The sequence below is a fragment of the Desulfurococcus sp. genome, assembly GCA_026626905.1.
Classification (GTDB): Archaea; Thermoproteota; Thermoprotei_A; order Sulfolobales; family Desulfurococcaceae; genus Desulfurococcus.
Map to the genome: position 1 here is coordinate 1 of JAPNUX010000001.1, position 57671 is coordinate 57671.

A 57671-nucleotide genomic window follows, 5' to 3' on the forward strand; every position below is an offset into this window, starting at 1 on the left:
ATAGCGAGGATAGGATGGCTCCCCGACTCCTTCGGGTTCTCAGCCCAACTACCCCAGCTATTAAGAAAAGCTGGTTTAGAAGTATTCGTAACCCATAAGCTTATGTGGAATGATACCAATAAGTTTCCACACACCCTCTTCCAATGGGAGGGTTTAGACGGTACGAGAATCCCAGTCCACATAATATCTGTAACTTACAACGGTGAAGCTACAGTTGAAGAAATACTTAGGGTTTGGGAGAACCACATCGAGAAGAATTATGGGGCAGCCATTCATACTGTAGGATATGGAAATGGAGGTGGAGGACCTAACGTCTTTATAGCTGAAAGACTATTATGGATTAATAAACTACCTTCAACACCTAGAGTAAAGTACAATTTAGCAGACGAAGACTACGTGAAGTACGTGAAAGAATTATCTCAGAAGCTCCCGGTGTGGAAGGGTGAAATGTACGTTGAAACACACAGGGGAACTTACACAACTAACCATAAGATTAAGGAGTTAGTATCAAGGCTTGAAAGATGTCTTAGAACCACAGAGATCTGGGCCACTATCTCCTGGATTGAAAACCATGCACGTTACCCTAGGGAATCTCTTAGTGAAATCTGGGAGAAGCTCTTGAGGAGCCAGTTCCATGATGTTCTACCAGGTTCAGCAAACTTTGAAGCATACCAGGAGGCTTATAAAGACCTCGAGGAAGCTCTGCAGAAATGCGAGGAGACACTAAGAAGAACGCTCTACACGTTTAGCGGGCCGGAGGATCCTAGTGGAAAGTACATATATGTATTCAACTCTCTACCATGGACTAGACGAGAAGTAATCACACTACCTAGAGGTACATATGTGTCGAAAAACCTGAAGGTCGCAGGCGCACAGAGCATTGGGGAAAACACTGTAATTGAAATAGAGGTACCAGGTATAGGTTACGGTGTCCTCGAGAAAACATCTAGTGAGCCTGCAGTCCAAGAGGGACCTGTAAAAGTTCAAAGAGAACCCGGTAGAATAATATTAAGTAACGAGTTCATTGATGTCTTCGTGTATAGTGATGGAAGTATCTCTCTAGTAAGCAGGGAGTTGAAATGGGAAGCTATAGGGAGAGGAAGCCTGCAGCTTAAAGCACACCAGGATAAGCCAGGTCTATTCGATGCATGGGATATTGAAAAGAGTTCTCTCGAAGACCCTGGTGTACCGTTAAGACCTCTCGGCGAGCCGAGAGTAGTACTAGAAGGCCCATTAATAGCCTGTGTTGAAATCCCACTAGGATTCAAAAACTCTAAGGTAAACATGAACGTGTGCCTAAAAGGCTCATCTAAACTACTAGAAGTTAAGATGAATGTAAATTGGAATACAAGAGGATATCTCCTCAAGTTATGGATGAAACCATCAATAAACTCCGATAAAATACAATGCGAAATACCATTCGGTGTTCTAGAACGGGCTTTAAAACCACAGAGCAAGTGGGATGAAGCGAAATATGAATTCCCAGTCCTCAGATGGATCGATATATCAGATGGTTCTAAAGGACTTGCAGTAATCTCCACCATTAAACACGGGTATTCCCCCAGAGAAGACTGGATCGGGCTTACAATAGCTAAATCACCGTTATTCCCAGACCCCTACTCCAACCTCGAACCATTCAATGTTGAAGTATACCTCTACGCTCATGAAGGAGACTACAGGAAGGGTGAAGTATATAGAAGAGCATACGAGGTATGGGATAAACTCGAGGTTAAAGCATCTCATAAACCACCCTCAGAGTACGTGAAAACCTATGTTTCCGTGGAAAGTGGTAGCGCCTTGATAGAAGCCCTGAAAAAAGCTGAGAGTGGAGAAAGCCTTATAATGAGAATATATGATGCTACTGGAACTGCAAATGAAACTGAAATAAAGCTATGGAAAGCTTTCAGCATTAGTGAAGCGGATCTCCTCGAAGAACCCTTAAGCTCTCAGGAATACAGCGGAGGAAAATTGCGATTACATCTAAAGGGATTCGAAGTAAAAACTCTTAGATTAACCCCTTCATAATTTTTGAAAACCATAATTCTTGTATAACGTAAATGTATGGAATTATAGATCAAAATAGATTATATGAGTATATATGGTACGGAATTCTACATAGAAAAATTTAAATACTGCTGAACCATACTTTATATTGAATGGGTGAAGTAATGACTACACATAGAATTACAAAAGCTATAATTCCTCTGATACTATTAGTATCAACACTACTAACACCCATGATATCACTAATAGCAGTTGGACAGGAAATACCAATACCACTACCACCCGGCGTCACAGCTAAGAGAGGAGACATCCTCATTGTGGAAAACCATTATGGAACATTCACAGACCCCGATAACTTCAATTACTTAATTCCTGGAAGACCGGGTTTCGGAGCTTCCGGCTTCTCCCAGGTGTGTGCAGGGTTCCTTTGGTACATTAATACAACTAACAGCGAGCTGATCAACTGGCTGGCAGCCAGTCCACCCGAGTACTCCTCAGACTATAAGACCATGACAATCTATCTGAGAAAAGGATTATACTGGAATGATGGCCACCCATTCACAGCTGATGACGTAGTATTCACCATTAATCTCTACAAGAATACTCCAGGTCTAGTTCCCAATCCAGCTTATAAGGAATGGATTGATAGGGTAGAAAAAGTAGATGACTATACCGTGAAGATATACCTCAGTAAACCTAGTCCTAAACTACACATAATACTCTTCACAGTAACAATATATGGCGGCCCCTCAAACGTTATTCTCCCCAAGCACGTATGGGAGGGGCAAGACCCACTTAAATTCAAATTCTATCCACCGGTGTGCATAGGGCCATATAATCTAAAAGCCATAGATCCCGGTGGAAACTGGTTCCTCTGGGAGAGATATGAGGACTGGTGGGGCACTAAACTCTATGGAATGAAACCCGGTCCCAAGTACGTCTTATTCCTGCATCCCGGGCCTGAAGAGAAGAAGGCCCTAGCAATGGTTAACCATCAATTAGACTGCATAAGAACATTCCTTCCAGAAAACTTCGATATAGTATGGAAGAATAATCCATATCTAGGTGGATACTATGGAATGAAAGCACCATATGCCTTCCCATACGATGCCTGTGTTAAAGGTATAGCGTTCAATGTCCTGAAATATCCATTCAATATAACTGAGGTTAGAAGAGCTTTAACTTTCGCTATAAACTTCGAAAATATCTATGAGGCATTCAAAGGACCCGATGGCTCTCTACCAGTTCCCGCAGCACTGCCAGTTGTACCCACTCCATTAGCAGTGGAATTATATTATAAGCCTTTAGAAGGAGAATTAGTGAAACTAGGCTATGATCCTGAAACCAAATGGTGGAAGTATGATCCCCAATTAGCTGAGCAGTTATTAACAAGTGTGGGATTCCGGAGAGGCCCTGACGGCAAGTGGCTCTTACCCAATGGTGAGAAATGGAAGATCACGATAACAGCTCCCTCAGGCTTCGAAATGGAGAGCCAGAGAATAGCCTTCCTAGTAGCTGACCAATGGAGAGCATTCGGTATAGATGTAGATGTTGCACCTGTAGAGAGTGGCCCATTCTCGACAGCGTGGAGTAGGGGTGAATTTGAAGTTGGAGCATTCTGGCCTGGATGCTCGCTACTATCGGATCTAACCCTACATATAAATGGGTGGGCTCGCAAGTACTTTGACCCGGGTGCACCTAGCGTTGGATGGTCAGACTATAACTTCTCGAAGAAAGCCGAACTAGATAAAATAATAGATGAGATGGAGATGCTACCATCCACGGATCCCAAGGTCATAGAGCTCGGGAGACAAGCTCTACTCATCTGGGCTGAGCAATTGCCATGGGTAGGATTCTTCCCAACACCATTCTACACTGTTAACGATAACTACGTGTGGACTAACTGGCCGTATTATCCAGACAACTACTACATGGATCCAGTATACTGGTGGGCTCAGATGCTCTTCATTATTCTAAGGCTTCAGCCAACAGGTAGGGTAGACCACTTATATCCCAATGAACCAGGGACTCCTCCAACCTCTAGCTGGCCTCCCATTAAAGCACCAACCACCACGACACCAGGCACTCCGGCAGGAACGGTGACTGTCACTCGAACCATAATTACCACGACTACAACTGCTGTGACTACCCCTGTAACTGTTCCTACACTAGATACTACTACTGTGACTGTTGTAGCCATAATAGCATTAATAATAGGTTTAGCTGTAGGCTGGGTTATTGCAAGAAGACGGTGAAGGTGATTCTAAATGAATGCTTTTTTAAAATACATATTCATGAGGTTTATTTACTTCCTTATAACCATTATATCAGCCTTTAGTATTACATTTATTCTCCTTAGATTTATGCCTGTTGATGCAGTCGAAAATATAGTTGCCATGATGACAGCTCAAGGACAGGTAGTGGACCCCGAAGCTTTAAAGATCCTTAGGAGGCAACTCTACGAGCTATTTGGTCTTACAGGTACTATTTGGGATCAATACTTGAAGTTTCTAAGAAGCGCCTTTACATTTGACTTCGGGCCGTCAATTATGAGTTTTCCTACCCCTGTAGTCGAATTAATAGAAGAACGTCTCCCATATACTCTCTGGCTTCTCGGTACATCAATTATAATTTCATGGGTCCTCGGGAATATCATAGGCATGATAGCCTCTCTAAAAGAGGACTCAATAGCTTCAAAAATCCTGCAGAGTATAGCTGTAACACTCTACCCTATACCATACTACATTCTAGCATTACTCCTCGTATTTCTCTTCATATTCAAGATACCACTATTCCCTCTTGTAAGCTCGTTCGCAATAAGTCTCAACACTATCCCTGAGATGCTAAGGGCTACGACGCTTCCAGCTCTCTCAATAATATTGATAAGTGCATTGGGATGGTGGTTCCTTAGCTCTAGAGCTTTAACACTAAGGGTTTTATCCGAGGATTATGTTAGGTATGCCGTTATAAGAGCCCTCCCTGAAAAGAGAATTATTGGAAGATACGTATTTAGAAACATACTTACACCACAGGTGACTGCTCTAGGGCTTTCACTTGGACAGATATTTAGTGGTGCACTTCTCACAGAAGTTGTATTCGCTTATCCAGGGATTGGCCAGCTACTCTACAGGTCTGTTATGACAGGCGATATCCCAACAGCAATAGGTATTGTCACGCTCTCAATCTATGCTACAGCCCTGGCTACTTTCATACTCGATGTGATCTACGTTTTCATAGATCCTAGAGTACGGTTGAGGTGAAGATGTTGACTTTAAAACTTTATCTTGTAAATCTAATGAGAACTTCCGCTAGTATATATAGGTCAAGCTTGAAATTCAGAGCGGGACTTATATTGTTTTTAATTTTAATACTATTCGCCTTAATCTCTCTATTCGCTCCTCCCGGATTTGAAAGATGGTTCAAGTACCCGAAGGATGCTCCTCCATCATTTTCAAGCTTAGATCTTCTCTTAGGGACTACTACAACAGGCAGGAGTGTTTTCTGGTCGGCTACGAGTGCTGTGGCAAACTCGCTGCTGATAGGCTTTACAACAGCTCTCATAGCAGCACATATAGGGCTTTTAACTGGTATCGTGGCCGGCTATAAAGGAGGGTTAATTGAGAAGCTTTTAATGACTCTAACAGATATATTTATAGTTACACCCCCGCTACCATTACAGGTAGTACTCGTCATGCTTCTTAAAAACTACATCAACATGTTTCTTATAGCACTAATTCTCTCGATATCCTCATGGCCATGGCCGGCTAGACAGGTTAGAGGGATAATGCTGAGTTTAAGAGAAAGAGAATTTATAATTACAGCTAGTTTCTCAGGACTAACTGAGTGGGAAATAGTTTTCAGGGAGATACTGCCACATGTGCTTGGATGGCACCTAGTCAACTTCACCAATACCGTGCTCTATGCTATAGGTAGTGAAGCTGGTCTTGCAATACTAGGGTTATCTATACTCCACAAGGATACCTTGGGTACAATGATATACTGGTCTGTTATAGGCTACCCCTCTCTATTCAGAGGTATTTGGTGGTGGTTTCTGACTCCAGTAATACTCATAATACTGATAATGATAAGCTTGTACTTAATTTCCATTGGTATCGCCGAATACATCGAACCTAGAAAGAAGACTAAGGGGGTAGCTTGAATGAGAGGAAACTGGATTTTAAAGCTTGAAAGCGTGAGAGGAGGGTATCAGGTAGGCTCATCCGAAAAAGACTACATAGATGCTGTAAGCAATGTAAGCCTCGAGGTTTACAATGAGGAAGTCCTCGGAATAGTTGGAGAGTCTGGTAGCGGGAAATCCACACTGGTGAAAATTATATACGGGGATTTAACCCCACCTTTAGTCGTGAAGAGTGGAAAAGTAGTATTAGATGCTAGTGAGAACCCGGTAGACATGATATCCTTAAAACCTGCAGAGAGAAGAAAACTTTGGTGGAAAACCATTAGCTACATCCCTCAGCAGTCGATGAGTGTTTTAAACCCCACGATGAGGATTAGAGATCACTTCATTGAAACACTAAAATATCATGCAGGCATGGAGAAGAATGAGGCAGTAAAGCTTATTTCAAAGCATGTTGAGGAGGTAGGGTTAACAAGAGATGTTCTCAACGCGTACCCTCATCAGTTAAGCGGTGGTATGAGGCAAAGGATAATAATAGCTCTAGCTCTCATGCTTAAGCCTAAAGTAATCATAGCGGATGAACCCACCACAGGGCTCGATGTAATCGTTCAGAGGGGAGTGCTTCAAAGCCTGCTTGAAAACGTGAGAAAGTATAAGAGCACGCTCATCATTGTCAGCCACGATATAGGCGTAATATCGATGATCACGGATAGAATCGCCGTCATGTACGCGGGGAAAATAGTCGAGGTAGGTAAAACCGAGAGGATACTGCAGAAACCGCTCCACCCCTATACTAAGGCCCTCATAGAGTCAATTCCATTAATAGGTGATAGAACTCCTAGGAAGGGATTACCGGGACTACCGCCGAATCTTAAGTCTCCTCCACCGGGATGCCGCTTCCACCCGCGGTGCCCTCTAGCTAGGGATATCTGCAGGAGGGAGGAGCCACCACTAGTAGAAGTAGAGCCAGGCCACTACGTTAAATGCTGGCTGTATTCGGAGGGTAGGAAATGACAGAGGAATCACTCCTCAAAGTAGTAAACGTGACGAAAACCTTTAGATACGGCGTAGTATTTGGATTTCAATTCAACGCGCTTGAGAACATATATCTAGAGTTAGGCAGTAATCCATCTATCTACACGATAGCAGGGGAAAGCGGCTCCGGTAAGTCAACGCTAGCAAAGATAATTCTAGGCGTGCTCGAACCCGACTCAGGTGAAGTACTCTACAAGGGTAGGAACGTGCACAAGTTGAGTAAGGATGAGAAAAAATGGTTTAGAAGAGAAGTTCAACCTATATTCCAAGACCCCTACTCGACATTCAATCCTCTCAGAGACGTCTATTCCTACCTAGTAGATACAGCGTTAAATTTAAAGATAGCCGGCGATAGAAAAGAGGCTGAGGATATAGTAGCAAAGAGCCTTGAATCCGTGGGGCTTCACCCGGAGGAAGTTAAGGGTAAGAGGCCCTCAGAGTTCTCAGGAGGACAGCTTCAGAGAGTATCAATAGCTAGAGCAATAATACCCAGGCCTAGACTTATAATTGCTGATGAGCCAGTCTCAATGCTGGATGCTTCACTTAGAACAAACATCCTCGAGATATTCAAGAAGCTTAAAGAAGAAGAGGGTATTTCCTTCATCTACATAACACACGACCTCTCAACCGCGTACTACGTGAGCAATGAGATAATGATACTACTAAGAGGGCAAACCATGGAGAGAGGCCCTGCAGAGAAAGTTTTAATCGACCCCCTCCACCCTTATGTTAAAACACTTGTAGAATCCATTCCGGAACCAAACCTCGAGAAGAAGCCATCATGGCTCTCAAAGATAAAGCTGGGAGGTATAGAGGAGAAGGAGTTCATAGTGAAAGGATGTAGATTTAGAAACAGGTGCCCACATGCATCTGAGAAATGCGAGAGAACACCACCAGAATTCTACATTAAGGATAAGGGAGTCTGGGTTCGATGCTGGCTCTACGAGAAAGAAGCCTCTCAAGTAAGACAGTAATTCAAACAGCATTCACCACGATCCAGCAAGCTTCAAGCACAAGGCTTCAATCCCCCTTCGGGTTTACCGCTGTTCTACTCTAACTTGTATGGTCACCAGGCTTAAAGATGGAAATATCATCGGGTTTCCATAGCTTCATCATCAAATATAGTACTTTCTCTCACATTAATATAAGCCTGAGATTGAAGCCTCAGTGAAGTTGGTTTCCACTAGATTCCATGACCGTTGAGTACTCGGAGCCCCGGAGACCGCTGTAGCCAACTATATACTCAGCTCTCGTGATGCACTCCAGGAATTTTTCTTCTTCACTAAGGTATGCTATGATAGTGGAATAGGCTTCTCTTCAGGAGCTGCGACTGCTCTACTGGGAAACCCTGCATAAATTAGTATCCTAGGCTACAGCTTCATACTTATACAATTCACGCTCGAACAACATGGATATTTTTACCGCATAGCTTCGCCTAAGATAATCGATACCTAAACCAGTGAGCAATTTAAATACAGCACTACTCTCGGCCTCTCTTATCAGGGGAGCCCTATACAGGTCTATCAGCGTACTTCTTTCTCTAAGTATTTTTCCTCCAAGTTTAATACCGTCCATGTAAGCCTTATGGAGCATCCTGAACACCTCTCTAGCTGAACCTGCTACTTTACTCCCTGAAATTATGGAAGCCATAGAGGGGAAAATACCTAGTAGTAGCGTCCTTAACAGTACTCTCCTCCTTAAACCTATACTTCTTATCAGGAGTTTATACTTGCTATTGCTTACTTCATTTAATACTGTATAATTCCGGGTTGCGAGATAAAGCTGCAAGGGTTTTACCCGCTTAAATGTAGATGATCTACTATGAAGGCTAGTAACTATAGGATAAGACACCACTTTGAAGCCGGTGTTCCACAATTCTAATCCTAGTAGGCAGTCATCGTAGTAGGCGAACATTTCATCATAGAATATTTTATCTTCATAGCCTGTAGCTTTCTTCAAAGCTTCAACATTATATATTGAGTAAGCGCCGTCAGCGTATGTTACATAGAATGCCTTTTTAATAGTATGCGGGTTTAAACCTTGATATAATTGATGAACCACAAGTAGTTCAGTTAGTATACCGCCTGATGTATCAATCAACCCGGTTTCCAGGTTGATGATTACCCCTTGAGCAGCTCCCACATCCCTCATAGACTCCATGTATTCTACGAGTTCTCTTAAGCTACTCTGAAGCGGTATTGCATCATTATTCAATAATACTACGTATTTGGAACCTGGATCCCGTGCCTTATAAGCTATATTATTACCTCCTGTGAACCCTAGATTTCTCTCTAATCTAATAACTTTCTTATCCACTGGGAGTTTTTCAGCGATATTTTTAACTTCCTGATAGCTGCCGTCGGTTGACCCGTTGTCAACTATTATAACCTCGTAGTTAGGGTAGTCGAGTTCTGCTACTGCTTCCAGGGACTTCTTAACGATATCCAATATCTTCATGCTATTATGGTTTAACCAGAGTATAGAGACACGTGGCCAGGTCACGATGCCCGCTCACCTGGACTACAAGAGTTTAAGGATTTAAGGGTACTCGAAGTTTACTTCTGCTTCTCTTAGTGGAGGGCACTTCTCGTCTTTACTGCTTACTACTGCTTCTCTTATAGGCCACTTCACGCCTAGCTCGGGGTCGCTCCAGTTTATGCATCTCTCGCTCTCTCTACTGTACTCTTTTGTCACGAAGTAGAGGACTAGTGTGTTGTCTTCTAGTGCCTGGAAGCCGTGGGCGAAGCCTGGAGGGATCCAGAGTAGCCGGGGCTCTTCGGCTGAAAGCTCGACCATCACGTGCTTGCCGAACCACGGGGATCCTCTTCTTATATCCACGGCTACATCGACTATTCTACCGTTTAATACTGTCACCAGCTTGCCTTGCTCCATTGGTTTAAGCTGGTAGTGTAGTCCCCTGATAACTCCCCTCTTAGATCTACTTAGATTAGCTTGAACGAACACGTAGTTTACTCCCTCCAGCATGTAGGATGAGTACTTGTATAGCTCTACGAAGAATCCTCTTTCATCCGGGAATACTACTGGCTCCACTAGAATTAAATCAGGTATTTCAAGCCTCTTGAAGCTCTTGAAGGGCATCCCCTCAACTCTACCTGCCTAGTAGTACAGTAGCCTCCTTCTTGAACTCCTTGAGCGCTAGGTTTAAATCGTAGAATGGAGTCTTAAGTATCCTTCTAGCTCTCGATGTATCCAGGCTTGAATCCCGTGGCCTCCTGGCAATCCACTTCTCTTTAAACTCATCTATTCTAGCCTCTACTACTAGACTACTAGGCAGGCTTAAGGCTTCAGCTGTAATCCTAGCGAACTCGTAGCGGCTTAACCGGGGCCCGGCTACGTGGAGCACGCCTAGAGGTTTAACCTCTACTACTTCAGCTACTGCTTCAGCTAGCAGCTTATTGTATGTTGGCGACACGTACTGGTCTACTAGGGCTTTAACCTCCTCCCCTCTACTGAGTTTCTCCACGATGTACTCTGCAAAGCTCTTCTTAGAGCCGCCTACACCATATACAGCGCTAGTCCTAATAATAGTGTAGAGGAGGTCGCTGCTCTTAACGATCTCCTCGCCTATCAGCTTTGTTAACCCATAGTAGTTTACAGGGTTAGGTGTATCATGCTCACTATACAATCCTTTCTCGCCGTCGAACACGTAGTCTGTGGAGATGTATACTACATGAGAGTTCACGACTCTAGCAGTTCTCACAATACTGCGAGTAGCTTCAACATTAATCCTCCATGCTTGAATCTTATCTCGCTCGCAGCCATCTACATCAGTGTAAGCGGCTGCGTGAACTATAACCTCTGGTTTAACCTTGAGTATAAGATCCTCTAGGTGAATCCAGTCTGTGAGATACAGAGGTACAGCTTTAATGTTCCGTGTACTGCTCTCCACGCCTGGAGTCTTATGCTCCCTGTAGACTGCTACAACCTCGTAGCCCTTCTCAGCTAGAAGCAGCGTTAGCTTGGAGCCTAGGAGCCCGCTTGCACCAGTCACTAGTACACGGGCTGCCACTCGTGTCACCTCCACGGCTCCTCCTTCTTCAAGTAGTAGTCGTCTAGAAGCGGGCGCCACCACCACTCGTTTGAAAGATACCATTCAATAGTCTTCTTTAATCCCTCAAGCCACGGTGTCCTAGGCTTCCAGCCTAAACTGCGTATTTTATCACCTGTCATCGAGTACCTGTAGTCGTGGCCTGGTCTATCCTCTGTGTAGTGTATCAGTGTCTCAGGCTTACCCATTAGCCTTAAGATATCTTTCACCACCTCGATATTCTTCTTCTCGTTGCCTCCGGGTACATTATAGATTTCTCCAGTCCTCCCCTTACTGATGATTATTTCTAAAGCTTCAGCGAAGTCTTCAACGTAGAGCCAGTCTCTAATCTGGCTTCCACCACCGTATACTGGTATAGGCTTACCGCTGAGTGCTCTAATGATTACTCGTGGAATAAGCTTCTCAGGATACTGGTACGGCCCGTAGTTGTTTGAAGGCCTCACTATTATAGCTGGGATCCGATAGGTCCTCCAGTAGGCTGCTATCAGCAGGTCGCCGGCAGCCTTGCTAGCAGAGTAGGGGCTACTCGGCTGTAGCTTCTCCTCCTCGCTTGCCGGCGGCAGGTTTAAGCGGTCCCCGTAGACTTCATCAGTGCTTATGTGAATGAGGAGGGGTATTTCAAGTCTTCTAGTTGCCTCGAGGAGCTGGAAGACGCCTTTAATATTAGTCTCAATGAATGGAGCTGGGTCAACTATACTGCGGTCGACGTGTGTTTCAGCTGCAAAGTTTACTACTACGTCAGGCTTGAATTCTCTTAGAGTCTTCGAGAGCATCTCGCTGTCAACGATATCTCCTTTAATGAAGGTGAGGCGTTTATCCTCGAGTAGTCCAGCTAGGTTCTCCAGCCGTCCAGCATAAGTGAGCTTATCGTAGACTAGGATAACTGTATCCTTATTCTTTTTAAGCATGTAGCGCACGAAGTTGCTGCCTATGAAGCCTGCTCCACCAGTCACGTAGAGCCTCATGCTTAATGCCTCCTACAAGTCTACTCTAGACTTCTCTCCAATGATAAACCGGTGTCCTCTGGGGATACTGTTGCCTGAGCTCACTACGGCTTCAGCTCCAATAATGCTTTCAACTATTCTACCAGCATTTTCTAGTCTTGCTCCATCCATTACTATACTATTCTCTACCTCAACACTCCTCAATACAACATTCTGCCCTATGCTAGTATACGGCCCCACATAGCTGTTCTCACCGAGGATACTGCCCCGCCCTATGTAGGCTGGCCCTCTTACTACAGCACTCGAGGCTACCTGTACTCCCTCCTCTACTACTACACGGCCTTCGATGACTGCGCCGGGTTCAACAATACCTTTAATCACTGTCTCCTTGACTCTCTCATCTAGTAGAAGCCTGTTTGCATCGAGTATATCCTGGGGTGTGCCAGTATCCTTCCACCAGCCTTTCACAATAGCGTAGTCTACGCGGAGACCCCAGTCTAATAGCTTCTGGATTGCATCAGTGATCTCCAGCTCGCCCCTCCAGCTAGGCTTAAGCTCCTCAATAGCCTTAAATATGTACGGCGGCCTGAAGAAGTATACTCCAACCAGCGCGTACTCGCTTGGAGGTGCTCTAGGCTTCTCCACCAGCCCGATAAGTCTTCCATTCTCGTCGAATCTAGCTACACCGAACCTCTGGGGGTCTGGGACTCTAGCTAGAAGTATCATTGCGTCAGCATTACTCTCCTCGAATCTCTCCACAAACCCTCTTATCCCGCTAGCTATAATGTTATCACCGAGGTAGACTACGAAGGGCTCGTCACCCACGAAGTCTCTCGCCAGGTAGACCGCATGAGCTATACCGTAAGGGTAACCCTGATATATGTAGGTTAAGTTGACGCCGATCCTCGAGCCATCACCATAATACGCTACAACACGCTCAGGGAAAACGCTACCTAAGATTACAGCAATATCTCTTACACCCGAGTCGCGGAGATCCTCGAGAACCCACTGGCTAACAGGCTTACCGGCAACAGGGATGAGTTGCTTAGGCCCAGTGTGAGTTAACGGGCGGAGCCTGGTGCCAAGCCCACCGTGAAGCACAACACCTTTCACATTAATCTCCCCTAGCAATTAATCTCCCTGCCCCTAGTTAAAATAGCTTCCTACTTGTTAGAGTGCGATAGGATGCTAGCATTGAATCCTTTCTCAAAGCTGTCAGCTAGAGGCCTGTATGAGCTTTAATCAATAAAACTATATATTGGAGCCTTAGCCAGGAAACCTTAGGGGATTCATTCCTCTCGAGCTATACTCCCTCCTACTGTTTAAGGTATCTTTCAAGGAAGAGTAGTGCTGGTAGTAGTATTTTCACAGCGTCATCCATTCTAGCTATCATGTGGCCCATATCGGGTGCTACGTGCACCTCGAATACTCCAGCTTTCTCTAGGAGCTTCTCGATATACTTTAGCACAGGCTTTAATGGTGTTCTCGTATCGTTCTGCGGGTGTATTATGCATAATGGCTTCTTAACACTGTCTACGTAGGTTATTGGCGAGCGCTCCCTCCATAGTTCTCTCCTGCCAGCAAATAACACGTCTATGAACTGCCTGAATACAGCGTCACTCAACCCGTACATCTCCTCCCAGTCAACTATACCTGCCCCGGCTACACCACACCTCCATAGTTCTGGGTGCTTACCCATAGCAAGGTATGTTGTATAGCCACCGTAGCTGTAGCCCATTACAGCTACTCTCTCTGGGTCAGCTATCTTGTTTTCAACACCCCATTTAGCCGCGTATACTACGTCTTCTAGGTCGCCGCCTCCAGGGTCGCCGATATCTAGTATACGGAAGCTCTCACCATACCCAGTTGACCCACGGAAGTTTGGTGCGAGCACGTGGTAGCCTGCTGCTACGAGTGCAGTAATCATCATGCTCCATGAGTCGCGTACCTCGCTCCAGGGGCCGCCGTGCACGTAGACTACTGTGGGCCCTGGCTTAGGAGTACTACTGGATAATGCAATATACATTGGTATCTCCAGGCCGTCGAAAGACTTGTATTTAGTGAATACTACTTCAACTAGATTCCTCTCAACATCCTCGGGCAGCTTGTTATCAACAATAACTCTCACCTCCCTGTTCTCAACGCTTGCCTCAATTATTCTCGGTGGCTTCAGGAGGTTTGAGACTGCTACGAGAACTCTGCTACCAGTGAAAACTGGGTGGCCGTGGATAGTGCCTTCAGGCAACTTAACATGCCTTCCATCAAGGAATAGCCTTGACCTCCCATTCTTCTTGCCTACAGCCCATATAACTCCACTAGTACTCCACCCGTAGGCATCATGCTCTACTGGATTAAACTCCTCGTAGTCCCTGTACTTGAATTCAACTTTCTTAAGCGTGCCGGCTTCAGGATCATACAGGTATAATCTATTCACTCCCTCATAGTCGCTCTCGAAGAGGATTCCTTCATCCCCTACAACGGGATTCTTGTTCTGTGAGCCTGGTTTAGGCGTGTAAACCTTGAATTCACCTGTATCCAGGTTATACACGAATATCTCGGAGGAGCGGGGATCGCCGCGTAGATTACCGCTCCCAGTAATATACTCGCCCTTTACATCTGTGACGAATGCAAGACTACTGAGACGGTGTATTTTCTCCCAGCTCCCGTCAAGTCTAGCTAGGTAGATAGCTGTCTCCTCAGCCGTAGCCCCTGTGAACGCTACCTTCGAGCCATCAAATCCCACGCCAAAGATCCTCATTAAGGGGGTGTCAGCTAGAAGCTTCTCCCCGCCGCTGTAAGCGTCAACGTAGAATAACTTGTGGAGTTCCCGCCCGCGTGCTACATCCCTAGTAAACACTACGTAGGGGCTTTCAGGTCTAGGTAGAGCTACACCATGCACAGGTTCAACTGTAAGTCTCCTCCTATCACCACCACTCTCATCCATAGACCAGAGGCTTAACACCCCCTCCAGGGTACTAAGATATACTACTCTCCCGCCAGCCAGGCCGAGCAGACTGTAGGATGGAGTACGCACTATAGATTCAAGAATACCTGCTATACGGGAGACCTCGGTCAAACCCAGCACCAGGATACATGTTAAGTAGAATAAAGTATTAAGCTTTAACCCGCTGAGGCTAAGCTATACTCCACTACTGAGTGAGAGCTTCACTCAGCTTCCAGGTACTACCTGCCCCGGCTTGAAGCCTCCTCGATTAGCTTCTCTACGAGTTCCACTACTAGTCTAGCTTGTCTTAAAGCATGCTCTGCATCATACTGCGTGTATAGTTCTTCCGCTGGTAGCCCTGTCTCCTCGTCACCATACATTGATGGCTCTCTTTCCCTCTTTAAACTCCTAGAGATAAATGCTAGTTCAGGTATTCTCTCCCGGAACCATTCTGAGAATCTATTCTTCTCTCTTCTCAATACGGGTCCCACATCATGCCACTTCGGAGGCTCTACACCCACCACCATTCTCAGAGCTGCTTTCATCATGTTAAGATTCGGATTATCAATGTGTTTTTAAGCTGTTTTCACCATGTTAAGACGCACCTATGTAAGCTGAAGCTACGGGGCTGAAATAGTTGTGGTAAATAGTGGAGAGAAAACGACACGCGAAGAGCTAGTCGAGGACTTAATCACGGTAATCTCTCATTTCGCTGGAAAACTGTACGGCGTGGGATCGCACAAGTACAGGAAGGTGGTTGAGGGTGCGAAACAGCTCATACAGGATCCTCAGCTATAAAATAAAGCATAGCTACGACGTAAAGGAGTTCCTAGACGACTACAGGAACCTCTTACAGAGGGCGGTAGATGCAATCTGGGAGAACATCGAGTGGAGGAGGAAGGGCAAGAGGCTAGTTCCTTTAATCCCGAAGTCGAGGGAGTTCAAGAAGAACCTCAGGAACTCGTTGCTGAGGGATTGGAGCTACGCCACTCACTACGCCGATTCTGCGGTGAGGGTCGCCTACTCGATTATCGAGTCGTGGAGAAGGAACTACATCAAGGGGAGGAGGGGTAGGAAGAAGCCAGTAGTTAAGAAGAGGTTTGTTAGAGTTAAAGAGACACTCTACGTGTACAGGAATAAGAAGATTAGAGTCACGGTGAAGCCCAGGGAGCTGTACTTGGAGTTCGACCTGACGAGGGCGTGGTTTAAAAGGAGGGTTGAAGGTTGCGATCTAGGCGAGCTCATTCTCAAGGAGGATGAATTAATAATCATCTTCAGGAAGCCCGCCGATCCAAAGCCGGCGAATAAGATTGCTTGGGATCTCAACTTGCTATCCATGGACGGTTTCTGCGATAAGGGCTGGATCAGGATTGACTTGAAGCCTCTTTACACGATGCACATCGCGTACGAGAACAAGAGGAGGAAACTACAGAGGTTAAGCAAGGAGAAGCCCAAAACTGCTAGGAGGTTACTTGAGAAATACTCCAAGAGGCATAAAAATAGGGTCAAGGACTTCCTGCATAAGCTGACAACCGAGCTCGCAAGGGAGTTCAGAGGCTACGAGCACGGCTTCGAGAACTTAGAAAAGCAAGGGATGTTCAATAATAAGAGGGTGCATAACAGGGTTATTTCTAGGCAGAACTGGAGGCAAATAGTAACTTTAATGAGCTATAAAGCGAGAGTCAAACTACTCGACCCAAGAAACTCAACAAAAACCTGCCCCAGATGCGGCGGGAGAATGAAGCGCTTAGAGGGGCAGGTCTTAGAGTGCGATAGGTGCAGGCTAAGAATAAACAGGCAATTGAATGGAGCCATAAACCTCTACCTAAGGATGTGGGGGTTTCCTCCCTCTCCAAGCACCTTCCACCGAGTAGTGACTAAGAGAGTGATCCACTCGTGGAAGATGCACGTGAAGAGAGGGAGCGGGATTACCCTGAAAGGGTGTGAGGCCCATGACGTGCCCCCTATGAACCCAGAGGGGGACGAGGCTAATGTGTGCCAAGGCTTATCATAACCCCTGACATGTGATCTAAGCTAAAGCAATGTTATTCAATGCTTATCACATCTCCGAACCTGTAGTTTTTCTTGAGTCTCCAATACCATTTCCTCCCTATTCTTACTCGTTCAGCTCCAAGCTGCTCGAGTTTTTCTCTTAGTTTCACTAGTATGTTCTCGAAGAAGCTGTTTTCATCGTAGACTACTACTGCGTCTTCAATCATATCAAGGTATAGAGGGCTGAATCGCGAGGCCTCCTCAGGAGTCTTAATTACTGGTGAGAGTGATACAGCATAGCCTTCATCCAGTAGTCTCTCCAAAAGCTCTTCTAACCTGGCTTCAGCTTCACTAAAAAGCCTTAATCTCTCGAAACGACTCCTCGGGAGCCCATCGATAACTACTAGCAGGTCTACATCACTATCCCTCCTGTAGTCTCCTCGAGCTACACTACCGTAGACTACCAGTGACTTCAATCTGCTGTTAACAAGCTTTAGTAGCTCCTCTAGAAGCCTTGAAATAAGCGTCCTGTAAGGCTCAGCTAGATGCTCCAACCCCTTCCTATACAAGGTATCACAGCCCTCTCTAAACTCTAGTTAAAGCAGGGGTACACTCCACACTTACAGTTAATCTATACTGTGATTTAAAATACACCTGCATCTCACGTTGAAGGCTTCAAGCATTACTAAATAACCATGCTGTGATCCATGATTAGCGTAGAGGATCTTCTAGGTGAGAGGATGTCCTTTGAGGAAGCTAATATTGTTAGGAGGAGGGCTGAAGCCTTTCTACAGCTCGCCGAGAGACTTATCAGCGAGGGAGAGTATGATCTAGGGGTTTTCAGCTTGGAGCAGTACTGCCAGCTGATATTAAAGTATAAGCTGCTAGTCAGGAAGGGGTCTTATCCTAGGACGTATTCTATTAGAAGGCTTATCAGGGAGCTCGGAGAGATCGATGGGAGAGTATTAGTCCTAGTCGACGATGTCAGGAACCTACACTATATTGCAAGACTTGAAGAAGCATATATAGCTTCAAGATACCTTCCAATAGTATACGAGAAGGAGGAGTCTATAGACCTTTTAAGGTTTGTTAGAGAGGTGTTCAAGCCTATTGTCGAAGAACTATGAGAGTAGAGTATACGGTATGCTGAAGAACTATAAGGATATCGCGGAGAGAGTAAAAGCGGTAATCCAGGAGGTGGATCCATGCGCGGAAGTATACGTGTTCGGCTCTGTTGTGCGAGTCGAGTTCACGGGAGTAAACGATATAGATATACTAGTAGTCACCGATAGAATTGAGAGGAAGTATGAAATGATGGTTAGAGTATACAAGAGTACTGAGGCTCCTGTAGAACTACACATCACGACGAGAGAAGGCTACGAGAAATGGTATAAGAGATTCATTAGTAGCAGCGAGATAATGAGAGTGTAGTTTAAAGCGTTTACACTACAAGTGGATACATGATAGTTCCCTGCGAGAGCTAGAGGAGAGCTCCTGGAAGATGTATTTTGATTAAAGACAGGTAAAACTAGAAGGTTTATTAGTACCCAGCTTATAGTCTTATCTTGGTGCCTCTCGTTGTCTTCAACTATTACTCTACCTGAGATTCTAGTCGAGGAGATCGCTAAGAGAGCTTCTAGAGCAGGTCTTAGTGTAGAAGAGTATCTAGCTGACCTGGTCTTCGGTTCCATGGATCCGGATGAAGCAGCAGGTAAGTATATTGAAACCGCTCTCCATCTAGTCGAACAGGCTAGAGAAGAGCTTAGTAGAGGTGATTTAAGACAGGCTTCAGAGAAGATCTGGGGTGCCTGCGCGCTAGCTATTAAAGCTCATGCTCTCGCTAGAAGAAAACGTAGACTGGAATCCCATGCAGAGTTATGGGTGTATAAGAATGAAGTTGCTGTGGAGATTGGTTCATGGGTTAGAATAGTATTCAAGATAGCTGACTCCATGCATAGAAACTTCTATGAGGGGTTAGCAACCAGGGAGGATGTAGAAGATGCTATCGAGGAGGTTGAGAAGCTAGTGAAAGCTATAGCGGAAAAACTGAAGTAGTAGCATTAAGCTAGCAATTGAAAATTACTCGATATAATATGCGTGCACGCCCAGGCTCTTAGATACTTCTGCCTGCCGGATATCACTTGTAAGAAGCTCGCCGTGCTTGAATGCATGCAATGTATAGAGGGTCGTAGATTGTTATATTGTAGTCTAATGCTATCTCTACTACCTTCTTCCATATAGCATTTGCTACTTCTTTTAAACGTGATCTAAGCTGTAGACACCTTTCTCAAGGTAATCTTCTACTTCAAGCCAGTTGACTTCTCCCAGCAGGTATTTCGCGAGGGCTTATACATCAATTACTATCACGATCCTCCCTCACATATCTGCTTGTAGTACCAGCTGGAGTTTCAGGTAGCTGCTCTATGACACCTCTAACCTCCACGAGAATCTTCTTACAGTGGAGTTCTTTTACCCGTCTCTCTATGAACCCACGTATCTCTTCACTCCAGTTAACTACGTCTTTAAACTTATCCATTAACTCTTTAAGTTTACGGGGTACACACACTCTTATCACGGTGCTCAAGGCTACGTAAACACCCCAACCGATAAGATGTATTAAAGCTTCCATTAAACTTTAAATAACACTGAGTGAAAATGAAGTACGGTTTCTCGAGCTGTAGTAACGGTAGCCTTAATGTATTGATGGGGTGTAGCCTGCTCTTGAACCAGGATTCTAGCTCACTGTGAGCCCCTCAACGCGGGATGCTTAGGTATTAAAGCCTAGCGGGTTTTATAGTGTAGTGGGTGGTGTTACGGGGCTTGTCTTTGGGCCTGTTCCATCGAGGCGGCTGGGTAGGAGTCTAGGTGTAAATAATATTCCAGCGAAGACTTGTTCCTGCTCATGCGTGTACTGCCAGCTGGGTAGGACTATCATGCTGACTGCTGAGAGACGAGTCTTCTATAAGCCTGAAGATATCTTCACTCAGGTTGAGAGGAGGGTTGAAGAGGCTACTTCAAGAGGGGAGAGGATTGACTACATTACTTTCGTCCCGGATGGAGAGCCGACACTAGATGCTAACCTTGGCAGGGAGATCGAGCTTTTAAAGCAGATCGGGATTCCCGTAGCTGTTATAACCAACTCCTCACTCCTCTGGCGGGAGGATGTTAGAAGGGATCTAGTGGAAGCCAGCTACGTTTCAGTGAAAGTAGATGCTGTCAGCGAGAACTTGTGGAGGAGGGTGAACAGGCCTCATAGAAGCCTGAAGCTCAGCGAGATCTTAGAGGGTATAAGAGTCTTCTCAGAGGAGTTCAATGGGGTTATCACTAGTGAAACCATGCTTATAGACAGCGTGAGCTACGAGGGGGAGCTGGAGAGGATAGCAGGCTTCCTAGCAGAGCTTAGAAGGCTGAGTAAAGCCTATATTGCTATCCCGACGAGGCCTTCAGCAGAGAAGTGGGTTAGACCAGCTAGAGAGGATGTCTTGAATACTGCCTTCCAGGTTTTCTCGGAGAAGCTTGGTGCCAGTAGAGTTGAATACCTGATAGGCTACGAGGGTAGTGCTTTCTCATCTACAGGGAATGCTGAAGAGGATCTACTAAGCATAACAGCCGTCCACCCTATGCGCAGGGATGCGGTAGAAGAGCTATTGAGGAGAGCTGGCTCTAACTGGAGTATTGTCGAGAAGCTGCTGAGCGAGGGTAAGCTTATAGAAGTCGAGTACCGAGGCTTCAAGTACTACATGAGGAGGCTTCAAGCTGAAGCTAAGTAAACGCATAGAAGCATTTAATTCCAGCATTAAGTTTAAACTCGAAGAAGGATGCGTCTATTGACTAGGTTTATATCCTGTAATACACAAGCATTTACATAGGTGTATACTTTATGAGCGAGTATGTGATCATCTCCGCTAGAGTTAAAAGAGAGCTTCTAGAAGAGGCTAAGCGATTAAACATCAATATCTCAGAGCTCATTAGAAATGCTCTTGAGAATGAAGTACGCCGCCGTAGACTCGCTATTCTAGAAGAGAGGCTGAAGCAGAAGCGTGATGTACTAGCTGGAATGGATGTCAGCGAAATGGTAGAACTAATTCGCGAAGATAGGGAGGTAGAACATTAAAGCTAATATACCTAGGTATTTCAGCCCTCGTAACCCAAATACTCCTAGTAGAGTGTGTAGGGATAAGCTTTCTAGCCGTCTACTGCTCTCAGCCCTTGTTACTGACCTCTGAATTCTATGGTAGAGCCAACGTACGCTTCGCCATAGCGCTCCGGGTGTTTTGTCTTCAATAGCTCTCTAATTCCCTCACCGCTGCAGTGGATTGGGTATATTCTCTTTACTCCGAGGCCTACAAGGTGTTCTACTACCTTCTCCAGCTTGTAGCCTGGTGCACCTGCTAGGTGGAAGCCTCCTATGACAGCGTAGGGTTTAACTCCTAGTTCTCTTACAGTCTTCTCGACAATCCTGTCTACGCTGGATGACTGCATCCAGCTAGTACTACAAGCCCTAACCCCTTAACGTTGACTGCTAGTGCCTGCTCGTAGGGTGGGCCGTAGAGCTCGCCTACAACTGCTACTCCTTCACTCAGCTTAATTGTACTGTAGACTCTAACCACGTGCTTAAACCCTACGCTCTTAATCCACTCCTCGGTGTTCTGGGATGCATGCCCTGGAATATAGACTGTGATACTCCCGTTGACTCCAGCAATATATTCAAGTCCCCTGACATGGTCTCCATGCTCATGTGATATAACAATAAAGCTTGCTTTCTCTAAGCTCTTATCGAGTACCTCTACATTATGCTGTAGAACAAGAGGGTCTGGGCCGGCATCGAATAGGATCACGTTGAATGGTGTTTCAACTAGGATTGATAAACCCCATGCATCCACTAGCTCACTGTTGAATGGGTTAGGGCTATTGTCTACTAGCACTGTTAGTTTAACCCAGGGTACCTCGCCTAGCTCTGATACTACTCCAGCTTCTCCACCTATAGTAGTATTGAATGAGGTTGTAGTATTATAGCTGTATTTGAGTGCAGGCTTCACGTAGAGTACTGTTAGGAGGAGTACTATCAGGAATAAAGCTAGCACTAATGATAGAAGCCTTGCCAAGACCCTCACTATGATACCTGGATAATGCTAAAGCCACTAAAATATACTCCAGGTATTATTATTGTAGTTTTCATGTACATCCTCTTAAGCTAGGTGTTCACGGCTTAAATCCAGTACCCGGCTCTCTCGCTCTTCCTTCCCTTATCGAGAGGGGTATCTCTAAACCTAATGCCTCTCGTATACTCCTAATGCTTAGGAAGAGGTTTACTCTATCAAGCTTCAGGAATGGAGAGAGTATTACGACAACTGCTCTAGCTTTAGCGATATCATGGGAGAGTACTCTATTAAACTGTGCAACGTCAATAATTCTAGTTGAAGCCTTAAAGAACTCTTCCCTCAACTTCTTCAGTAAAGGCCCTTTCCCTATACGCTCGTGTAGGAATCTTCGTAGAGGCCCTTCTCCTAGGGTACTCTAACACTCCAGATAAGGATTGCTGTCTTCACTTATATGATTTCTTCAGAGGTAGTCTATACAAATCAACTCCAAGCCGGCTCTAGGAGTAGCTATTCAAGTGCAACCCGGTGTAGAGAGCTAGGTGTATTGATAACTCGTAGCCGGTATCATGAAGTCTGTGAGGGTTCTAGGTGCTACTGTAAGCCTAGTAGCTGGATTAAACCTTTCTCCTGGATTAGCCTTGCTATCTTCCTCTGTCTTCTACTCCTTGTCTTCATGAGTGTCTCTGTGAGTGCATCGTAGAGTGCTGGTTTAACTGCATCGAGTAGCATGTAGCTGTTGATTGGTCTGCCCATTACTAGTGGTGTAGTAATGTAGAAGAGGTAGATTAATGGCGTGTTGAAGGGTGCAAGCTTTAGCAGGTTCCTCCAGACTCTCCTGCTTCCTCCACGCTTATAGTACTCTAATGCCTCTAGCTTAGCGTAAAAGACTAGTTTTCTACGCTGTAGTTCTTCCTCGAGGGGGAGGTGGATAATATAGTATTCTTCTGGTAGCTGCACGATTCGCCCGTGTATAATAGGCTGCTCGTGAACTAGCCCCTTGTATACTGTCCTCGACTTCCTGAATACTCTAATCTGTGTGTCCGGGTAGAAGGGGCCTAGGAGAATCCTGCCTTTATGAGTGTTGACGCGTGTAACACTGAAAGCTACTACTTCCTCGGGTGTTTTTGCTACTAGGTCTCTCAGCACGCTTTTAAGTCTCCTCCCTAATCTTTCATCAGTGTCCAGGTAGAGGATCCACTCGTAGCTAGCCATTCTTAAAGCGAACATTCTATCCGGGTCAGCGTAGCCCCAAGGCTTCCTCTGGTAGACTCTAGCACCAAAGCTTCTAGCTATCTCTACAGTTTCATCTGCGCTAAATCCATCGATAACAATTATCTCATCTACAATATCCTTAACATTACTTAGCAAGTGTGGAAGCTGCTTAGCTGAATTCCTCGTGAATGTTATAAATGATATCTTAGCATCCATTAATCCTGGTCACCAGTAGCCTCGACTAGACTCCATTGTAGTATACTAGGGTCTAATTTTATTCCTTCCTCTGATTTTGACAGGTAGAGTAGCTGGAGTTCTCGTGAAATATTCACTCTGTAGAAGACTTAGTAATGCGTGACCTGGTGGTTTTCTAGAGTATTCAGGGATGAGTGCGGGTTTAGTAGGTTTCTCTTGTGAGCTTAGAGTATGCTAGCTTCCCGAATCTCCTGTCTCTGAGGGCTTTTAGAGTATTGAGTACTGTAGCTCTGGTTTGCGTGTCCCCGGCTAGTTTTAAGGCTAGTAGTGTAGTCCACTTGGCTAGAGGGATCCTGTAGGGGGTTGTTATGAGCTCTGAGTTCACGAGCCTATGGATTTCTAGTGCTTCTCTGATTGCTGCTTCCACTTTAAGTTCCCTGGCGAGTTCTCGTGCTCTTGGAGTGTAGAGGTAGTTTAGCGTGGCGTAGTCGTTGAGCGTGTAGAGTCTCTCCTTGTAGACTGCGTGTGCTGCAACTACTACTAGCTCGGCTTCACTGCTCAGCACAGGGGCTTTCACGCTGTAAACACCGTCTTCAATAGTGTACTCTAGTAGCTTCTCTCCATTAAGGTATACTGTGCTAGCGAGAGTAGGGTTTACGTAGAGGTCTACAATAGTGCTACCACGAGTTAGAGTTACACAGTAGGGCTCGGCAACCTCGATCCTATAGCCTAGCTTCCTCAATCTCTCAACTGCTCTACCCACGTGTCTTCTATCAATGAGTACATCTATATCTGAGGGCACGTAGACTACTGGTTTTCTAGTCTTGAATAAAACGTATCTTAACCCGTCTAAAGCACTTGTTATCTCGCTGAGCCTAGCTTGGAATAACTTGAATCTAGCTTCTTCTCTAAGCCTTATCTCGCCTTCTACCCTGGCTGCACGGAGGAAGTGGAGTAGTACTTTATTCAGGGAAGCTATCCTAATGTATTCTTCAATTCCAGCTGGATTACCGTTGAAGACTCCGTGTACTACTGTATTGAATACTACTCTAAATGCTGTTTTACTGTACCTCGCCAACTACTCTTAACACCTCTCTAAGAGACACGCTGATGCTAGCTCTACTAGTATCTACTACCGGTGTCTTAAGAATTGAGGCTAGTGTATCGTAGACTACTAGCTCGAATGGTATTAAGGCTTCATCCCTCCAGCCTCTACGCCTCTCTAATAGTATATTCCTGTCGGCTCGCACATAGATTAGCTTACTACAGGAGCTTACAGCTAATGCTAGAGTAATCCTGCCAGGCAGGCTTCTAATAGCACTAGGCCATCTTAGAGTAGCCGTAAGCCAGACTAGAAAGTCTAGTATCCCTCGCTCAGCAATCAAGATATCAGCGTGCAGCTTCTTCAACTTAAACCTCCAGAGGTAGACGGGTGTAATAGAAGCAAGCTCTATGAAAGCCCAGAGCCAGTCATCCTCTCAGGGATGCAGAATATGGTAGTAGGGGTTGCAGGAGCCCTTAAACACTTCGAATCTACCTAGTATTCTAGCGAGAATAGAGGCTAGGGTATGAGTCCCCCGGAGCCACGTGAAGCTGACTCTAAACCCTTCTCCCTGAAGTATCTAGCTGTAAGCCGGGCTAGCGTAGACTTACCAGACCCGTCAGCACCAGAAAAAACAGAGGATGAGCTTGCCCGTCACTAAGACACCAGTAAGCTTAACCCCTCATATGTAAGCCGGGAAGTAGTTAAATACCCCGTGTACTCAGAGGAAGACAAGGCATTCTAGTCTTAATTAACTACTACACGTACAGCACTAATCGGGGTAGGTGTTGGCTGAGAGAGCTGGTATGACGCTTGAAGAGTATACTATTGAATTGTTATCGCAGAGCTTGGATCCCAGGGATAGAGCTGTAGAGTATATTGAGGTGGCTCAAGAGCTTCTCGTGGAAGCCCGGAGAGAGCTTGAGGAGAAGGATTACAGGCAGGCTGCCGGGAGGCTGTGGGGCTCGGCAGCTCTAGCAGTAGAAGCCTACGCTTTAAAACGAGAGGGGAGGAGGCTTGTAAGCCACAGGGAGCTATGGGAGTATAAGGAGAAGCTTATAGAAGAGCTGGGTGAATGGGTTTATGATGCATGGATAGCAGCAGGTAGCATGCACACGTGTTTCTATGAGGGGTGGTGTAGTACTGGAGATGTCGAGAAGGCTTTGAAGCGTGTTGAAAGATTTGTGGAGTCGGTGAGAAGAGTTTTAGAGGAGCCTGGGTATTCTTCTAGTGGGGTTTAAAGCCTTTCATGTGGAATGCTGTGGTATGCTAGGGATTTTCTGCGAGTTCTTCTAGTACTCTCTCAACAGCTTCTCTAACTGTGACCCCGGTTACCGTTATGATCTTTATGCCTAGTGCTGTTAGTGCTGCGTAAGCGTTCGGGCCGGGGCTTGGACCAGCGTAGACTTCTACACCGTGGTCTGCGAGGGCTTGGGCTGCTTTAACACCTGCACCACTCCCGGCTTCCGCGCCTGGGTTTGCTACTACTTCAACACTAAGGATTCTCCTGGTTGAAGGGTCTACTGATACTATCGTGATTGTTGGAGCTCTACCAAACCTCTCGGCTACAAGGTCGTCTAGTCCACCCCTGCTTGTCGGGATGCCTATCCGCTTCACTCCACGCTCACCTCTCAGCTCTCATAATACTTGCCTCAAGGCTTTAATTCTTTACCCGGCTTAACTAGGATGGGTACGTAGGGCTCTGGCTTCTCAGGCTTATAACGCCTCCACCAGCTTCTCCAGTCGCTTAAAACTTCTCCAGCGATATACTCGGCTATCTCTCCTACTGCTTTAGCAGCCGGGGACTCCGGGTATGCTTTAACGAGGGGTTTTTCTTCTACGAGGGCTCTTGCAACACTCTCATCGAATGGTATTACGCCTGCAATAGGCATGTTGCTGCGTTTAGCGTACTCGTAGAGTATAGAGGTGTATTCTGGGTTTAAATCGTACTTGTTTACTACTAGCATTGGCGCTATATTGAAGTGTTTTGTCAGCTTATGTATTCTCTCGAGGTCGCTGAAGCTGGCTGGAGTAGGCTCAGCTACTAGTACTGCTATGTGAGCGCCGGTTAGACTCGAGATAACCTGGCATCCTATTCCTGCTGCAGCATCTATTAGTATTACTGCATCTCTCCCACCTGCTAGAGCTTTAGCTTTATTCTTTACTTCTGTCACAAGCTTACCTGAGTTAGGCTTTCCTGGAGCAACCTCGGATGAGACTATGGGGAACCCGTACCTCGTCTCCTTCTTCACTCTTAGTACTCCAGCCTTCAAGTTGAACTTGTAGCGTATCGCCTTCACTGGGCAAGCCATGCTGCAGGTTATACAGCCCTCGCATATGTACGGGTTTATCGTGTAGTGGCCGCCGACAACTTCCACTGCACCGAAGGGGCAGACCTCTCTGCACACCCCGCAGTCAGTACAGAGTTCTCTAGTAATGTAGGCTACACGCCCCTCATGGTAGTCTTCTACTTGGTCCCATTCTTCTACTCCGAGAGCTAGGTGGAGGTTTGGTGCTTCAGCATCAGCATCTGCTGCTATCAACGGGTAGCCTTTCTCAGCGAGGAGGACTGCAAGGCTTGCTGCTATTGTTGACTTGCCTACACCACCTTTACCGCTTGCTACAACTATTTCAACTTGTCCTTTAACTGCAGGCGTCATCCCTGCCACCTCTACTTCTGGGAGACCTCGTCTTCTACTGCGTTAGCAATCTCTACGAGGGCTTTCGAAGCCGGGTCGTCAGGGTATGCTATAGCCACCGGCCGTCCTTCTACGTAGGCTTGCACTGCTCTCCTTGAATACGGGATCCTGAAGACTCTTGCTACACTGTATTCTTCAGCGAGCTTTAAGAGAGGTTCTTCTCTCCCTAACCCTACTCTATTGATAACCATCCAGACTTTAATCTTCATGCCTTGAGCAGTCTCGAGTATTGCTTTAACATCGTGGAGGCCTAGCGGGGTAGCCTCAGTTACAGCTATGAGGAGCCGGGATCCCTGGATACTCATGCTTATATGGTTTCCTGTCCCTGGCCCTGTATCTACTAGTAGGAGGTCGCTGCCTTCCGCTTCTCTTAAAGCTCTATTCTTAACAACTCTAACTACTGGTGGTGTATGCTCTTCTCCTTCTCTCAGCACGCCTGTTATAAGGCGTAGCTTGAAGCCATCTCCTTCAACTATTGTCGAGTAGCTGTATCCTACCACTCTCCTCCCGTCGGCGAGTATAGCTTTCTCAGGGCAGGCTGCAAGGCAAGCTTTACACCCGCTGCAGAGCCGGGGGAGTATGAATGGTGGTGTATTCTTACTCATTACTATAGCACCTGTATCACATACTTTAGCGCAGACACCACACTTCGTGCACTTCGAGTAGTCTATGAATGGGAAGAAGATTTCAACAGGGGCTTCAGATTCAAGCTTCTTTAAGCCTAGGAGTATATGGTCGTTTGGTGCTTCAACATCAAGGTCTGCTAGAACTACACGGTAGCCTCTTCGAGCCATTAGTACAGCTAGGTTTGTAGCAACAAAGCTCTTCCCAGTACCACCCTTCCCCCCGCTCACAGAAACCTGGACTACCATCCCCGGTGCACCATTCTACTTCTAGCGGGCTGTAAGCCTCATGTATAAGGGGTGGGCGACAACCATGCTGTTGAGTGTAAGGTCATCTAGCCCTCTAGCTTTCTCAATAGCCTCGTCGAGTAATCGTGCAGCCTCCTCGGGGAGGCTGGGTGGAGGGCAAGTATACTCTATGCATCCTCTACGCTTTACTGAAGGGTCTCCTTCATGCTTCTTGAAGCATGCGTCAGCATCAATCATTTCTTTGAAGCCTTCAATATAGAATACTCCTGGCCCCGCAGCATACACTAGGTCTGATAGCCTCTCCCCATTCAAGCTCATGTATGAGAGCTCAGCTAGTGCTGCAACACGGCTTACAGTAAAGGGGTGAGTACACCCCATCCTGTAGAGAATATAGGCTACTACATCCCGTCCTCTAATCAGCTCTACCACCCTGAAGTAAACAATTGTAGAAGCCATTATATTCCCCCCGTATTCACGCAGCTGCTTTAACAATACCTGCAGAGATAAAAGGGATCCTCGGCGCTAACCCCCAGCGGACTCTACTCTCATAGCTTATTATAGCTGGCTTCTAGTCAAATCCCGCGGGCCCGCATTCTTCCTAATTCCTCCATAGCCATCTCTAGTCTCTCAGCCTGTTCAAACACTATTTAATGGTTGATCCTTCAACGAGCTTCATGATTTCTCTAGACTCTAAGATTAAAGCTTATAAACCCTATAGTGAGAATCAACGACTAGAAGCAATCAAAAAAGACTGAAAGAGAAGTGCCTCGATTTTTCTAAGCTGCCTGGTTTCCGGGTCGACTTCTAGTCTTAAGCCTTCTAAAGCGTCTACGCCTAGTACTTCAGCATCTCCTTCTTCTGCGAAGACAATAATTCTTGTTGCTTTCTCACCTAGACATTCTAGAATAGCTTCACCTATCTCGCGTTCAAGTATTCTTCCATCAATAGTTTTAAACTTCCATTTCGTGAACGGCTTTAACCCTATACTCTCAAGTCTTCTCCTCCATATCCAGGTGTATGTTGAACCTGTATCTACTAGTAGCTCGTGGTCGAAGAATTCACCGCTTACAGGATTAAAGACTCTAACTTTAGCTCGTGTATGACCCATACACTACCACCATAACATTTCTACCTGCATTGCATCTATTAACATTATGAAGTATACAGCGTGCACGTAGTAGAGTCTTATATAGTGATTGACAGGCTTACTCCTTCCTTCTTCAACTCTATAAACCTTTTGATCTCACCTCAAGTAGAAGGGGCTAGTGAAGTAGCATACAGTATACTGATGTATCTTCTCAAAAACCCAGTAGGTTCTTGCAGGTCTTAACAATCTTCTGAACCCTGAATTCAAGAATACTGATAGAGTCGTATGCTCTTACAGCAGGCTTAACCCTCAAGTACCCTGCAATCAATTACGATGCTAGGGGCATCCAGCATGTTAAAAGCAATCTCTAGCAGGGAAGTCACCCATCCTCCTAAATCCTCTCCTTAAGCCTCAAATCAAAAGTCACTACGACTACTACCCCTAGAAGCAACTACTACCCCTAGTAGTAGTTAAATCTATCTGTTAATCATAAAGCCTAAGACACTTATTACACTACGTGAACACTGGTGGACACCATATATCTGTGTATTCAAATTACCCCGACACGTCAAAGCCTCAGTTTTGCTTGTTTTAAACTCGTTAAGTGCAGGCCCCGCTTAATCTCTAACTCTTAGTTTTGCTTGTTTTGAACTGGTTCCCACCTAGGGGTTTCCACTGTTGTTCTATATGCTTGACTAGTTTTAAACTTTACTTCAATGAGGATGTTGTTAGCATTCCGCGGACTCGTGGAAAACCCCCTCGTAGAATGCTAGCCGAAAAACTTATAAATCCATCTTCAACGAGTGTTGAAGACTTGTCTACTAGCTCACGCTGCAGGTTGAATTTGGTTGTCGAGAACCTCCTGTATCCTTTTCTACTAGCGATCTTACTAGCTGTTCTCCTCCAGGTTCTCCATAAATCAGCCCATGCCTCCTTCGGGGCAGTCTTCTTAATGAACTGTAGCATTATGATGTCTACTGTAGTTATAGCTCCCTCAGCCACTCCTGTGTCTTCTTCTCTTGAAGCTTTCTCAGGGTTCGCTAGGTACTTTAGGTAGTTCCAGTCCTGCCTTGATATAGAGTACTTGTACTCGAAGCCCCTGTAGCATGTCCTCCCACTCCTCGTTTTAACCAGCCTCTTAACCCTCCTCCTCTTCAAGAAACCCATGAAGTTTGAGAATTCCCTGCACCTGTATAACTATAGATACCGCATTTAAGACCGCCCTTCAATAGCACTCACCCTAGTAGTGCTTTAACTTAATCTACCTCCCGAGTCCTGCTAGAACTATTATACTGAACAGTTCTTGGTTAAGGTATTCTAGGGCTTCAACTAAGGGTATGATATAGACGTGAAGAGAGATCTCTCGATGAAATGCTAGATGCTAGTGACATTGTTGAGCCATACTACACGAAGAGAACACCTATACCATACCCGCCTTGCCTCCAGTCCTTAACGATCTCAAGGTGCTTGTAGTCTTTCTTTACTTCACTCCAAAATCTAGGTACACCACCCACGTTCCCAGGAGGGCCTGGAACTATGTCGTGGAAAGCTATGATCCCGCCTTTCCTGACTAGCGGGGAGTACATCTCGAAGTCCCTCCTAACACCTTCATAGCTGTGATCACCATCTACGAATAGGAAGTCCAGCTTCCTCCCAGCCAGGATCCCCTCGACCTCCCTAAGCGTCTCTGGATCGTGAGAATCCCTCCTAAGAAGTACTATCCTCTGCTTGCCCCTCGCGAAGGACTTATACAGGGGTATCCTCCACTCCGGGTAGCCCCCGCCGAAAAGGCCTTCAGGCAGGTCAATACTAATTATCAAAGCCTCCGGGTCTGCTACACCGGCGAAGAGGAATAGCGTGCCACCTCTCGCAGTGCCAATCTCGAGTAGCGTCCGAGGCCTGAGTTCACCTGTAATTTTTAATAGCTCAGTGATCTCCTCTTTGACCTGTGCTGGGGCGATTAAGAAGATAGACTGTAGCTTGCGTGGCAGGGGAAGCCTCTCGTGGAAGCTATAGGCTAACTCAACCATGTCATGTATATTCTGCGTTTTTCGTATCGTAAAGCGCAGGTAGGGTATCACGATTATGCGACACAGGGAACCCTTAATGGAATCCTTAACCCTATGTGGGAGCAAATCCGTGCACCTAGTATCTATCTATAGACCTGCAATAATTTAAACTAGGCATGGCTTCAGCTATATGCTGCTCAAACACGCCTCTGTCAGAGACAACGCCTTGGAGAGCCATGGAAAACCTATATAGTCACTAGCGGTTAATAACTAGAGTCCCAGTAATTCGATAAGATTTTTTAGATCAGCTTGGCTATCTTTTTCTGCTTCTCACTTCTATTTTTCACGAGTGTATGGGCTAAGCCCTCGTAGAGGGCCAGCTTCACTGTAGCCGGGAGAGTAGCTGTATTTAACGGTTTCTCCTGCCTCCCGATAGAGCGATATGGTAGAGGCCTATGAGTGGAATACTGAAAGGTGTAAGCTTCCACAATAACCTCCTGACCCTGTTACGTGTTTTATGCTCGTAATACTCTAAAGCTTCCAGTCTAGCGTAGTAAGTCCATTTTCTGGGCTAAAAGCCTTGCCCCGTTCCCAAGTGGATTATATGATATTTTCTAGAGGGAATGAGTTAGCCCATGGACTATAGGTTGCTCGTGCACTAGACCCTAGACACGAATTATGTATAGATTTGCACTTTGTTTTAACATATTGTCATTTAAAGTAAGGCTACTAATCTCGTTGATGTAATCAGTCATAAATCGAGTTATAGGTATAAAGCTTTTTGCACAAGTTCTGATACTGCGAGGGGCTAATATTAGAGGGTAATATGGCCCTCTGTTATATGCGCACTCGATATTTCTTTTCTTCTTAAGTAAATAATCCAGGTAAGCAATTAGTCCTCTGGTCGCATGCTTACTGGATGGAGGGGGCAGAGATATCGCTCTTGCGAGATATCTAAGAATGATCAATGGCTTCATAGAATGCAATACGCCTACATAATAATGATGAATATTTAACATTCTATTGCGAAATAGATAAATGTATGAAAAGTTGCTTAGATGGCCTTGTTTATGAAATCCTGCTACAACGGGGACGGATACTACTTTAAAACCGTGAGACCATAAGTATAAGCTTAGTTCGTCATCTTCAGCGTACATAAAGTAATTTCTACAAAATAAGCTTTCTCTTAGCTTTAATACCTTATCCAGTTTTACTACCATGCATGCACCATTTGCTAGTGAAATATAGCTAGGTTCAGGTGGGCATTCATCAAGTTTCAGCCCCCCGCATCTTCTTATCACGTTGCCATGAATATCGATAAAAGCTCCTGCATCGAGTACACGCTCTCCTCCTTCGAGCGATAGGTTTATTCCCTGTGCTATAGCAAGATCTTCTCTTTCTATTATAACACGTAATATATCTTCTATTCCTTCAGGGTCAACAATGTAATCATCGTTCAGTATAATAACATACCTACAAGTTTGTTTAATTAATTTGCTAACCAAGGAGTGTGCTCCAGCGTAACCATAGTTATGCTTTAACTTAAAAATTTTTATATCATTACCAAATTCTTCTTCTATGCTTTGTATTGTTGAATCAGTTGAGTTATTATCAACTACTATGACCTTATCCACGCTTCTCGCGGATAAAATCGAGTTTATAGCTTTAAAGACAAGTGAGCCATGCCTACTTATACTGTTAAAAGTTAATATCAATGCACATGCTCTAGGAGGTTTTATTAAAGATGTCATTTTCTCACAGAGATAAAAGAATATTTAGAGTTATATATAACGTTATATTCTATTGAATATTTTGCTAAGGCATTAGCTATATCAAATAATTGTCCTTCATATACGTAATACTTAGAGAATTTACTTATACTACTTATTACTACGAGATCAGAACTATCCTTTAATGAAAGATGTATTAGATAATTAGTTGCGGATAGGAGGCTACTAAGAGGCAGGGAAGTATACGTGTCGATGTAGATATCGATATGGTAACATGAATAGCGTGTATGACTAAGTTTTTGGAGATAGGGCTCACCGAGAAATCTATACGCAAAAATCGCCGTGGTATATATGTATTTGTTGGAATCATCGATATATCTTAAATCTCTGAGCTTAATAGCATCTATATCAGAGTTTCCCGAGAGTAAATTAGCAGGCCATAGGAATGTTGCAATCAGAGTAATGATCGAAATAATAAACGCTAAATATTTTGCAACGTTTCTATTCCTTATACTCTCGAATAACAGAGCAAATGCGATTGGTCCACCTAATATAAAGTTATACATCAAGACGCGGTCCGGATAAAGGCCTGCTCCCAGCCTCTTTATTACGAAGAACAATAGCGAAATCGCCAACGTAACAATGTTTAGTATTTTTATTAACAATATAGGACTTCTCGCATCGATGTTGTTGGTTGATTTTGAGGTTTTTCTTGTGTAAGGCTTTAAAAAACAAAAGAAGATGCTCATTATGTAAAGTGAGTATAGAATTGCCAGCAAGTATAAACGCGATGGTTGGATAGGAGCCATGATATGCTGAGGAAATGGATTACGAGAGGCCTCTTTCTCATCAAAAAGGGTCGATAGAGTATACACGGTTATCAATAGATAGTGGTCAAAACCGAAGGTAATATATCCATGAATTAAGAATGTACTAATAAACAACATGAATACTATGACGACTATTATTCTTAAGTAGCGTATGGTCTCCGCAATATTTTTTCTATTAGAGGCAACTATTTTGAATACTGTAAGTGCAAGAAATGATATAAAGAATATTAATACCAATAGTATCGCAGTCGCGATATGTATTAGTGGTAGAGATAATGTTGCCAAGAACAAAATAACAAAAACTTTTCTTTCATTATTTAACAGACGAATCACTGCTAATAACATCATGGCTATAATGGGCGATACTAGCGAGAGAACAGTTTTCGTCACAAAAAGAGCGGGCAATGGACTGAAGAGAAGAGGAAGAATTACAGCAAGCGACGTATAGTTGTCCATAGTTCGTAATATGCTTCTGGTAGCCAAAAGGGTAATAATGGTTGTTTCCATGAATCCAATTATTTGAATAATATGTATACATGTAAGTGTAGTCAACGATGATAATCTCTCCAGAGCTACTACTGTAAATATAAGTCCTCCATAATAGAAATAGGAATGGAAATGAGATGCTGTCGTGTTCCATCGATAGTTAGAAAGCGTATATTTAATAACACCTATTTCTCCCCAAATATCTGACCCGAAGATCTCATAACGTAGATTAACAGCCATTATCCAGGATACAGATATAAGCAACAATGACCATGTTCTAAAGATTTTATTGCTACCTTTATGAGATAAATTAACGATCAATAGGCCAATCACAAATATGAATATAACTAAAGGTATATTAATTGCCAGCATTTTCAAGCCCCACTTCTTTTCAAATTCTTCAGGAGTTTAAAGTATACGTTTATATACTTCATCGAAATTAAATCACAATTTAGTGATTCTATAACTAATTTTCTCCGCAATTCTGAATACTTGGCGAAATAATCTAGTTTATGAATAAACTCTAACATGGCTTTGAAAAGCTCATCTGCAGTTGGAGAATCTATAACTATCCCAATATATCTGCGAAAATCCTGGGAGATCATAACTACAGCAGGTAAGTACCTATAAGCAATAATAGGAACACCATAAGCAAGCGCCTCTACTAATGTCATCGAGAACCCCTCATAAGCAGATGGTATAACTACACAATCAGCTGTTTTGTAAAGAAATTCAAGCATTTGCTCGGAGACATTGCCCCAAAATATGACATTTTCTATTAGACCTAATTTCAAGGCTAATTCTTTCATATCACGTAGCAAAGGTCCACTACCTGCAATGATCAGTTTTATATTCTTCGGATGTGTATATGTAAATGTTTTTGATTCGTATCTCAAATATTTGATAAGTTTAGAGAAAGCAAATAGCAAATTGTCGATGTTTTTTTCTTTATCTATCCTGGAAACACAAAGAAATATCAATGACTTCTTATGTAAGACATCTCTACGATCTATTTCCTTGACCTTATGGACATTGGCATCTATTGCTACACAAGGAGGTATAATGGATGCTTTCTCTGCAATGTTCCATTTTTTCGCATATATAAAGGTTAATGGATTTGTGAACACCAAATAATCCAAGATATTACTACATAAACGTTGCACTACTTCATTTAAGAGAGATGTAAAGGTTCTCCTTTTTATAAGCCACATAACAAGATCCCTTCCATGAGCAGTTGTTATAAACAATGGAATTTCACTATATCCGATTAATTTCATTAATAATTTAACTAACATAGCAGCTATAGCGACATCTGTTATATTATGAATATGAATTATATGAGGCTTAAATTTCACCAAGCTTTTTACTATTATTATAGTCCATACCGGTATTGATATTAAATATAAAATATATGCTGGTAGAAGTTTAAATAACCTATATGGTATGGTCTTTACAGGCAGCACTAGTATGTTATACCTTCTCAAGCTTGCTCTTAAGATATCCTGGTTTATCCTTTCTTCTTTGGGAATAACTAAAATGCATTCAAAACGCTTATCCTGACATATTCTACTGAGTATATTATATGTAAATTTTTCAACGCCCCCTATTCTAATTGGAAAAATACCATACTGGGATATCATTAGTAGCCTTATACTGTCTAACACTTTATTCGGGCTCAAATTACTTTCAGAAACAGCTTGATTACGTTACTCCGAGTACTTTCTTAACCTTAGTAGCTATATCATAGATGCTACTTGCCTGTTCAACGTTGCTTATGTAAGAGCCACAAACATGGTAGTTCAAACCTTTACCGCTTTTACATATGTAGCCGTGCATACCACGTGGAACTTTCCATGGTATCGCCCTTGTGGGTAACCAGAAGCTAGGTAGTAAAATAATTCCAGGCTTAAGAACCAAGGCTTCATCCCCGAACTCCTTACTTGGGATAGGTACATCGTATATGTACGCATTTTCAGAATTAACTACATCTTGCAAATAGAAGTCTAATTTCTCGCGAAGAATCCTCCCTACTTCTCTCGCATTTCTGTTAAAATACCATAGTCTTACTAATGTGGATTCTATAGAGATCATATAATCAATTCCGAGTATATAATCAATATTACTAATAATTTTAAGTATATCTATGGCTTTTACGACTGGAACCATTCCATGATCGGAGTATAGCAAAAAAGGTATATTTCTTTCATCAAGTTTTTTTAGAAGGGTGAGAATATTGCTTATTCTCTGCCTTATGTCGACTGTTAATCTGCCCCGCATGTGACCTAAAGTGTCAAGTTCACTGTATGTAAGGACAATCACATCGAAACCAGGCTTAAAGATAGCATTTACGATTTTTTCAATATCTTGAATTAAGGTTTTTACTATAATTATCTTAATTTTAAATCCGTGGTTTATGAGCTCGTCGATTAATGTTGGAAGTTTAGATTCATGCGGTCTTAGTGGATCGAATCTATCCTCAAAGGTAAAATATGGCGACAAATCTGGGGGAAGAACTGGTAAATACCTTTTACGGATCAGTTTTTCCAATGCCCACATTACAACCCATTTATTTATATTAATTTGCAACATTTTGCCAGGATACGTGTTCAGCTTCCATAATGTCCATATTCTCATTTTGTGTTGGCTATTTCCACTAAGTGCGACATAGTGTAGACCTGTACTAAAACCTAAAGGCGTGTACAGGGGATTAACATAAAACTTCTTGTATAAATCCCTCTCCACGGTTAATAGTTGGATAAAGTCTAACGCATCAATGGAAAGTAGAACAAATGGCTTCATTCAACTCGCCAACGTAAATGTAATATCGGCTGGTAAAATGATTTCCAAACATTAACTATAGTCCTTAGCTCTCTAAGGGTATTTTTAAGCCTGTCTTTATCGGAATCCTGGTAAAGTATAAAATTATGCAATGTCACCAAGAGCTTAAGCCACAGTTCGACAAATGAATTTGTGGAAATTATATACTTAATGCCTAGAGGAAGAGCTAGAAGGTCGTCTAAATGATGAGAGTTGATACCACGTAGTATAAAACGTAATAGAATAATACTTTTCCTCTTTGGAATTGCAGCATCGATCTTTTGAAGTTTTACTATAAGATCTTTAAAAATTCCATAATAATGATCTATCCAAGAGATCATTTCACGCAGTATCGTTGAATAATTAAATGAGTCTTTATGCACAAGATATCTTGCATTATTGATCTTCAATATGGCTTCTGGATTATCTACGAATTGAGCAAGGGACCTGGCTATTAGTATAATCTTGAATAAACTATATCCAGCTTCAACTTTATTGTTGTTGACAATAGAATCTGCGAATGAAAACAGCTTATTTATGATTAAACGAATAACTTCAACAGCCGGGACTGAAAACTCTTTAACCAGCATAAACTTGGTAATATCCACGAAACCGTATACACGTTTACCATAGACCTTAAGGTCTAATGCTGACAAGCTTAAATCATCTACGAGTTCGCTGTAATGACACACTCCTATGGATACTGTTATATCAAGATTATACTTACTTAAACACTTTGAGAAATTATTTTTAAAAAATATTTCGAGAAGATATCTGTGAAACGCCTCTTTTAGATCTGTTACTACAAGCAAGTCTAAATCACTGATGCAATGCCCGCTAATACATAGTGCTTTTTCTCGTGCAAAGGAGCCTAGCATATAGATTGACAAAATATGAGTTCTTAACGAGGGTGATGCTCTGACAGCTTCTTCAACACAATGGTTGACAACGCCGGATATATTGTTATACGAAGCTGGGTCTTCGGGAATTTTCATAGGCTCTGTCCTCTATTTGAGAGCTTCATAAAGCTTCATGATTTTATCAAGGATATTCTGGCAACTAAAGAAAGATGAGAGCTTGTTAAGCATTTTGACAGTTTTTTCCTGGTAATTCCCATTTTGCACCTTAGAGTTAACTATTTCTTTCATGGCCTTAATTAAGCAAGTATGGTCTCCCGGAGCGCATATATACAGAAACGGATATAGCTTTGCGTATTCGATCAGTCCGCCAACATTGGTTATAATTATAGGTTTCTTATATAACATCGCCTCAAATGCAGTTAATCCAAACACCTCAGGCCACCGAGGAGCTAGTATAATGCCCTTCGCATTAGAATATAATTCGTTTAATTCTCCATCTGTTACTTCAGTTAATATTAAAATATCCTTTACGTTTGTTACCTTCTCGATCAAAGGCTTAAATTGTTTATCAATTGTTCCAGCCATGACTAACTTTATATTTGTACTATGATTTATTAAGTGGTTATACTTAAAAATTATAAAAGCCTTTATGAGATCATGAACACCCTTATGTAATGATATCTTTCCAACATATAATAGATATTCAGAGTTTTCAAGCCCATATCGTTTAAGAAGTTCATTAGTAGTTGACTGTGTTTTTGATTCAATTAGTGAAACACAATTTGGTATTATAATTATTTTACGTTCTAATTTATTAAGGTATCTTACATGTACATTTTTAACATATTCGCTGGGCGATATAAAGATTGATGCTGCTCGCGTAAGTAGTTGTGCAAATAGTTTAAGGAGAATATATAGAATGGCAGCCTTAAACCCGTATACCGCAATTCCGCACCTAAGACACCTTCTTATCGTTGGTTTTTTGCATACCATAAGTTTGCTTAGGTCGAACATATCTCGCTTTAAACATATAAAACCATAATCATGTAAATGCACTATTAATGGTATTCTTAGAATACTGGCTACAGGTAGTACTGTAATAGCTGATAATCCATGTGCGTGAATTATATCTGGTCTATGCTTCATTACAATTCGTAAAATATAGGCGAGAAACACGGGGTCTGGAAATGGTGGGGGGAGTTTCCTGCCAAAAAATGACGCTAGTGTACGTATGCTTTTAGTTGCAACCCTGTATCTACTAATATATGCATTATCATAATAGCATATCATATGGACATCATAGCCTTTCTTAGACGATTCCTTGAAAAGTAATCGTGTATATCTTGTAATACCACCAGGGCTTATGCACTGGTCCGTTACTAATAACACTCTAAATACGTTAAGTTTAGTTCTAGGGTTAATCATTGTATTTTAACCTTGAGAATAGAATATATTGAACATAGTTTTCTGGCTACCTCGCTCCAAGTTAAGAGCTTTCTCTTGACTTCCATGATGTTCCTGCGGAACTCTTCATATAAATTATCATTAGTTAGCAGGGTTAAGAGTGCATTAGCCAGTGCCGGCGGATCATTAGGCGGTACCAGGATGCCCGTCTCCATATGCTTTACTCTGTAGGGTAGGGCGCCGATCCTCGTAGCTATGATCGGGGCACCTCTAGCGTACGCTTCATCTACTACTAAGGGGTACGCTTCGCCAGCATGCCTCGTGGGGAAGACAAACACTTTCGAGGAATCCAGGAGTGATATCTTCTCCCCCTCGCTAATGTAACCTATCAGTTTAACTCTGTCTTCTAAGCCTAATTTCTTGATAAGATCCTCTACCTTCTTTCTATAGCGGCTATTAGATGGCTTCCCGACTATAACCACCATAAAGTCTTCAATTTTACGTGAAATCAGAGGGATCGCTCTTATTAAAATATCTACTCCTTTTGACTCGTCCACCCTCCCAATATACGAGATAACGTTTTCACTATCAATATAATATTTATTTCTAAATAGCTGTTCATCTTTTGGCTTCTCAAGGTACTCCTCATGTATACCGTGCGGTACAACCTCGGATTCAAGCCCATATTCTTCTCTCAATATTTTCCTGTCTCTTTCATTCAACGTGATAGCGTAGTCTGCTAGCTTTACTGCTTTCTTCTGAACCCACTTCTGATATCTTCCCCCAAGTATCCTTATCAAGGTGTTCACGTGTTCTTGTAGGTAGTTAAGTGCTAAGAAATCCATAACAATGGGCTTCCCCTTCTTTTTAGCATATCTCGCTAAGACTATGTTGAATAGAGAGTTCTGACTGTGTATGTGGACTATGTCAGCATCCCCTAAAGGTGGCTTCTCTAAAGGTATCGTTAAATCATTATATAAAAACTTAATAGAATTCAATCTAACGATCTTTATTCCATTAAGGAATTCTTCTCTAGGTCTATCGTTTACATTGACATTTGAGGTCACCACTATGACTTCGTGGCTCAGTTTGGCTTGTTCTTCAGCTAGATATTGTACGGCTCTTTCCAGGCCACCTACAACCGGATAGTAATTAGTGGATACGTGGAGAATCTTCATTGCCGACTCCATTGGGCTAGGTTATACGAGATCACGCCATCCTTCAAGCCTTTGAGTATCCAGGGGAGGCTCCATGGCTTGTAGAGTGTTAAAAGCATGGTAGACATCAATGTGTACCATACGCGTTTAAGCGTGGATTCGCTCCACTTGAAAATGAATATGGTGTGATTGTGCGCTTTCCAGTACATCCTCTCCCTCATAGTCATTCTCGGCCTGTTACCGCCGTGTTCAACTGCTAAGTGTACTGCCACTACTCTAGGATCCATTAAGAGCTTGTATCCCAGCCTCTTTATCTGCTGGTGCACATCACTCTCCTCTCTGAAACCTGTTGGTGTATCAAATAGTTCATCATAACGTATCTTGTTTAGCAATTCTCTCCTCACAGCATAGAATTGCCGCAGGAATTCAGCGTACCTCGGGCCATTCCTCACATCGAGGAATATGTAGCCGATCATCCTTGTAAGCTGGTCAGCCAGACTTATTGGAGTGTTCAAGTAAAAGTCTGGGTCCACGGCTTGCCTCCTAGCATTTATGACCCTACCACCAACAGCTCCTATTTCGCTATCGATGTCAAAATCTTTGACTAGAAAGCTTAAGGATGATTCAATAGGTAATAGGTCGTCGTCAGCCATCAATGCGTACCTGTAGCTGTCTTCCAAGTTTAAGGCTATTTCAATTAGTAGGTTTCTAGCCCTAACAGAACCCAGTCTACCAAGCTTGAGAGTATAAACTAACCTGGAATCATTATTAAACTTCTCGAGCACAAGCCTATACTTCGATAATATATCGGTAGCTGAGGCTTGAGCTACAACAATTACCCTGCTAACATGCCTGGATTCAAGCCATCTGGGTAGGGTTAACTCCAGAATCTCGGATCGATCGTAGCTAGGGATGAGTACAGCTAGCTCGCCAGGCACGCTACCTCGCCTGTTTCTCTTAGATTATTTCTTTCGTGTATAGATAAAATTGACTTAAGTCTAATTACGTGGACACAGTTAATGAGATCTTCCCTGAGGAGGCTTTCCGCTTCGCTACTTCTTAACCATCTATTATAGGTTACGGCGTGGGCATCGTAGCATTGAGAAATCATGTACTTGGCTATCCTCTTAACAATCTCTTCAACGCCGTCTATAATAGGGTAGTAAAACGGGGCTACGTGGACTATCCTCATTGTCCTTGCCACTCAGCTATTATAAAGTGCCTTGATGGTTTGCTAACTGTATAGGCTAAGCTTTTTAATATGTTCTCAACATTTTCTTCTCCACGATGAAGCTCCATGATTATTCTCGGGTGAAAACGCTTCAGCGTGTTAATCCCTCCAAGAACTACTTTCTCGCCGGCTCCCTCAACATCAATTAGTATAAGGCTTCTCTTACTTAGTTCAATCTTGAGTTCCTCAAGGATTTTGTCGAGTGGTTTCGCTAAACGTTCTGTCTGCGTGTTGGAGAGACAAGATGCTATTGCTACTTTCTTTTCTTCATCGGCGCACGCAACGTCTAATACTATCACAGAATCTTTCAGTATACTGTTTATTGCCAAGTTAGCTTTCAGGATGCTGAATGCTACAGGGTCTGGCTCTATAGCTATCTTCACTGCATGGGGATTTAATTTATGAGCTTTTAAAATATAATATCCCTCAGCTGCTCCAATATCTATAAATACATCAGCTTCCTTCAGCCAGGCCTCCAAAGTATCCTGTATTTCGGGCTCAATTAAATCTAAGGTCATGGAGAATATTCTAAAGTCCTTGGGGAACAAGAGGTAGCCATACCGCGTCCTAACTACAACCCACTTGGGCAATGGAAGTGCCCTTAGTAAATACTCACCAAGCTTATATGCTAGTTTTGAATCCCTATATTTGAAGTATCTGCGGAGGAATTTCAATCCTGCTATCCCACCAGGTTTCTAAATCAGTTACTCTTACCGCTTATTTCTCCTGTTTCTCCCAGATTATATCTTTTGTGTATAGGTTTCTTACTGCTGCTATTACTAGTATTGCTTGTGTTGTAATCCATGTTCTATAGGGTTTGTATGCTAGTAGTAGCATGCTGAGTAATAATACTATTAGTGCAAGCCTGCCTCCAGCTATTATTGAAGCTACTAGCAGGATTAAGGCTACGAGTAGTATCCACGGGTTTACTAGGTGGAGGTAGGATTCAACAGCTAGTATACTCTTAAAGCCCCCCGGCGCCCTCCTAATCATCCCTAGAGTTCTCATGAAGTGCTGGATTAAGTGCTGGGCTCTCCTAACCCTCCACCATAAATATTCTTTCAAGGGAGTTTTCTCAACGCAGACTACATCTCCTGCTATAATAGTCCTCCAGCCTCTAACAGCTATCCTAGTAGCAGTATGACTATCATCTGAGCCTAAGTCTAGTGGGAATCCTCCAGCCTCCACTAGAAGCTTCTTCCTGAATGCTTCAAGCTCACCATGGAATACTGGCGTCGAGTATAGCTTGCTTTCAGCAAGCCTCACAGTATTATAGAACCCTCTATACCCCTCTTCAACACCACCCGGCCCCTCTCTCTCAGGCTTCTTTAAGCATGAAACAGCACCGACACGAGGATCAGATAAGTAAGCTGTAATCCTCCTTAAAGCATCCCGTTGAAGCCACCATGAGTCAGCATCTGTTACAACTATAATCTCACTATCACTCGAAGCATGCTTCAACGCGTTATTCAAAGCATGAGCCTTACCCCTCCTCTCAGACTCCACGATAAGCTTAACATTCAAGTCCCTGTGCCTCCCAGCCCACTCCTCCACAAGCCTTGGTGTTCCATCACTACTAGCAGAATCCACTACTAAAACCTCAATTCTATCCCTCGGGTAATCCTGAGCATAAATATCATCAAGCTTACCTTGAATCAACCCAGCTTCATTATACGTCGGCAGTATGATAGTGATCTTAGGTGTGTAGTTGTAGTCAACCTTTAAATCCCATGGCTTGTTAAGCCACCTCTTAAGATACAGGTAGTAGGCTAAAGGCACAGTAAAGTGCACGATTGCTAGTATTAGGGCTGTGGCGACTAGGAGGCTTGTATTCAATTCTGCAGTTGAACTCCAGGAATTTTCCTATAGATGAGTATCCATGATGAAGGCCGTGGTGGTGTCTTAATTCTATGATAAACTCCTATTTTCTTTACTAGCTTTAGTGCTGGCGGTATACACTGCTAGCGTTACCCTTAGTGAAGTCATCGTGGGTTTTAGTTGAAGCCTCCTAGTTCTAACCGTATATCCTGTAGTGTACTGGTTGATTCAAGTAGAATAATCCGAGTGTTAGCAGCCGTTTCACGTTTCCTAGTATCTCAGTTAACCTGCCTCCTAGTGCTACGAGGATCCCGTAGAGTATTGCTCTACCCTTTAGAGATGCAAGTTCTACTTTAAGGAATATTTCGCGGAGTATTCCCGTTAGCACAGGTGATTTAACCCTGGGTAGTCTTCTAACAAGCAGGAGGAGAATGCGTGTAACCCGGGGGAGAGTATACCATGAGCGGTTAGCTATAGCCTTCCGAATATACTTCTCCACGACCCCCCGGGTTACTCTCCTAGGGACGAGAATTTCAGCCACTCTTCTCTCAGCCCCCTCAAGGATACGCTCGCTGAATCCTGCTACAGCTTTCTCAGCTAGACTTGAAGCTATAAGCGTCAAGGTAAACCACGCTAAAGCAGCTAGATTATACTGTAATAGCCTAAGGTATAAAAGCCTTATTCCCCCTGCTACGAATACCGTGCTCTAAGCCTCCCGCCCTCTTAGTTCTTCTATCTTCCTCAGTAGTCTAATCTCCATTCTCTTAACGTATAATGCTAGAACTGCTAGTAGAGAAGAGATGAAGCCTGTTAGAGCTAGTGCTATAGCTACCAGTCCCTTTACATGATACTTAACTCCCGTGAAGAAGTAGTGGTAGCCTACATGAGCTCCTAGAAGCAGCCCTGGTAGTAGGAGTAGTGAGCCTAAAGCAAATATCAGAAATGCAGGATTATACCTCCACGTCAATCTAACCATGTCTAAAGCTATCTTAAAGCCGTGTTTAACCCCAAGCTTCTTCTCCCCCAGCCTCCTCCTGTACTCTACTGGCGTCTCCTTAATCCTCCTGCCTGTTGCAGCCATGTGAGCAGCTATCTCTGATTCAACACTAAAACCATGCATCTCGAAATCTACTTCCCTCAGCACTCGTGTCCTAGAAGCATACATGCCGCTTAATACATCTGTAAGCTTAACACCAAAGAGAGCATTGAATAGCAGGGTGAGAGCACGATTCCCAATCCTGTAGACTAAGCTCTGACTCCTCTTATCCCATACTCTAGCTCCTACAACATGATCATACCCCTCTTTAAGCCAGACTAGTAGATCACATACACGGCTACCCGGGTAAGTATAATCTCCATCCATGAAGACAACAAAAGGCGTGTCAACATACCTTAAAGCAGTCTTAACAGCAGCAGCCTTACCCACCCCCTCCTGGAATACAACTCTAACACCCCTCCCCCTAGCAATCTCAACAGTACCATCACTACTATACCCATCCACCACGAGAATCCTCTCAACCGGGACACCAGCATTAAGCAGCTCATCTATAACGAGGCCTATAGCTTCAGCTTCATTCAGAGTAGGGAGGACAATAGTAGCCTCCTCAAAAAGCCTCCCGCAATCCAAGAGTAAACACCCTTCAATACTGAGAGCAGCTTAAACCTGAGCCAAGCCCACTATACTCTCAGAAGGGAGCTTGGATTTAAACCCGTAGGGTAGATTATGCTAGAATCAGGTTTAAAGAGTACACTAAAAGGTAAGCGTAAGGCAAACTGGATTAAACTACTTGTCCTCTGCTGGTAGAATATTCTTGAGGAGGTTTAAGAGCTCGCTTAAAGCTTCATCTTCATCCTCACCATTAACCCTTAATACTATTTCATCACCGTAGTCTACTCCAAGTGAGAGAACCTGTAGAATATTCTTAGCACTCGCAGACTTCCCTCCCTTAACAACAATCACCTCTGATTTAAATCTCCGAGCAGTCTCCACGAATCTAGCAGCCGGCCTAGCATGCAGCCCACTCTTATTCACTACTGTAACTTTAACCTCACGCATCATCAGTCACCAGAGAGTGTTAAGTATTATGGCATAGCTTTAAGAATTATCCTCTACCACGGGATCTCTACACCAAGCTCTCTACTCAGGAATCCTCTAGCCTTCTCTCTAACCTCGCCGCCATTATCTAGTTTTAATGCTTCTTCAGCTAGCTTCACGCTACTAGTATACTCGATCCCGTTGACCACCCATTTAACTAGTGGTATTAGCGCTGGCGAGACACTAAGCTCGTCTACACCAAGGCCTACAAGTATTGGTATAGCTAGCGGGTTTCCGGCTAGCTCACCGCACACATGGACTGGGATACCTGCTCTATGAGCCTCCCTCGATACTACTTCTATAGCTCTAAGTACAGCTGGATGCATGTCATCGTAGAGGTATGATACATTCTCGTTAACTCTATCAGCTGCAAAAATATACTGGGTTAAATCATTAGTACCTATACTGAGGAAGTCTACTTCTCTAGCAATCTTATCAGCCATGTAGACTACTGAGGGAACCTCCACCATGATGCCGAAGTCGACTCTAACATTAAGCTCTCTCGACGCTTCCTCTATAATTTTCTTTAGCTCTCTAACTTCTTCTAGAGTACTCACCATTGGAGCCATAACCTTAATATTACTATGCCTGGATGCAGCCTTGAAGACAGCTTTCAACTGGTCTTCAAGAACCCCTCTATACTTGAATAGTAGTCTAATACCTCTAAGCCCTAGAAACGGGTTACTCTCTCTTGGAGCCGGCATGTAGGGTAGTGGTTTATCCCCGCCTACATCAAGTAGCCTGATAACCAGTGGCTTACCCTCAAGCTTCTCAGCCATTCTAGCGAAGACTTCAGCAAGCTTTTCAACAGGGGGAGGACTACTCGCTCCTAGATAGTAGAATTCAACTCTGAATAATCCTACTCCTTCAGCACCATTCATTAAAGCAGTATTCAAGTCGTCTTCACCCCCGATATTCGCTGCTACAGTAATTCTTCTTCCATCTCTCGTTGAAGCCAGTTTACCTTTAACTTCCATGAACTTCTTGGATAGCTCGTCGAAAGCCTGTTTTCTAGCCATCAGCTTTCTCAATGTATCCTCGCCTGGGTCAGCTATTACAAGCCCTGTAAACCCGTCTACTACTACAAGGCTCGCAGTACTCAGTGATCTCACTGCATCTCTAACACCGAATACAGCTGGAACCCCGAGGCTTCTAGCTATTATTGCTGCATGCGAAGTATAACTACCCTTCTCAGCTATAACAGCCTTTAAGCCCCTTCTAGCAAGCCTTAAGAGCTGGGATGGGTAGACCTCCACGGCAACTAGTACTGAGCCTTCTCCAATATTAACCCCGCCTGCTCCCCTCAGTAATCCAGCCAGGCTATCTCTTATCTCAATCAAGTCTTCTACTTTAAGCTGAGTTAAAGCTGCACCAGACGACTCTAAGAGCTCCTTGTACTTCTCGAAGACTACTGCAAGAGCTTCAAGAGCACTCCTCCCTCCTCTAACCTCTCCTACAGCCTCATCCACCAGGGCTTCAACCATAAGCTTGTGGGCTTCAAGTATCTCAGCTACATCCCTCGGTGCATCCTTCTTAAGCTCGTCGAGCTCAGCTAGCAGCTTACTCTTAGCTTCAAGTAGAGCACGCTCAGCTTCAACACCCTTATAGTCTACTCCCTCCCCTAGACTTACAGTTAAGCTTACAGGTCTACCGTAGCCTACACCCCAGGATACCGGGATCCCTTTAAGCCTCCTCTCCACGAACCCCACCAGCCTACTATAGTACTCTCACGCCTTGAACATACAGGGATTCAACATTCAAGTCTTCATCTAATACTACCAGGTCAGCTGAGAAGCCGGGTATAATTGCACCAGTATTACGTAGCCCTACAGCTGAAGCAGGATTATAGGTTAGCATTCTCACAGCATCCTTCAACGGGACTCCTAGCTTAACTAGGTTTCTCAAAGCTTTATCCATTGTGAGAGTACTCCCTGCGAGTGTTCCATCCTTCAGCCTGCTAACACCACCTTCAACAATAATCTCTAAGCCTCCAAGCGTGTACCTTCCATCCGGGAGGTCTGTAGCTGCAATAGAGTCTGTGACAGCTACAATCCTCTCCACACCAGCATGTCTTATCGTGAACTCAATCATCCTGGGCGAGACGTGTATGAAGTCGCATATAAGCTCCAAGTATACTTGAGGGCTCTCTAAGAGTGCGACTATAACACCAGGCTCTCTATGGTGCACTGGCCTCATCCCATTATAGAGGTGTGTAGCCCTATTAGCTCCAGCTATTATAGCTGCCTTAGCCTCCTCGAATGACGCGTTAGTATGACCTATTGAAACGTAAACCCCGAGGCTTCTAGCATACTCTATGAACTCTAATGCTCCTTCAAGCTCAGGGGCAATTGTTATAGTTTTCAAGCTACCCTTAGATGCCTCCCAGTACTCTCTCAGCTCACTAATACTCGGGGGCCGAAGAAACTCGGGGTTCTGGGCTCCAGCTCTCTCCCTGCTTAAGTATGGTCCCTCTAAGTGTAATCCTTCAACTAAAGCTCCTTCAATCCTACTCCTCTGGGATTCGATAAATCTAGCAACACCTCTAGCAGCTGTGAGAAGGGTTTCACGGGATGCTGTCACAGTAGTAGGGAGGAATCTAGCCACGCCGTGAGTAGCGTAGGCTCTACTCAACTCTGCTAGCGTCTCCTCTACTCTCTCAACCAAGCCTTCTAGAGCACTATTCGTGATATCATACCCTTTAATCCCATGAGTGTGTATATCAATAAAGCCTGGTGCTAGTATCCTACCCTCAAGGTTCTCGCCGCCGGGATTCCTCCCAGCGTAGACTCTCCTAACTACTCCTCCTTCTACTTCAACTGTCCCAGGATAGATCTCCTCGAATGGTGTTACAACTCTAGCATTAGTTAAAACTAGCTTGCTCATCCCAGCCCGCCTACAGGTATCTAAGTCTATCTCTGTATCTCTCAACTACCCTAATATTATGCTCCTGGGCGCCGGGTAGATGCGAGCTCATGAATACAGGTGGCTCAACTCCTCTCTCAGCAAGCTTCCCTACAGCTAGTGCCGTGATAGCGTGAGCTATAAAAGCTGAGAGTATCGTGGAGACAGGGAACACTTTTACCTTGAGGCCAGGCACCTCTAGTACTGCATCTCCTCGAGGAACCTTATTGTCTACAACAACATCAGCAACCTCGTAGAGCCTCCTACCATACTTGTTTCTAGGGGGCAGGCTCTTCGAGTACTCGACTGAAGTCACAGCTATTACAGGACACCCCATGGATCTAGCTTTCAAGGCAGCCTCCACTGGGAACGTGTTAACCCCTGAATTCGAGACTACTAGAACTACATCTCCTTCTCTAACACCCATGTGCTTTAAGACTACTTCAGCATACCCTTCAACATGCTCCATGCTAGTAGACTTGAATGCACCGTGATACACGTTTATATCAGTGTTAACCAGTGGGTTTACGGGGACTAGTCCTCCAGCCCTATAAGAGAGCTCTTCTCCAATTATTGCTGAATGCCCTGCTCCAACCACGTGGAGTACTCCGCCTCTTTCAAGGGAGCTGGCTAGAAGCTCCGCGGCTCTCTCAATACTCTCCTTCTCCTCCTCTACAATCCTCTTAATTAGAGAGGAGACTGTAAGGTATAGTTCCTCTAGTATCATGCAAGCCCACCAGTAGGCTCACACGCGTGACAAGGCGGCTTACACCCTATAAAATAGCAGAGTTCACGCTACCCGCTTACATCCCGAGGCGTGAAGCATTCTACTACAGCTAGAATATCACGGGGGTCTCTAGCAGACATTAATGCTGAGCGGGCTTCCTCGTTGGACAGTAGCTCTGCGATCACTTGGAGGGCTTGTAGATGAGACTTCTTGTCGGGTGAAGCGAAAGCTATAACTACTTTAACCGGGTCGTTAGGAGACCCGAAGTTAACAGGCTTTCTCAAGACAACAATACTGAAGCCAGGCTTCAAAGCACCATCCTCAGGTCTTGCGTGTGGTAGTGCTACACCTGGAGCTATAACAGCGTAGGGGCCTAGCTCTCTAACAGTATTAATCATGGCGTCAATATACTTCTCCTCAATCCTCCCCCTCTTATACAGGATTCCCCCGGCTACTCGGACAGCCTCCTCCCAGCCTCCGACTTCAACATCTACAAGTATATCTTCTAGCGTCAGCCAGTCCACGGAACCCCACCGCTTAAACCCTTAGCCTACAATGCAATAATGCCTTTTTCTAGGAGTGCCTGGAGGAGTTTCTCTCTAATCTCCTTCTTATCCACCAGGTTCTTCAACCCGACAACTATTTTCCCTGAGCCTTTAAGCTCGCTTACGTGGAGAACTGAGGCTACTATGACATCAGCATCACTACTCTTAGCACTAACTAGCTCTGAGTGCTCTACTTTAGCAGGTATCTTCAGCTCTCTCAACACATCTTCTACAAACATCCTCATGATCAGTGAGCTACCCTGTCCTACCCCGCATACAGTTAAAACCTTGAGAGGCCTGTTCAACAAGTACTTCACGAGGAACCACCAGCTAAATCATATGGATTAGGGAACTAAAAAACAATATTATAGGGTTCCCGCAGCTACGAGCCGAAGATAGGCTTTAAGATCAACATTAGTATTAACACTATTGCATACCAGTCTGGGTCTCCTAGTGTAGCCAGCTCAGGCCCGTACGTTAAGACCTTTAATCCTAGAGCCTGCCCTATTGCTAGTATAAAGCCATTTAATGCTCCAGCGAATACAGCTCCCTTCCACCCGCCAGTCTTATTCCCGAAGACAGCTGCAGCACCACCAGGGAAGAACAGCATTATCATTGGTGGAACTATTACTGAGAAGCCAGTCCACATGAATACAGCCATCATCACTAGGAATACTATGAGGCCGCTGATGAAGCCGATGATAACAGCTGTAGGAGCGTAGGGGAAGACTACCGGGCAGTCTACTGCTGGTATAGCTCCCGGAATCACTTTTTCAGATATACCCTTGAACGCTGGGATTATCTCGCCAACAAATATTTTTACTCCTGTGAGCAGGACGACTATGGCTGCAGCAAAGTATAATCCTCTTATTATAGCCCATACTATAGGGTTCAAGCCTCCCGTTAACCCTGCCACAGTCTCCGGAGCCTTGAATAAGCCTATGATTGACGCGATAACCATTATCAACCCTAGAATTATCGCAGTGCTAATAGAGTAGTCCTTGAAGAACGATATAGATTCAGGTATCTTCAACTCCTCAGTACTCTCCTCGGGTCTACCAATATACTTTCCAACCTTGAATCCTATCCACGCGACTAGAGAAGATGTATGCGCGTAGCCTATCTCCTCTGAACCTGTTAGAGTCTTCATAGCACCATGCATGTACTTAGGCTGTATTGTCCAGTATAACGCCATTACAATAGAGCCTATTAAGACAACCTGCCACATAGATGCCTTGGGGTTCACTGTTAGAATAGTTGCAACAACTAGCAGTGAAACCCACCACATTAAATGCCCTGTTAAGTAGACGTGGCGGAATACAGGTATAAGCCTCACGATTATTAAGTGGAGAATGAATCCGAGAGTCATTACTGTGACAGCATAGCTACCGTAGGTACTTATCAGCGTGTTCATAGGCACGTAGTTAGGTGGGTACTGCGGGGATGCACCGGTTGCAGCATACACGATGTTCTGGAAGTTCACGAGCTCGTTGACGAATAAGCCTGCTCCAGCCAGCATTAAGACTACTCCAATCATGACTTTAATAGTCCCGCTTACAATCTCATTGAACGGCTTCTTCTGGAGGGATAGGCCGATTAAGGCTACTAGGCCTAGGAGTATAGCTGGATTCTGAAGGATATTTGTTCCAATCCATATGATAATGTCTTCAATAGTCACATTTAACCCCCACATAGCTTATCTAGAACTCTATAAACTTATAAATCTAATCTTATAATGTAAGCCCACCTACATCCTCCTAGAATAGCATCTGTAGCAGGATTATGCTGAAGTATAAGCTAGCCTCCCATGCTCTCAGCTTTTAAGCTGTGGTTGCCGTGGCTTCGAGCTGCTTTAACTCTAAAGTTCTCGAGGAGGTGGCCTGGTATAGAGCAGCATGCATCGTAGAGCTCGGAGTCCTCGTTGAGTAGGCTGGGGTGTGGGTTAGCTACTCTCTCAACTAATCCTTCTCTAACAGCCACTGTATCCAGCTCTCTTTTAACTCCATGAGGCCTCATGCATCCAAGATATAATCTTCCATTAAACACTCTTCTAGCCTCCCTCAAGTTCTCTACTAGAATAGATGCCGGCGGCTCTCCTACTAGCTTTGATTCAGGTATGTATACTAGGAGTGTAGCTTCCTCCAGCCCGTAGTCTTCCACAGTCTTCAACTCCTTCTTGAAGACCTCTATCGTGAAGCCTGGATGCCACAGGTAGAGGTGGGGGACTACGTGTAATCCTTCTTCAACCATTAGCTCTAATACCTCACTGTACACTGAGGTATTGAAGGGTAGCCCTCTAATGTACTTTGCGATGTAATCGCTTAGCGTGAACTCGTAGTCTACAACATCGACTACTTCTCTAAGCCTCCCTAGTACCTCTCTACTCCTCTGGAGCCCGGGGTGAATGTTGAAGACGAAGCCATACCTCCTCTTAGCTTCTCTTAAAGACTCAATAAATTCTTCTACAGGTAGCACTCCGCTCCTAGTGAAACCACCACTCACTAGTACTCCTCTAACCCCCTGCTCGTAGAGTTCTCCTAGTACTTCAAGAACTCTCTCCCTTGGCAGGGGAGTCATGTGCCTGAGATACCTGCCCCTGCAGAACCTGCAGTTAAGCCAGCAAGCTGAGCCTGTTATAGATACTGAGGTGAACTTTACAGCATGGATAAAGTACTTCAAGCTCTAACACCTATACTCTCAAGCTCCTCTCTCACCCTCCCCCACTGCTCTCTCAGGAGGCTTAGAGAAGGATAGTTGTATATGGAGCTAGGGAGCTCAGTGTAGAATGGTCTATTGCATCCAGGGCAGCCGCGGGTCTGGAGGTCTCTATAGAAGTCTACTCTCGGCTTCCTCCTGAATCTATGTGAGTCTACATCAATGTACTCCAGCGGGTTCTCACCGCTCTCAAGTAGTTCAACCGCGATCTGGAGGATCCTGTAGTATCCTTTATCAATACTCCTCCTGGAAGCTGGATCAAAGTAGTTGAATAGTGCTACACGGGCTCCAGTAGAGTATATTTTCACTAGTGTTTCAAGAGCCTCCTTCAAGCTCTCCCCTAGCCCTGCTATCACGTGCACGTAGACGTTGCCCCTCCCAAACACTCTGACACCACTCTCAATAAACCTCCAGTACAAGCTCCAAGTGTACGGTTTACCCCACTTCACGAATAACTCTTCTGTCAGAGTATCCAAGCCTACTCCCAGCGTGTCAACTCCCAGCCTCTTAAACTCCTCTAGGATGCCTGCGGGGACAGGGGTTATAGCAAGAGATAGAGGCCTGCTTGAAACACCTCTAATAGCTCTCACGAACTCCACGGCCTCCTCAATAAACTTCTCCTTGATTACTGTCTGAAAGCATATTCTCTCGAATACATCCCTCCACGCTGCTAGTACTTCACTCAACTCAACACTCGGCCACACCATCTTACCCAGCCAGTCACCCTTGAAGAACCTCCATGATTGAGTGCAGTAGAGGCAGCCTCCCAGGCATCCTGTCTTAGAGTACTGGAGGAAGTATGCTGTGAAAGGCTCCTCCATGCTTTTAACAGATTGAAGGCCTAGCTTAGCGAGAGTACCTATCGAGGCCCTGATAAGCATATACTCCACCAGTACTATAACAGTTTTATAGTGGTGGAGGCTATTAACACGTGGATCAGGGGCTTCAAGCCTTGAAGCTTAGAGTCATAGTTGACACTGAAGGCTCAAGCGCGTACTGGAATATGGGTATGGATGAAGCAGTCTTAAACCTCAGGGTAGAGGGTAGAGTACCAGATACTCTTAGACTCTACGTTTTCAAGCCTTCAGCTGCCACCATAGGCTACTTCCAGAAGATTAGTGAATCCGTGGATGTAGACTACGCTACCTCACACGGCATTGATGTGACGAGGAGGATTAGCGGGGGCGGCTCAGTCTACCATGATTCAAACGGCGAGGTAACATACAGTGTAGTCCTCCCAGCTACAGGAGTACTAAGTGATGTCGCAGAAAGCTACAGGATTATATGTGGTGGGATAGTAGAAGCTATAAGAATTCTAGGCGGCGAAGCATCCTTCATGCCAGTCAACGATGTAGTAGTAAAAGGAAGAAAGATATCTGGTAGCGCGCAGGCACGCCGAAAAGGATTTCTACTACAGCACGGGACGCTAATGTACGCTACAGACCTCGATGAAGCTGCTAGAGTTCTCAGAGCACCTAGAGTAAAGCTTGAAGCTAAAGGAGTCTCAAGTATAAGGGAGAGAGTTATAACGCTCAGAGAAGCTCTCTCCAGGGATGTAGGTAGAGAGGAGGTTGTAGAAGCACTACTCAAAGGCTTCACTAGAGCCTTAAACGCTGAGGTATACTTCGACGAGTACAGTGAGGATGAGTTAAAGCTAGCTGAAGAACTCTCAGCTAAGTATAAGAGTAGAGAGTGGATTTACAAGAGGTGAGGTAGAGTATTGAAGGCTAGGAGGACTATTAGAGAAGAGAAGACTCTTGATGTTGAAGTAGAAGTTGAAGGAGGAGTCATAAAGCACGTGGAGATCTCAGGGGACTTCTTCGCCTACCCTAGTGAAGCAGTCGAAGAACTCGAGGAGGCTTTAAAAGGCTGCGGGAGCGTAGACTGCATTAACAGCGTCTTCGAGAAGCTGAGAGGAGTACTTCTAGTAGGCGTTAAACTAGGCTCCCTGAGAGAAGCTGTTATCAGTGTATTCACGTCACTTACCAGTGAATCCTATCCCGGGGAGTCGAAGTAGACTATAATGTTCAGTCTACCACCGATAGCTGCAAGTCTCTCTGAAACCCTGCTTAGAATACTACTACAGTAGTCTAAGGGGTGTGCTGAAAGACACTTCTTGTATAAGTGCGTGAAAGCTGTAGCTAGCTCAGCGTAGTATGATGCAGCTTCATCCAGGCTTAAAGCAGGTAGCTCGTCGAGAGCACTATTGAAGAGGTTGAGTAAAGCCTCAGTGAACTCAGCGTGTAGAAGACTCCCTGAATCCTCGTTGAGAGATAATTCTTTAATAGCTTCAACTTTAACAGGTAGCCATCCAGCACCTCTAGCATTCGCGAGCACTCTGAGAATCCTTGAGGAGAACACTGGAGGTAGTGCTTGAAGAGGGCCTCTCACAACATCCTTTAAGAAGTCAGTGACCCTGGAGTCAGGCTTCCCTGAAAGCATCTTCACGACAAGCCTGCTGAGAGCCGTGTAGACACCCTCATGAAATCCCGCTTCGGCAAGAGATTCTAGCACTACTATACCGCAGGAAGCCAGGCTTGGATCTCCTTCAATACTAGATGAAATCATTAATTCAAGCTCTCCAATCACTCTTCTAGCATCAACCCCTAGAGTGACACGCTTAATGAAGCCAGCGTACTCCTCTAAGCCTACTAGAGGCTTAATACTACAGAGTGATCTTACAGCATCCTGGAATACTCTTGAAGAATAACTCTGAGAGAACCCGCCTTTAAACCACTCGACAACCTCCCTGCTGCATGAAGCATTCTTCACGCATGAAGCCAGAGCACTCGGCTCGACAATACTAGTCAAAGCTGACACCACGCTGCAAACCACTCGAGTAAGCCTCGACAACCTTAAGGATTAAAGTAAACCCTATTAACTACACTACTGTAGAACAGCAGGAGTATTCATCTCCACAGGCTTATTAACCCTGATTAAAATTTTAAAACTATTGAGAGGGTGTTAGGCTTACCTAACATTCCTATAGAGGGGGGGGATGTGACGCTAGATGAAGTACCGCCAGGCTCGAAGGTGAGAATAGTGGATATAGCCCACCACGGGGGGTGGGTTTACAGGCTCTACCAGCTAGGCGTTTACACAGGGGTGGTAGTTGAAGTAGTCTACAATGAGGGGAGGGGGCCGGTAGTAATATCTGTAAACAGCTCGGAGGTTGTAGTAGGAAGAGGACTAGCCCGGAGGATCATAGTAGAACCTGTTAAAGGTGAGAGTAGTGCCTAAGACAATCAAAGTTCTACTCCTAGGGCAGCCTAATGTAGGTAAGTCGAGTTTATTCAATACTCTTACAAAAGCCCATGTTGAGGTAGGCAACTGGCCTGGTAAAACTGTTGTAGTCCATAAGGGTGAAGTATCCTACAGGGATTACAGGATTGTAATCTATGATCTACCGGGAATATACGGTTTCACAACGCTAACACAAGAGGAGCTTGTCGCCAGGGAAGCCCTGCTACTCGAGAAGCCTGATGTAGTAGTAGTTATAGTTGACTCGACGATACCTGAGAGAACAATGAACCTGGCAGTCCAGGTTCTAGAGCTAACAGGCAGAGTAGTAATAGTATTCTCTAAGACAGACTTAGCTCACGGGAAGGGGATTCATGTAAACTACGAGGGGCTGGCTAGAGAGCTGGGAGTACCTGTTGTACCTGTATCCATAGCAGGAGAATTCGAGGCTGAGGAGCTACTGGAAACCATAGTTAGAGCTTCAAGTGGAGTTAGAGAGCCGTTGAGAGTAGACTACGGCCTGCTCAACGAGTACATTACTGCTATAGAAGATATTCTCTCTAAGACTAAACTAGAGTATCCTGCTAGATGGGTTGCACTAAGGCTTCTCGAAGGCGATAGAGTACTATGGGAGCAGGTTAAGCAGGCTCTGCCATCAGACTCCATTAAAGCTATTGAGGATATCCTCGAGGAAGTCAACAGGCTGGTAGGTGATCCAGCTGAGAAGATCACGGAAGCCCGCTTCAAGTTCATTGAAAGCATTGCTTCAAAGCATATAGCGAAGGCTAAAATCAAGGCTTCTCCAGCACCCTCCCTCCTCTACAAGCCTGTAGTAGGGTTAACTGTAGCTGTTGGATTATACCTCCTAGTATTCACAGCTGTATTCGCGTTGAATACAGGGTTCCCCTTAAACGTCATACTTTCATCTCTAGGCTTAGAGAATGCTGCAGCACTTGTTGAAGAGTACTCTCTAAGCGGCTTGATAGATAAAGGGTTCAGCCTGCTCACAGGTATCCTGGAGCCTCTACGAGACTCTAATCCTGCACTCTACAGTTTCATAGCTGACGGGGTTGTAGGCGGAGTTGCCGGCATACTAGTATTCCTGCCTTTAATTCTAATAGTAGTCTTAATCCAGGTGGTCATAGAGGACAGCGGGCTTGCACCAAGGCTGGCAGTAGCCTCCCACAGCCTCTTCTCGAAGATCGGTGCCAGCGGGCATGCATTCTTCCCATTCATGCTGGGCTTCGGGTGTAACGTGCCAGCTATAATGGCTACTAGAACCAACCCGAATAGTCTTGAGAGGCTTAGATTAATACTCACGCTTTCATTCATACCCTGCCAGGCTAGACTAGTTGTTCTACTAGCCTTCACAGCCGCTGTCACCAGGTTCTTCTCAGGTCTTATAATAGCAGCCTCATACATCCTTGCTATAGCAGCCTTCATCCTAGTAAACTATGCTCTCTACAAGCTCAGCAGGAGTGGTGAGAGGGAGCCGCAGCTACTAATGGAGGTTCCAGCCCTCCACAAGCCTCTAGCTAGAGTAGTCTACTGGAAGACAGCTGCCACAGTCAAGCATTTCCTGAGGAAAGCTGGCTTCATAATCTTCACTGCCAGCATAGTATTCTGGTTCCTAATGTACTTTACGCCTAGCTTAGAGTACACTGAGGATATCAATACGAGTATTGCTGCACAGCTCTCGAGAAGCATTGAAGTAATTGTAGCCCCCTTGGGGATTACGGGGGCTAGCGCCTGGATAGCCTCTCTAGCAGTC

63 protein-coding genes and 1 pseudogene (1 of these 64 running past the window's edge) are annotated in these 57671 nt (G+C 44.5%); 20 read left to right on the forward strand and 44 right to left on the reverse strand.

The window, feature by feature from the left end; genetic code table 11:
- The 6 genes from OWQ48_00005 to OWQ48_00030 all read left to right on the forward strand — a co-directional run.
- A partial coding sequence (locus tag OWQ48_00005) for a glycosyl hydrolase-related protein (protein ID MCY0867606.1) occupies positions 1-2025 on the forward strand: 2025 nt, incomplete at its 5' end.
- A 143-nt stretch (positions 2026-2168) separates the two neighbouring features.
- Positions 2169-4259 (forward strand): ABC transporter substrate-binding protein, encoded by a 2091-nt coding sequence (locus OWQ48_00010; GenBank protein ID MCY0867607.1) that lies wholly within the window; start codon positions 2169-2171, stop codon positions 4257-4259.
- A gap of 12 nt (positions 4260-4271) precedes the next feature.
- Positions 4272-5264, forward strand: a complete 993-nt coding sequence (locus OWQ48_00015; protein MCY0867608.1) for an ABC transporter permease — start codon at positions 4272-4274, stop codon at positions 5262-5264.
- Between the two features lie 92 nt (positions 5265-5356).
- On the forward strand, positions 5357-6163 hold the full coding sequence (locus OWQ48_00020; protein ID MCY0867609.1) for an ABC transporter permease: 807 nt from the start codon (positions 5357-5359) through the stop codon (positions 6161-6163).
- Positions 6164-7156 (forward strand): ABC transporter ATP-binding protein, encoded by a 993-nt coding sequence (locus OWQ48_00025; protein MCY0867610.1) that lies wholly within the window; start codon positions 6164-6166, stop codon positions 7154-7156.
- On the forward strand, positions 7153-8151 hold the full coding sequence (locus OWQ48_00030; GenBank protein ID MCY0867611.1) for an ABC transporter ATP-binding protein: 999 nt from the start codon (positions 7153-7155) through the stop codon (positions 8149-8151). The genes OWQ48_00025 and OWQ48_00030 overlap by 4 nt, the downstream gene beginning before the upstream one ends.
- 391 nt (positions 8152-8542) lie before the next feature.
- Here OWQ48_00030 and OWQ48_00035 read toward each other — a convergent pair whose 3' ends face one another.
- The 7 genes from OWQ48_00035 to OWQ48_00065 form a co-directional block, all read right to left on the reverse strand.
- The gene (locus tag OWQ48_00035) at positions 8543-9634 is read right to left on the reverse strand and encodes a glycosyltransferase family 2 protein (GenBank protein MCY0867612.1); all 1092 of its coding nucleotides are present in this window, start codon (positions 9632-9634) and stop codon (positions 8543-8545) included.
- 81 nt (positions 9635-9715) lie between these two features.
- Positions 9716-10276: a dTDP-4-dehydrorhamnose 3,5-epimerase gene (rfbC, locus tag OWQ48_00040; protein MCY0867613.1), complete on the reverse strand. Its 561-nt coding sequence runs from the start codon at positions 10274-10276 to the stop codon at positions 9716-9718.
- Positions 10277-10286: 10 nt separating this feature from the next.
- Complete coding sequence (rfbD, locus tag OWQ48_00045; GenBank protein ID MCY0867614.1) at positions 10287-11270, reverse strand: dTDP-4-dehydrorhamnose reductase; 984 nt, start codon at positions 11268-11270, stop codon at positions 10287-10289.
- Entirely contained in the window at positions 11213-12211 is a 999-nt protein-coding gene (rfbB, locus tag OWQ48_00050; protein MCY0867615.1) for a dTDP-glucose 4,6-dehydratase, read from the reverse strand. The genes rfbD and rfbB overlap by 58 nt, the downstream gene beginning before the upstream one ends.
- 12 nt (positions 12212-12223) lie before the next feature.
- Positions 12224-13321 carry a glucose-1-phosphate thymidylyltransferase gene (locus tag OWQ48_00055; GenBank protein MCY0867616.1) on the reverse strand — a complete coding sequence of 366 codons (1098 nt, stop codon included), beginning with the start codon at positions 13319-13321 and terminating at the stop codon, positions 12224-12226.
- Positions 13322-13505: 184 nt separating this feature from the next.
- Positions 13506-15275 carry a S9 family peptidase gene (locus OWQ48_00060; GenBank protein MCY0867617.1) on the reverse strand — a complete coding sequence of 590 codons (1770 nt, stop codon included), beginning with the start codon at positions 15273-15275 and terminating at the stop codon, positions 13506-13508.
- 98 nt (positions 15276-15373) lie between these two features.
- Positions 15374-15682, reverse strand: coding sequence for a HEPN domain-containing protein (locus OWQ48_00065; protein ID MCY0867618.1), 309 nt, complete (start codon positions 15680-15682; stop codon positions 15374-15376).
- Positions 15683-15758: 76 nt separating this feature from the next.
- Between OWQ48_00065 and OWQ48_00070 the strand changes: the two are divergent.
- Both OWQ48_00070 and OWQ48_00075 read left to right on the forward strand, forming a co-directional pair.
- Positions 15759-15932: pseudogene (locus OWQ48_00070) on the forward strand (IS607 family transposase).
- A complete protein-coding gene (locus tag OWQ48_00075) occupies positions 15898-17148 on the forward strand; it encodes a transposase (protein MCY0867619.1) in 1251 nt (416 codons plus the stop codon). The pseudogene OWQ48_00070 and the gene OWQ48_00075 overlap by 35 nt, the downstream one beginning before the upstream one ends.
- A 31-nt stretch (positions 17149-17179) precedes the next feature.
- On the opposite strand, the gene OWQ48_00080 is transcribed toward OWQ48_00075, so the two are convergent.
- Positions 17180-17695 (reverse strand): nucleotidyltransferase domain-containing protein, encoded by a 516-nt coding sequence (locus OWQ48_00080; GenBank protein MCY0867620.1) that lies wholly within the window; start codon positions 17693-17695, stop codon positions 17180-17182.
- Positions 17696-17833: 138 nt separating this feature from the next.
- Between OWQ48_00080 and OWQ48_00085 the strand changes: the two genes are divergently transcribed.
- The 3 genes from OWQ48_00085 (at position 17834) to OWQ48_00095 (ending at position 19181) form a co-directional block, all read left to right on the forward strand.
- Positions 17834-18253, forward strand: a complete 420-nt coding sequence (locus tag OWQ48_00085; protein ID MCY0867621.1) for a HEPN domain-containing protein — start codon at positions 17834-17836, stop codon at positions 18251-18253.
- Positions 18237-18557, forward strand: coding sequence for a nucleotidyltransferase domain-containing protein (locus OWQ48_00090; protein ID MCY0867622.1), 321 nt, complete (start codon positions 18237-18239; stop codon positions 18555-18557). Before OWQ48_00085 ends, OWQ48_00090 begins: the two co-directional genes overlap by 17 nt.
- Positions 18558-18704: 147 nt before the next feature.
- On the forward strand, positions 18705-19181 hold the full coding sequence (locus OWQ48_00095; GenBank protein ID MCY0867623.1) for a PaREP1 family protein: 477 nt from the start codon (positions 18705-18707) through the stop codon (positions 19179-19181).
- Between the two features lie 298 nt (positions 19182-19479).
- Here the strand turns inward: OWQ48_00095 and OWQ48_00100 are convergent, their stop codons facing one another.
- Entirely contained in the window at positions 19480-19701 is a 222-nt protein-coding gene (locus OWQ48_00100; GenBank protein MCY0867624.1) for a CopG family transcriptional regulator, read from the reverse strand.
- A 226-nt stretch (positions 19702-19927) separates the two neighbouring features.
- Between OWQ48_00100 and OWQ48_00105 the strand changes: the two genes are divergently transcribed.
- The gene (locus tag OWQ48_00105; GenBank protein MCY0867625.1) at positions 19928-20896 is read left to right on the forward strand and encodes a radical SAM protein; all 969 of its coding nucleotides are present in this window, start codon (positions 19928-19930) and stop codon (positions 20894-20896) included.
- Positions 20897-21006: 110 nt separating this feature from the next.
- Positions 21007-21240, forward strand: coding sequence for a type II toxin-antitoxin system CcdA family antitoxin (locus OWQ48_00110; GenBank protein MCY0867626.1), 234 nt, complete (start codon positions 21007-21009; stop codon positions 21238-21240).
- A 98-nt stretch (positions 21241-21338) separates the two neighbouring features.
- Here OWQ48_00110 and OWQ48_00115 read toward each other — a convergent pair whose 3' ends face one another.
- The 6 genes from OWQ48_00115 to OWQ48_00140 form a co-directional block, all read right to left on the reverse strand.
- Positions 21339-21608, reverse strand: a complete 270-nt coding sequence (locus OWQ48_00115) for a hypothetical protein (protein MCY0867627.1) — start codon at positions 21606-21608, stop codon at positions 21339-21341.
- Entirely contained in the window at positions 21590-22240 is a 651-nt protein-coding gene (locus OWQ48_00120; protein ID MCY0867628.1) for an MBL fold metallo-hydrolase, read from the reverse strand. The genes OWQ48_00115 and OWQ48_00120 overlap by 19 nt, the downstream gene beginning before the upstream one ends.
- 88 nt (positions 22241-22328) lie before the next feature.
- The gene (locus OWQ48_00125) at positions 22329-22571 is read right to left on the reverse strand and encodes a hypothetical protein (protein MCY0867629.1); all 243 of its coding nucleotides are present in this window, start codon (positions 22569-22571) and stop codon (positions 22329-22331) included.
- Between the two features lie 248 nt (positions 22572-22819).
- On the reverse strand, positions 22820-23656 hold the full coding sequence (locus OWQ48_00130) for a glycosyltransferase family 2 protein (GenBank protein MCY0867630.1): 837 nt from the start codon (positions 23654-23656) through the stop codon (positions 22820-22822).
- Between the two features lie 181 nt (positions 23657-23837).
- Positions 23838-24713, reverse strand: a complete 876-nt coding sequence (locus OWQ48_00135; protein ID MCY0867631.1) for a nucleotidyltransferase family protein — start codon at positions 24711-24713, stop codon at positions 23838-23840.
- Positions 24697-25044 (reverse strand): hypothetical protein, encoded by a 348-nt coding sequence (locus OWQ48_00140; GenBank protein MCY0867632.1) that lies wholly within the window; start codon positions 25042-25044, stop codon positions 24697-24699. Before OWQ48_00140 ends, OWQ48_00135 begins: the two co-directional genes overlap by 17 nt.
- A gap of 159 nt (positions 25045-25203) precedes the next feature.
- On the opposite strand from OWQ48_00140, the gene OWQ48_00145 reads away from it, so the two are divergent.
- Positions 25204-25338, forward strand: coding sequence for a hypothetical protein (locus OWQ48_00145; protein ID MCY0867633.1), 135 nt, complete (start codon positions 25204-25206; stop codon positions 25336-25338).
- Positions 25339-25465: 127 nt separating this feature from the next.
- Positions 25466-25918: a PaREP1 family protein gene (locus OWQ48_00150; protein MCY0867634.1), complete on the forward strand. Its 453-nt coding sequence runs from the start codon at positions 25466-25468 to the stop codon at positions 25916-25918.
- 28 nt (positions 25919-25946) lie between these two features.
- Here the strand turns inward: OWQ48_00150 and OWQ48_00155 are convergent, their stop codons facing one another.
- From OWQ48_00155 to OWQ48_00190, 8 genes are all read right to left on the reverse strand, one after another.
- Positions 25947-26294, reverse strand: a complete 348-nt coding sequence (locus OWQ48_00155; GenBank protein MCY0867635.1) for a NifB/NifX family molybdenum-iron cluster-binding protein — start codon at positions 26292-26294, stop codon at positions 25947-25949.
- Between the two features lie 35 nt (positions 26295-26329).
- On the reverse strand, positions 26330-27337 hold the full coding sequence (locus OWQ48_00160; GenBank protein MCY0867636.1) for an ATP-binding protein: 1008 nt from the start codon (positions 27335-27337) through the stop codon (positions 26330-26332).
- Positions 27338-27348: 11 nt separating this feature from the next.
- Positions 27349-28248 (reverse strand): ATP-binding protein, encoded by a 900-nt coding sequence (locus tag OWQ48_00165; GenBank protein ID MCY0867637.1) that lies wholly within the window; start codon positions 28246-28248, stop codon positions 27349-27351.
- 21 nt (positions 28249-28269) lie between these two features.
- Positions 28270-28704: a hypothetical protein gene (locus OWQ48_00170; GenBank protein ID MCY0867638.1), complete on the reverse strand. Its 435-nt coding sequence runs from the start codon at positions 28702-28704 to the stop codon at positions 28270-28272.
- A 268-nt stretch (positions 28705-28972) separates the two neighbouring features.
- Entirely contained in the window at positions 28973-29356 is a 384-nt protein-coding gene (locus OWQ48_00175; GenBank protein MCY0867639.1) for a hypothetical protein, read from the reverse strand.
- 687 nt (positions 29357-30043) lie between these two features.
- On the reverse strand, positions 30044-30502 hold the full coding sequence (locus OWQ48_00180; protein MCY0867640.1) for a hypothetical protein: 459 nt from the start codon (positions 30500-30502) through the stop codon (positions 30044-30046).
- 236 nt (positions 30503-30738) lie between these two features.
- On the reverse strand, positions 30739-31365 hold the full coding sequence (locus tag OWQ48_00185; GenBank protein MCY0867641.1) for a class I SAM-dependent methyltransferase: 627 nt from the start codon (positions 31363-31365) through the stop codon (positions 30739-30741).
- Between the two features lie 644 nt (positions 31366-32009).
- Positions 32010-33095 carry a glycosyltransferase family 2 protein gene (locus OWQ48_00190; protein ID MCY0867642.1) on the reverse strand — a complete coding sequence of 362 codons (1086 nt, stop codon included), beginning with the start codon at positions 33093-33095 and terminating at the stop codon, positions 32010-32012.
- 960 nt (positions 33096-34055) lie between these two features.
- On the opposite strand from OWQ48_00190, the gene OWQ48_00195 reads away from it, so the two are divergent.
- The gene (locus OWQ48_00195) at positions 34056-34352 is read left to right on the forward strand and encodes a hypothetical protein (GenBank protein ID MCY0867643.1); all 297 of its coding nucleotides are present in this window, start codon (positions 34056-34058) and stop codon (positions 34350-34352) included.
- Between the two features lie 412 nt (positions 34353-34764).
- On the opposite strand, the gene OWQ48_00200 is transcribed toward OWQ48_00195, so the two are convergent.
- The 20 genes from OWQ48_00200 to OWQ48_00295 form a co-directional block, all read right to left on the reverse strand.
- Complete coding sequence (locus tag OWQ48_00200) at positions 34765-36030, reverse strand: glycosyltransferase family 4 protein (GenBank protein MCY0867644.1); 1266 nt, start codon at positions 36028-36030, stop codon at positions 34765-34767.
- A gap of 61 nt (positions 36031-36091) precedes the next feature.
- Entirely contained in the window at positions 36092-37189 is a 1098-nt protein-coding gene (locus OWQ48_00205; protein ID MCY0867645.1) for an alkaline phosphatase family protein, read from the reverse strand.
- Positions 37186-38202 carry a hypothetical protein gene (locus OWQ48_00210; GenBank protein MCY0867646.1) on the reverse strand — a complete coding sequence of 339 codons (1017 nt, stop codon included), beginning with the start codon at positions 38200-38202 and terminating at the stop codon, positions 37186-37188. Before OWQ48_00210 ends, OWQ48_00205 begins: the two co-directional genes overlap by 4 nt.
- Before the next feature lie 12 nt (positions 38203-38214).
- Entirely contained in the window at positions 38215-39492 is a 1278-nt protein-coding gene (locus tag OWQ48_00215; GenBank protein MCY0867647.1) for a glycosyltransferase family 4 protein, read from the reverse strand.
- Complete coding sequence (locus OWQ48_00220) at positions 39489-40661, reverse strand: glycosyltransferase family 4 protein (protein MCY0867648.1); 1173 nt, start codon at positions 40659-40661, stop codon at positions 39489-39491. Before OWQ48_00220 ends, OWQ48_00215 begins: the two co-directional genes overlap by 4 nt.
- The gene (locus OWQ48_00225) at positions 40646-41566 is read right to left on the reverse strand and encodes a hypothetical protein (GenBank protein MCY0867649.1); all 921 of its coding nucleotides are present in this window, start codon (positions 41564-41566) and stop codon (positions 40646-40648) included. Before OWQ48_00225 ends, OWQ48_00220 begins: the two co-directional genes overlap by 16 nt.
- Positions 41551-41820: a hypothetical protein gene (locus tag OWQ48_00230; protein MCY0867650.1), complete on the reverse strand. Its 270-nt coding sequence runs from the start codon at positions 41818-41820 to the stop codon at positions 41551-41553. The genes OWQ48_00225 and OWQ48_00230 overlap by 16 nt, the downstream gene beginning before the upstream one ends.
- Positions 41817-42533, reverse strand: a complete 717-nt coding sequence (locus OWQ48_00235; protein ID MCY0867651.1) for an FkbM family methyltransferase — start codon at positions 42531-42533, stop codon at positions 41817-41819. Before OWQ48_00235 ends, OWQ48_00230 begins: the two co-directional genes overlap by 4 nt.
- Before the next feature lie 43 nt (positions 42534-42576).
- Positions 42577-43695, reverse strand: a complete 1119-nt coding sequence (locus OWQ48_00240; GenBank protein MCY0867652.1) for a glycosyltransferase — start codon at positions 43693-43695, stop codon at positions 42577-42579.
- Between the two features lie 178 nt (positions 43696-43873).
- On the reverse strand, positions 43874-44299 hold the full coding sequence (locus tag OWQ48_00245) for a hypothetical protein (GenBank protein ID MCY0867653.1): 426 nt from the start codon (positions 44297-44299) through the stop codon (positions 43874-43876).
- Positions 44300-44383: 84 nt separating this feature from the next.
- The gene (locus OWQ48_00250) at positions 44384-45304 is read right to left on the reverse strand and encodes a glycosyltransferase family 2 protein (protein ID MCY0867654.1); all 921 of its coding nucleotides are present in this window, start codon (positions 45302-45304) and stop codon (positions 44384-44386) included.
- Between the two features lie 156 nt (positions 45305-45460).
- Positions 45461-45733 carry an HPr family phosphocarrier protein gene (locus OWQ48_00255; protein ID MCY0867655.1) on the reverse strand — a complete coding sequence of 91 codons (273 nt, stop codon included), beginning with the start codon at positions 45731-45733 and terminating at the stop codon, positions 45461-45463.
- A gap of 53 nt (positions 45734-45786) precedes the next feature.
- Positions 45787-47472 carry a phosphoenolpyruvate--protein phosphotransferase gene (ptsP, locus tag OWQ48_00260; GenBank protein ID MCY0867656.1) on the reverse strand — a complete coding sequence of 562 codons (1686 nt, stop codon included), beginning with the start codon at positions 47470-47472 and terminating at the stop codon, positions 45787-45789.
- Positions 47473-47488: 16 nt separating this feature from the next.
- On the reverse strand, positions 47489-48655 hold the full coding sequence (gene nagA / locus OWQ48_00265; GenBank protein MCY0867657.1) for an N-acetylglucosamine-6-phosphate deacetylase: 1167 nt from the start codon (positions 48653-48655) through the stop codon (positions 47489-47491).
- Positions 48656-48665: 10 nt separating this feature from the next.
- Complete coding sequence (locus tag OWQ48_00270) at positions 48666-49400, reverse strand: SIS domain-containing protein (protein MCY0867658.1); 735 nt, start codon at positions 49398-49400, stop codon at positions 48666-48668.
- A gap of 68 nt (positions 49401-49468) precedes the next feature.
- Positions 49469-49924, reverse strand: coding sequence for a PTS sugar transporter subunit IIA (locus tag OWQ48_00275; GenBank protein MCY0867659.1), 456 nt, complete (start codon positions 49922-49924; stop codon positions 49469-49471).
- Positions 49925-49950: 26 nt separating this feature from the next.
- Positions 49951-50262, reverse strand: a complete 312-nt coding sequence (locus OWQ48_00280; protein ID MCY0867660.1) for a PTS sugar transporter subunit IIB — start codon at positions 50260-50262, stop codon at positions 49951-49953.
- 65 nt (positions 50263-50327) lie between these two features.
- A complete protein-coding gene (locus tag OWQ48_00285) occupies positions 50328-51623 on the reverse strand; it encodes a PTS ascorbate transporter subunit IIC (protein ID MCY0867661.1) in 1296 nt (431 codons plus the stop codon).
- A 119-nt stretch (positions 51624-51742) separates the two neighbouring features.
- Positions 51743-52624 carry a radical SAM protein gene (locus OWQ48_00290; GenBank protein MCY0867662.1) on the reverse strand — a complete coding sequence of 294 codons (882 nt, stop codon included), beginning with the start codon at positions 52622-52624 and terminating at the stop codon, positions 51743-51745.
- The gene (locus tag OWQ48_00295; protein ID MCY0867663.1) at positions 52621-53541 is read right to left on the reverse strand and encodes a biotin synthase; all 921 of its coding nucleotides are present in this window, start codon (positions 53539-53541) and stop codon (positions 52621-52623) included. The genes OWQ48_00290 and OWQ48_00295 overlap by 4 nt, the downstream gene beginning before the upstream one ends.
- A 71-nt stretch (positions 53542-53612) precedes the next feature.
- Between OWQ48_00295 and OWQ48_00300 the strand changes: the two genes are divergently transcribed.
- Both OWQ48_00300 and OWQ48_00305 read left to right on the forward strand, forming a co-directional pair.
- Positions 53613-54371 carry a biotin/lipoate A/B protein ligase family protein gene (locus tag OWQ48_00300; GenBank protein ID MCY0867664.1) on the forward strand — a complete coding sequence of 253 codons (759 nt, stop codon included), beginning with the start codon at positions 53613-53615 and terminating at the stop codon, positions 54369-54371.
- A 9-nt stretch (positions 54372-54380) separates the two neighbouring features.
- Entirely contained in the window at positions 54381-54677 is a 297-nt protein-coding gene (locus tag OWQ48_00305) for an ABC transporter substrate-binding protein (GenBank protein ID MCY0867665.1), read from the forward strand.
- On the opposite strand, the gene OWQ48_00310 is transcribed toward OWQ48_00305, so the two are convergent.
- Positions 54656-55483: a hypothetical protein gene (locus tag OWQ48_00310; GenBank protein ID MCY0867666.1), complete on the reverse strand. Its 828-nt coding sequence runs from the start codon at positions 55481-55483 to the stop codon at positions 54656-54658. The genes OWQ48_00305 and OWQ48_00310 overlap by 22 nt on opposite strands.
- A gap of 177 nt (positions 55484-55660) precedes the next feature.
- Here OWQ48_00310 and OWQ48_00315 point away from each other — a divergent pair, with 177 nt between their 5' ends.
- Both OWQ48_00315 and feoB read left to right on the forward strand, forming a co-directional pair.
- The gene (locus OWQ48_00315) at positions 55661-55900 is read left to right on the forward strand and encodes a FeoA family protein (GenBank protein MCY0867667.1); all 240 of its coding nucleotides are present in this window, start codon (positions 55661-55663) and stop codon (positions 55898-55900) included.
- A protein-coding gene (gene feoB / locus OWQ48_00320) for a ferrous iron transport protein B (GenBank protein MCY0867668.1) crosses the window boundary here: on the forward strand, positions 55893-57671 show its 5' portion. It continues 285 nt past the right edge of the window; the window shows 1779 of its 2064 coding nt (coding positions 1-1779); it begins with the start codon at positions 55893-55895; its stop codon lies beyond the right edge, outside the window. The genes OWQ48_00315 and feoB overlap by 8 nt, the downstream gene beginning before the upstream one ends.

Bases quoted from the DNA above. Each gene is read 5' to 3' on its own strand.
- OWQ48_00200 (MCY0867644.1), bottom strand. From the start codon at position 36,030: ATGATATCCCAGTATGGTATTTTTCCAATTAGAATAGGGGGCGTTGAA.
- OWQ48_00270 (MCY0867658.1), bottom strand. From the start codon at position 49,400: ATGATACTAGAGGAACTATACCTTACAGTCTCCTCTCTAATTAAGAGG.
- OWQ48_00255 (MCY0867655.1), bottom strand. From the start codon at position 45,733: ATGCGTGAGGTTAAAGTTACAGTAGTGAATAAGAGTGGGCTGCATGCT.
- rfbC (MCY0867613.1), bottom strand. From the start codon at position 10,276: ATGCCCTTCAAGAGCTTCAAGAGGCTTGAAATACCTGATTTAATTCTA.
- OWQ48_00190 (MCY0867642.1), bottom strand. From the start codon at position 33,095: ATGACATCTTTAATAAAACCTCCTAGAGCATGTGCATTGATATTAACT.
- OWQ48_00205 (MCY0867645.1), bottom strand. From the start codon at position 37,189: ATGAAGCCATTTGTTCTACTTTCCATTGATGCGTTAGACTTTATCCAA.
- OWQ48_00220 (MCY0867648.1), bottom strand. From the start codon at position 40,661: ATGGAGTCGGCAATGAAGATTCTCCACGTATCCACTAATTACTATCCG.
- OWQ48_00170 (MCY0867638.1), bottom strand. From the start codon at position 28,704: ATGGCTTCTACAATTGTTTACTTCAGGGTGGTAGAGCTGATTAGAGGA.
- OWQ48_00160 (MCY0867636.1), bottom strand. From the start codon at position 27,337: ATGACGCCTGCAGTTAAAGGACAAGTTGAAATAGTTGTAGCAAGCGGT.
- OWQ48_00015 (MCY0867608.1), top strand. From the start codon at position 4,272: ATGAATGCTTTTTTAAAATACATATTCATGAGGTTTATTTACTTCCTT.
- rfbB (MCY0867615.1), bottom strand. From the start codon at position 12,211: ATGAGGCTCTACGTGACTGGTGGAGCAGGCTTCATAGGCAGCAACTTC.
- OWQ48_00065 (MCY0867618.1), bottom strand. From the start codon at position 15,682: ATGATGAAAGCAGCTCTGAGAATGGTGGTGGGTGTAGAGCCTCCGAAG.
- OWQ48_00165 (MCY0867637.1), bottom strand. From the start codon at position 28,248: ATGGTAGTCCAGGTTTCTGTGAGCGGGGGGAAGGGTGGTACTGGGAAG.
- OWQ48_00215 (MCY0867647.1), bottom strand. From the start codon at position 39,492: ATGATTAACCCTAGAACTAAACTTAACGTATTTAGAGTGTTATTAGTA.
- OWQ48_00010 (MCY0867607.1), top strand. From the start codon at position 2,169: ATGACTACACATAGAATTACAAAAGCTATAATTCCTCTGATACTATTA.
- OWQ48_00085 (MCY0867621.1), top strand. From the start codon at position 17,834: ATGATTAGCGTAGAGGATCTTCTAGGTGAGAGGATGTCCTTTGAGGAA.
- OWQ48_00025 (MCY0867610.1), top strand. From the start codon at position 6,164: ATGAGAGGAAACTGGATTTTAAAGCTTGAAAGCGTGAGAGGAGGGTAT.
- OWQ48_00180 (MCY0867640.1), bottom strand. From the start codon at position 30,502: ATGGGTTTCTTGAAGAGGAGGAGGGTTAAGAGGCTGGTTAAAACGAGG.
- OWQ48_00145 (MCY0867633.1), top strand. From the start codon at position 25,204: ATGAGTCCCCCGGAGCCACGTGAAGCTGACTCTAAACCCTTCTCCCTG.
- nagA (MCY0867657.1), bottom strand. From the start codon at position 48,655: ATGAGCAAGCTAGTTTTAACTAATGCTAGAGTTGTAACACCATTCGAG.
- OWQ48_00110 (MCY0867626.1), top strand. From the start codon at position 21,007: ATGAGCGAGTATGTGATCATCTCCGCTAGAGTTAAAAGAGAGCTTCTA.
- OWQ48_00210 (MCY0867646.1), bottom strand. From the start codon at position 38,202: ATGAAAATTCCCGAAGACCCAGCTTCGTATAACAATATATCCGGCGTT.
- OWQ48_00295 (MCY0867663.1), bottom strand. From the start codon at position 53,541: ATGCTTATCAGGGCCTCGATAGGTACTCTCGCTAAGCTAGGCCTTCAA.
- OWQ48_00030 (MCY0867611.1), top strand. From the start codon at position 7,153: ATGACAGAGGAATCACTCCTCAAAGTAGTAAACGTGACGAAAACCTTT.
- OWQ48_00035 (MCY0867612.1), bottom strand. From the start codon at position 9,634: ATGAAGATATTGGATATCGTTAAGAAGTCCCTGGAAGCAGTAGCAGAA.
- OWQ48_00230 (MCY0867650.1), bottom strand. From the start codon at position 41,820: ATGAGGATAGTCCACGTAGCCCCGTTTTACTACCCTATTATAGACGGC.
- OWQ48_00195 (MCY0867643.1), top strand. From the start codon at position 34,056: ATGGTCTCCGCAATATTTTTTCTATTAGAGGCAACTATTTTGAATACT.
- OWQ48_00115 (MCY0867627.1), bottom strand. From the start codon at position 21,608: ATGCAGTCATCCAGCGTAGACAGGATTGTCGAGAAGACTGTAAGAGAA.
- OWQ48_00175 (MCY0867639.1), bottom strand. From the start codon at position 29,356: ATGGGTCATACACGAGCTAAAGTTAGAGTCTTTAATCCTGTAAGCGGT.
- OWQ48_00185 (MCY0867641.1), bottom strand. From the start codon at position 31,365: ATGGTTGAGTTAGCCTATAGCTTCCACGAGAGGCTTCCCCTGCCACGC.
- OWQ48_00130 (MCY0867630.1), bottom strand. From the start codon at position 23,656: ATGGATGCTAAGATATCATTTATAACATTCACGAGGAATTCAGCTAAG.